Here is a 57,671-nt window from a genome sequence, read left to right on the forward strand (position 1 = left end):
TNTCGTGGGGTCGGAGATGTGAATACGAGACAGGGACCTCCGGGTCGCAACGGACGTCGAGCAGGATCGGGCGGTCGGCGCGCAATGCCTGGTCCCAGGCGGGGCCGAGTTCGTCGGGGGTTTCCACCGATACCGCCTCGAAGCCGAGGCTGCGGGCGACGTCGGCGTAGGAGATGTCCGGAAGTGCCTGGGATTCCTCGAATTTCGGCTGGCCGCCCATGCTGCGCAGTTCCCAGGTGACCTGGTTGAGATCATTGTTGTGGAATACGCACACAATGAGCCTGGGGTCGGCCCACCGCGTGTGATACCTGCTGGCGGTGAGCAATTCGGCCAGGCCGTTCATCTGCATCGCCCCGTCGCCGACCAGCGCGATCGCGGGGCGGTCCGGGTGGGCGAACTTCGCGCCGATGGCGTACGGGACGCCCGGACCCATGGTGGCCAGCGTGCCGGACAGTGAACCGCGCATCGTCCCGCGGAACCGCAGGCAGCGGGCGTACCAGTTGGTCGAGGATCCCGAATCGGCGGTCACGATCGCGTTGTCCGGAATTCGCGCGGACAACTCCCACACCACCCGCATCGGATTCACCGGCCGTGCCTCGAGCATCGACTGCCGCTCCACGGTCTCCCACCAGCGCGCCACATTCTGTTCGATGGTCTCTCGCCAGGACCGGTCCTGCTTGCGTTTGACGAGCGGAATCAGTTCCGACAGAGTCGCTTTCGCATCACCGATCAGATTCACCTCGGTCGGATACCGCATGCCGATCATCGCGCCATCGATATCGATCTGTATCGCACGCGCCTGATCGAGCTCGGGCATGAACTGGGTATACGGGAAATTCGATCCGACGATGAGCAGTGTGTCGCAGTCGCGCATCATCTCGTAGCTCGGCCGGGTGCCGAGCAGTCCGATGGAGCCGGTGACGAACGGCAGCTCGTCGGACAGCACATCCTTGCCCAGCAACGCTTTTGCCACACCCGCACCGGTCAGGTCGGCGAGCTCGACGACCTCCTGCGCGGCCGACCGTGCGCCCTGCCCGACGAGGATGGCGACCTTCGATCCGGCCTCGAGAATTTCCGCGGCGCGCCGGATATCGTTGTCGGACGGCGTCAGCGCCGCACTGCCCATCGCGTCGGGTGAGCTCGAGGGCACCTGCTTGAACGCGTGTCCGGGGGCCTCGTACGGTTCTTCTTGCAGATCCGAGGGGACGATCAACGCCGTGGGTGCGCGCCGCGCGAGCGCGGTCCGGAACGCGCGATCCAGTGCGTTGGGCAGCTGGTCGGCGACGTTGACCTCCACCAGATAGTCGGAAGCGACGTCCTTGAACAGGCTCTGCAGATCGACTTCCTGCTGGTAGCTGCCGCCCATCGCACTGCGCGCGGTCTGCCCGACGATGGCCACCACCGGCACATGATCGAGTTTGGCGTCGTACAGGCCATTGAGCAGGTGGATCGCGCCGGGCCCGGAGGTCGCCACGCAGACACCGACCTTGCCGCTGAACTTCGCGTAACCGGTGGCCTCGAACGCGGCCATCTCCTCGTGCCGGGCCTGGATGAAGGCGGGGTGGTCGTCCGCGCGGCCGAACGCGGCCACCAGCCCGTTGATGCCGTCACCGGGGTATCCGAAGACCTGCGCCACACCCCAATCCCGCAGGCGCTGAACGATGTAGTCACCGACTTGCTGAGCCATGGTTTCTCCTGTTCGTGTCACCTCTTGGCAGGGCCCTTCCCGCGACGGGCGGATACCCGGGCGTCCGCCCGTCAATCGCGCCGGGGCACCGGCGTTCGCTTTGCCGACCGATCACGCCCGATGGGATCGCCGCCGCCTGGTTCGGCGGATCAGGGCGAGGACGGCCACCGCGACGGGGACCGACCCGATGGCCGCCACGGTCCGGGCGGACCTCGTACCGGCCGGGGCATCCTCGGTCGATGCTCCGGGCTGCTCGCGGCGCACCGCGGCGGCCAGGACCTGGGCGGTATGCAGTGGATCGGAGCCGGGCCGCAGGTCGCGGATCTGGGTCCGGCAGCTGAAGCCGTCGGCCAGGGTCAGGGTGCCGGGATCCGCGCCGCGGAGAGCGGGGAGGAGTTTGTCCTCGGCGCAGGCGACCGAGACGTCGTAATGCCCGCGCTCGAATCCGAAGTTCCCGGCCAGCCCGCAGCAGCCCGCGTCGAGCACGTCGGCGCGCACGCCGGCGGAGTCGAGGATCGCCCGGTCCGGCTTGTCGCCCAGCACCGCGTGCTGGTGACAATGCGGTTGTACCAGAGCGGTCGCGTCGAGCCGGGGTGGCTGCCACTGTGGCGCCTTGGACCGGAGTACTTCGGCCAGGGTGAAGGTCTGCCCGGCGAGCCGGTGGGCGTCCTCGTTCCCGTTCAGCAGCTCTGGCAGGTCCGACCGGAACACCGCCGCGCAACTGGGTTCCAGGACCACCACCGGTGTCCCGGCGCGCAGTGCCGGTGCGAGCACGGCCAGGGTGCGGTGCAGGACCCGTTTCGCCGTGTCGAGCTGCCCGGTCGAGATCCAGGTGAGCCCGCAGCACACGGCCGCCGCCGGCACCTCGACCTGGAAACCGGCGGCCTCGAGGACCGCGGTGGCGTCGCGGGCGATGCCGGGGTCGAAATTGTTGGTGAAGGTGTCCGGCCAGAGCACCACGCGACCGCCTGCGCCGACGGGGGAGGGGTCCGGGCGCCGGTGGAACCACGCGGTGAATCGCTCGGCAGCGAACCGGGGGAATGGGCGTCTACGGTCCACTCCTCCAGCGGTTTTGAGCGCTCCGGCCAGGCCGGGGGTGTGTGTGAGTGCGTTGACCGCGGCGGGGGCGAGCGCTGCGAGCCGGGCCCACAACGGAATCCAGCCCATCGAATAGTGCGATATCGGCCGCAGTCGGCGTCGATAGTGATGGGCCAGGAACTCGGCCTTGTAGGTGGCCATGTCGACGTCGACCGGGCAGTCGCTCTTACAGCCCTTGCAGGCCAGGCACAAATCGAGCGCATCGCGGACCTCGGTCGAACGCCATCCGTCGGTGATCACCTCGCCCTGCAGCATCTCGAACAACAGCCGCGCCCGTCCGCGGGTGGAGTGTTCTTCCTCTCCGGTGGCGCGGTAACTGGGGCACATCACCCCGGATTCGTCGCCGCGACATTTGCCGACTCCCACGCAGCGTGCGGCGGCACGGCTGAACCGGTGCCCGTCGTCGGGGTAGGAGAAATGCGTAACGGGCTCCAGAGGAAGGTAATTCACTCCTTGGCGGAGGTTCTCGTCCAGGCGGTACGGGTGCACGATCTTGCCGGGGTTCATCCGATTGCCCGGATCGAACAGCGATTTCAGCTCCTCGAACGCGGTCACCACGTCGGGGCCGAACATGATCGTGAGCAACTCGCCCCGGGATTGACCGTCGCCGTGCTCCCCGGACAGCGACCCGCCGTAACTCACCACGAGGCGGGCGCTGTCGTGGGCGAAGGCCCGATAGCGGGCGATGCCCTCCGCGGTGCGCAGATCGAACGGGATCCGGGTGTGCACGCAGCCGTGCCCGAAATGGCCGTAGAGCGAGGCGGTTCCGTATCCGTATCGATCGAGCAGCGCGTGGAAGTCGCGCAGATAATCACCGAGGCGATCAGGCGGCACGGCCGCGTCTTCCCAGCCCTCGTGGGTCTCGGGGCCCTCGGGCGGGTACGCGGTGGCGCCGAGACCGGCCTCGCGGGCCGCCCAGATCTGCTTGGTGTGCGAGGGGTCGTCGACCAGCTTGGCGTGCGGGGTGACCGAGTGCAGGTCCTCGATCATCTCGTGCGCCTTGCGATCCGCGTCGTGCTGGTCGTCGCCGTTGAATTGCACCATCAGCCAGGCCTTGCCCTCGGGTAGCTGTGCGAGCGCTTGCTCCGCGAGACGCTGGCTGTGCTCGAGCTGGGCGAGCCGGTGATCTATTCCCTCGAGCGCGGCGGGGCGATGACGCAGCACGGCGGGCACGGCATCCGCGGCGGCGATGACATCGTCGAAACCCAGCAGCGCCAGGGCTTTTGCCTTCGGCACGCGCACCAGATCCAGCTCGGCGCGCAACACCGTGACCAGGGTGCTCTCGGAACCGACCAGCAGTTGGGCGACGTGGAATCCCTTATCCGGCAGCAACGAATCGAGGTTGTAGCCCGAGACCCGGCGCGGGATATCGGGATAGCGGTCACGAATCCCGTCGGCGTACCGATCGGCGAGATCCCGGAGTCCGGAATAGATTTCGGCGCGCCGTCCGCCCGCGGCGACGATGCGGTCGAATTCGTCCTGGTCGGTCTCCGAGACCCACATGCGCTGGCCGTCGTAGGTCAGGACCTCGAGGCGGCGAACGCAGTCGACCATTTTCCCGTATGCCTGGGCGGTCGATCCGCACGAGTTGTTGCCGATCATGCCGCCGATCGTGCAGCTGACGTGGGTGGAGGGCTTCGGGCCGACCATCCAGCCGGCGCCGGCGAGTTCGTCGTTGACCCGATCGAGTTTCGCGCCGGGCTGTATCACCGCGACGCCGGTCGCGGTGTCCACCGATTCGACGCGGGTGCAGTATTTGCTCCAGTCCAGGATCACCGCGACGTTGCAGCACTGCCCGGCCAGGCTGGTGCCCCCGCCGCGCGACAACACCGGCACGTCGTATTCGCGGCAGACGGCGACCGCGTCCGCGGCGGCCTCCGGGGTACGGGGCACGACGACGCCGATGGGGATCTGCCGATAGTTCGAAGCATCGGTGGAATAGGCCGCACGCGAGCCGGAGTCGAAGCGGACCTCGCCGTCGACCCGGTCGCGCAGGTGCGACTCGAGCCGTCGGTACAGCAGCGAGGAGGAGGGCGCCTCGAGTCGTTCTCCGGTGCGGGATGTCGTGCCCATTGTCTCGGTCCTCCCAGGGGTTCGGTGTACGAATGCGGGCTCTCAGCCCAGTCGATAGCGGCCGGCGACGTCGGCACGCAGAGTCAACCCATGACCAGGCGCGGCGTCATCGGGTCGGACGCTGCCCCCGGACGGATCCAGGGCTCCCTCGAAGAACAGCGTCTCGATCCGTACATGGTCGTGAAACCACTCCAGATGTCGCAGATTCGGGGTGGCGGCGCCGACGTGCGCGTGCAGATGAGGCCCGCAGTGCGCGGATATCTCGAGGTTGTGCGCGGCGGCGACCGCGGCGATCCGTCGCCACTCGGTGATCCCGCCGCAGCGCGACACATCCGCCTGCACGCAATCGACGGCGTCGGCGGCGCACAGGCGCCCGAAGTAGGCCAGGTGGTATCCGTATTCGCCGGCCGCGACGTCGGCGTCGACGGCGCGGCGGACCAGGCGCATCCCGTCCAGGTCATCGGAGGAGACCGGTTCCTCGAACCAGCGCACATCCGCGTCGGCGGCCTCGGCCATGACGCGGATCGCCTGCTTGGCGCCGTAGCCGCCGTTCGCGTCGACATAGAGTTCGGCATCGTCGCCGATCACCTTGCGGGCCTGGCGCATTCGTGCCAGATCGCGGCCGGTCTCGGTGCCCCAGGACTCACCGATCTTGATCTTCACCCGCGGGATGGCCTGCTCGTGCACCCACCGCGAGAGTTGGCGCTCGAGTTGGTCATCGTCGTAGGTGGTGAATCCGCCGCTGCCGTATACCGGCACACGCTCGCGCACCGCGCCCAGGAGCCGGTGCAGTGGCATCGACAGCAGGCGGGCCTCGAGATCCCATAACGCGACATCGACCGCGGAGATCGCGCAACCGGCGATGCCTGGGCGGCCCGCGTTACGGACCGCCTTCACCATCGCCTCGAAGCATCCGCTGACGTCCAGGACACTGCGCCCGCGCACGATGCCGGCGAGGGTGCCGGTGATCAGGTCGGCGCACGCGGGCGGTGCGTAGGTCCAGCCGATCCCGACCGCACCGTCGGCGGTCGCCTCCACCAGCACCAGGGTGGTCTCGTCCCACGCCAGCGTGCCGTCGGCCTCCGGTGCGTCGGTGGGTATCCGGAAGGTCGAGACGATCAAGTCGCTGATCGGGGTATCCAGCATCGAAAGTCCTTCGCCGTCAAGGGTGCACGGTCATCGCGCGAAACCGGTGGGCGTGCCTGTCCGGTGGCGCCAAAGCGCGCTTACCCACCGGATCCCGGCTCACACAGCGCCCGTCCTGGCGAGTTTGGATCCGCCTGACGGGGTATCCACGCCACGACGGCAACGCTGTTCGCGCGGGTCGTGCGGCCCGCGACGGGCGTGCAGCCCCGGCCGCGCGGGCGCGGCGAGCAGAGAAGGAGATTCCCGGTCGATGGCCTCCCGCTTTCAACGCCCCGGCGAACCCGGCCGCGACGATTCGTGGCCGGGCGTGAATACCGCCCTGCCGACGTTGCGCGAGTACGCGCTGATCGCGGATGGGCAGCGTGGAGCGCTGATCGGGCCGGGCGGCGAGGTCGCCTGGCTGTGCGTGCCCTCCTGGCACAGCGATCCGGCCTTCTCCCCGATTCTGGGCGGACCCGGGCGGTACATCATCGCTCCCGAGGACGACAGGTTCACAGCGGGCGGCTGTTACGAGGACGGCACCCTGATCTGGCGCAGTCGCTGGATCACTACCACCGGGGTCGTCGAATGCCGTCAGGCCATGGCCTTTCCCGCCGACCCGCACACCGCTGTCATGCTGCGCCGCGTCATCGCCGTGGACGCCGACGCGCGTGTGGGGGTCTCGCTCGAACCCGCCGCGGGTTTCGCCGAACACTCGTTGCACGCGGTGGCACTCGACGAGGCGACGTGGACGATGCGCGCGGGCCCGCTGACGTTCCGGTGGACAGGCGCGCCCGGTGCCGCGCGCCATGCGAACGGCTTCGACATCACCTTGGAGATTCCCGCCGGTGAACACCGTGACCTGGTGCTGGAGATCAGCGATCGTTCCCCTCGCGGGCTGCTCGCCGGCGCCGATGAACTCTGGGACCGCACCGAGCGCGCCTGGCGCGAGTCGGTGCCCGCCCTGCCGCACAGCCTGGCCGAACGCGACGCCCGGCACGGCTACGCGGTCCTGCGTGGGTTGACGGGCCGCAGTGGCGGCATGGTCGCCGCCGCGACCGCCGCGCTGCCCGAGCGCGCGGAACAGGGCCGCAACTACGACTACCGGTACTGCTGGATCCGCGACCAGTGCTACGCCGGGCAGGCCGTCGCCGTCGCGGGCCCACATCCGCTGCTGGACGACGCGGTCCGATTCGTCGGGGCGCGCCTACTCGAGGATGGTCCGCAGCTCGTGCCCGCCTACACCCTCGACGGCGGTCGCGTGCCGGACGAGTCGATCCTGGATCTGCCCGGATATCCCGGGGCCCGGGTCACGATCGGCAATCACGTGAACACCCAGTCCCAGCTCGACGCGTTCGGTGAGGCGCTGCTGCTGTTCGCCGCCGCTGAAACCCACGGCCGTCTCGACGCCGAGCACTGGCGAGCCGCCGAGACGGCCGTCGCCGCGATCGAAAAGCGCTGGGACGAACCCGATGCCGGAATCTGGGAGCTCGACGATCAGCGCTGGGCACACTCCCGGCTGATCTGCGCCGCGGGCCTGCGGGCGATCAGCGCGGCCGCACCGCCGAGACAGGCCGCGCGGTGGACCCAGCTGGCCGACGGCCTGATCGCCGATACCACCGGGCGGTGCCTACACCCGTCCGGGCGCTGGCAGCGCGCCCCGGGCGACGATCGGGTCGACGCCGCTCTGCTGCTGCCCGCCCTGCGTGGAGCGATCGACCCGGCGGATCCGCGCAGCCGCCGCACCCTCGAGGCGGTGCGCCGCGACCTCGGCCGAGAGGGATACGTCTACCGATTCCGGCACCGCGGACAACAGCTGGCCGACAGCGAGGGGGCCTTCCTGCTGTGCGGCTTCGTCATGGCGTTGGCCGAACACCAGCAGGGGCACGAACGCGAGGCCGTCCGCTGGTTCGAACGCAATCGGGCCGGGTGCGGGCCACCCGGGCTGTTCACCGAGGAGTTCGACGTGATCGAACGCCAGTTGCGCGGCAATCTGCCTCAGGCGTTCGTGCACGCCCTGCTGTTCGAAGCCGCCCACCGGCTCGCCCGGCCCTGGCCGGAACAGTAACCCGCACAACGTTTTCGGAAGGAGAATCCCGATGAGCAACCCCGCCGACGAACAGGTCGTGGTCGTCACCGGAGCATCCGGCGGGATCGGCCGGGCGGTCGCTCGCGCCTTCGCCGACCGGCACGCCCAGCTGGCACTGCTCGCCCGCGGTGACGCGGGGCTGGACGCCGCGGCGCAGGAGGTGCGCTCCGCGGGCGGCCGGGCGCTGCCCCTCTCCGTCGACGTGGCCGATCCGGACCGGCTCGAGGCAGCGGCCACCGAGATCGAAGACACCCTCGGCCCGATCGACATCTGGGTGAACGTGGCCTTCACCTCCGTGTTCGCGCCGTTCACCGAGATCTCCGCGGCCGAGTACCGGCGGGTCACCGAGGTCAGCTATCTCGGCTACGTATACGCCACCATGTCGGCCCTGCGGCGGATGAAACCACGCAACAGGGGCACGATCGTGCAGGTCGGGTCCGCCCTGGCCTATCGGGGAATCCCCCTGCAGAGCGCCTACTGCGGAGCCAAACACGCCATCCAGGGATTCCACGAGGCTCTGCGCTGCGAACTGCTGCACGAGGGAAGCGCGGTCCGCGTGACGATGGTGCAGATGCCCGCGGTCAATACTCCGCAGTTCTCCTGGGTTCGCTCCCGCCTGCCCCGGCAGGCGCAACCGGTCCCGCCGATCTTTCAACCCGAGGTCGCCGCCCGCGCCGTCCTCTACGCGGCCGATCACCCCCGCCGCCGCGAATACTGGGTGGGCGCCAGCACGGCGGCGACCCTGGCGGCGAACGCGATCATGCCCGGCGTGCTCGACCGATACCTCGCCCGCACCGGCTACAAATCCCAGCAGACCGACCAGCCACGATCGCCGCTGCAGAAGGGGAATCTGTTCGCACCCGCGGACGGCCCCACCGGCCACGACTTCGGCGCCCATGGTGTCTTCGACGACCGCTCCACCGGGCGAAGCGCCCAACTGTGGGCCTCGCAGCACCACGGACTGCTCGGCGCGGCGGCGACCGCTCTGGGCGCGGCCGCCGCCACGGTACTCGGTCGCCGTCGATAGACCGTCTTCGGTGAGGGCGGTCGGACGCCTCGATCGTGCTGATCGGCGAGCGGGAAGGCGTACAGGGCCCGTCCGTTCGTCGGCCGGGAACAACACTCCGATCGGGAACCTACTAGGCACAGATTTGCGGGGTATGACAGACGTATGAAGAAGATCCTCGAACTGCTCGTCTGCTTCCTGCATCCGCTGGCGGTGATCCTCATGTGGGTGAACCTGGCCGCGCGCCGGGATCTCACGGGCTCCACCAAGGTGGTCTGGGCAATTTTCGGGTTGATTCCGCTCGTACCGTTCCTGTACGTGCTGGTGGGCGGTGAGCTCTGGTAGAGCTCAGGACTTCGACGCTGGTCGACACCGCAGGCCTGCTGCGGTGTCGACCAGACGGTCAGCCCTCGATGCCTTCGCGTCGGGCAGGTCGGCCGGGCCGAATCGGCTCACACGGCCTGCGGTACCCCGGCGGGTTCGGCGTAGACCTGCTCACGCAGACTCGCCAGGATCCGGGCCAGGATCCGCGAGACCTGCATCTGCGAGACCCCGAGTCGAGTCGCGATCTGGTCCTGTGTGCATCCCTCGAAATACCGCCATATCAGCACGTCCCGATCCTGGTCGCACAGCTGCCCCAGCAACGGGCCCACCGTGATCGACTCCTCCATCAGGGCGTAACCGGGCTCGGAGGTACCCAGCTGCTGCATCACAACCTGTGGATTCCCGCCCTCGCCGTTGTCCAGCGGCGCGTCCAGCGAATCGCTGCGGTAGCCGTTGGAAGCGACCAGCACCTGCACGATTTCCGCTCGCTCGAGCCCGAGTTCCGCGGCCACATCCGACGCCGTCGGCACCCGGCCCAGCCGCTGCGTCAACTCCGGCAGCACCCTTTGGACCTGCCCCTGCAACTCCTTCAACCGCCGGGGCACCCGCACCGACCAGGTACGGTCCCGGAAATACCGGCGCACCTCCCCCATGATCGTGGGCACCGCGAATCCCACGAACGACGGCCCGCGGTCCGGGTCGAACCGATTCACCGCCTCGAGCAGACCGACCCGCGCGACCTGCAGCAGATCCTCGAACTCCACGCCGCGGCCGGTGTAGCGGCGGGCGATGTGCTCGGCCAACGGCAGACACCGGCCGATGATCTCCTCCCGCAGCCGCCGCCATTGCAGCCCGTGCGGATCCAACGCCACCATTTTCTCGAACCACGGCTCGATTCCGTCGTAGGGATCATCCCCACGCCGAGCGGGATCCGCGCTGGAAGGGTATTGAGCGATTGCACTGGTCATGGGACATGTCCTCCACCAGACAAGGGTGTGTGCACCGCCGCACCGCTCCAAACGGCATTGCACCGGTCTACCTTCCGAATACCAGCCATCGCACCGGCTAAACACCATGATCGAACTTTCTGCCGTCGCGACACGGCGGGGTCGGGCCCGAAGAGTCGTGCCAACGAGTTGGGTATCGCGGCGGATTCACCCCTTGTGCACAGCGGATCGCGGAACCGACCCCACTGAGTCGCGTGCTTGCCCACGACCCGGTAATTCTCAGGCCGACCCGGCGGTTTGACCGGTCTCGCGGCGGCTAGTACGCACCTATGGACGGCACCTTCCGCGCAGCGGATTCCGGGCACGATTCCGCTATCGGTCAGCCGCATTCGAGGCGCGAAGGCGATCCGATCATCGACGCGGAGGCGGCAGCGGCACACGCCAGCACCTCCACCCACCCGCTGGGGCGGCCGGGGCGGTTGTTCGATCGCCGCTCCCCGTTCCTGATCGGCATGACCGGCGCCGCCGGCGTCGCGGTGACGTACGCGGCGATTCAGGCGATCCTCGCGGCCGGGCAGGTACTGACCCTGATCGTGGTCGCACTGTTTCTGGCCATCGGTCTCGAGCCCGCCGTGTCCTGGCTGGTCCGGCACCGGCTGCCGCGGTGGGCCGCGGTGACCCTTGTCCTGCTGCTGGTGGTCGGGCTGCTCGCCGGATTCCTGGCCGCCGTCATATCGCCACTGACCTCGCAGGGCGCCGCGTTCGCCCACAACGCCCCCGGCTACCTCCAGCATCTCGAGCACCGATATCCGATCATCCGCACCGTCGACTCACGGTTCCACCTGGACAACCAGATTCGCCACGCATTGAGCTCGGAATCGTCCCGGCTGGCGGGCGGTGTCCTCGATATCGGGCGAGCGATCTTCAGCGTGGCGACGGCGACGGTCGTCGTCTTCGTGCTCACCGCCTACTTCATGGCCGATTTCGTCCGCGTTCGCAGCACCCTGTACCGGATGTTCCCGCGCGACCGCCGACCCCGCGCCATCCTGATCGGCGACGAGATCTTCGCGAAGGTCGGCGCCTACATCCTGGGGAATCTGCTCATCTCACTGATCACCGGCGTCCTGACCCTCATCTGGCTGTTCGCCTTCGGCGTTCCGTACGCACTGGTCCTCGCGGTGCTGGTCGCCATCCTCGATCTCATCCCCATCGTCGGATCGACCGTGGCCGGCATCGTCGTCGCGCTGGTATCGCTCACGGTCTCCGTCCCGGTAGCGATCGCGACGATCGCGTTCTTCATCATCCTGCGCCTGCTCGAGGACTATCTGCTGGTGCCCCGCATCATCGGCCGCACCGTCGAAGTGCCCGCGCTGGTCACGGTGGTCTCGGTACTGCTGGGCGGCGCGCTGCTCGGCATCGTCGGCGCGTTGCTGGCGATCCCCGTCGCCGCGGCGCTGCTGCTGATGGTCCGCGAAACCGTCCTTCCCTCACTGGACGACCCACAGCGCCACGCATCGAACTGACGATCTTATTCGAGCCGATACTCGTCTGCTCATCCGTTGGAGATCGATCCAGGCCAGGCATGCGGCGCACGCCGCAGGCTGCATGCCGCCGCACCCGAGGTTGGGGGTCGAGCTCTCGGCGGCCGACGCGCCGGCTGCGGGCATCGCGGACAACGACCTGGTCGAGGTGACCACAGCGCGCGCATCCACCGCATGGCAGGCGGGCCCACGTAAGCAGCGGGCGTGATTCGAACGGGTCGGCCGGGGTATGCGCGCGCTGTGGCGGTGCTGCCGCCGGAACGGACCGAGCACGGGACAGGAGCGGGTCAGATGCAGATCGGATACAAGCTGGCAGCGGAAGCCTTCGGGCCCGAAGAGTTGATCCGTCAGGCGATCCGGGCCGAGCGGGCCGGGTTCGATTTCGTCGAGATCAGCGACCACTACCATCCGTGGCTGGACAACCAGGGGCACTCGCCGTTCGCGTGGTCGGTGCTCGGGGCGATCGCCGCGAGCACCGACCGCATCGGATTGGCGACGGGGGTTACCTGCCCGACCGTCCGCTACCATCCGGCCATCATCGCTCAGGCTGCGGCGACGACCGCGCTGATCTCCGGGGGCCGGTTCACCCTCGGTGTGGGGGCGGGTGAACGGCTCAACGAGCATGTGGTGGGGGAGGGGTTCCCGAATTCGGTCGGTGCACGGCATCGGATGCTGCGGGAGGCACTGGAGATCATCCGGCTGCTGTGGCGCGGCGGCTATCGCTCGTATCGGGGTGAATACCTACAGCTGTCGGACGCGCGGGTATTCGACCTGCCCGACGAGCTGCCGAAGATCGCGGTCGCGGCGGGAGGACCGAAGGCCGCGCGCTTGGCCGCCGAACTCGGCGACGGAATGTTCGCCACCGAACCACGACCGGATCTGATCGCGAAGTACCGGGCGGCGGGTGGCGATGGACCCCGGTATGCCGAGATACCGGTCGCCTGGGCCGCCGACGAGCAGACCGCGGCACAGGCGGCGCTGGAGACCACCCGGTGGGCGGTGACCGGTTGGAAGGTGATGAGCGAATTGCCGAACCCGGCGAATTTCGCCGCTGCCAGCGCCACCGTCCGCGAGCAGGACATGCGCCGCGCTTTTACCTGCGGCAGCGACCCCGAGGACTTCGTCCGAGCCGCGCGCGAGTACACCGAGGCCGGATTCGACCATCTGGTCCTGATGAACGCCGGACCCGACCCGGATGGCTTCATGGACTTCTATCACGACCAACTCGACCACCGCATCAGGTCTCTCGCCGCACGGGTCTCCTGAGCGCCTGCCACACTCGCCGACGTCATCGGTTCGGATGAGCACGGCGACCGAGATCGCGCCCGCGAACGCGACCACTGCGGCGATGAGTGGCACCGGCGTGTCACATCGTGCGGTTCGCCGTGTCGTCGGGTTGCGAGTCGGGCACTATGGCGTCGACGGTGATGGTGCGATCCACCACGGCACGGGCCAGATCGGCGAGGCGTCGGTTGTTGTCGCGCGCGAATCCACGCAGTCGCTGGAAAGCGATGTCCATGCTCAGGTTTCCGCGTTCGGCGAGCATGCCTTTGGCTTGTTCGATGATGACGCGGCTGTTGAGCGCATGGTTGAGTTCTTCGTTCACCGTCAGGGAATCGGCCAGGACGCGAGCGTGCAGAATACCGATCGTCGCGAAATCCGCCAGTGCCTGCGCGATGCGCAGCTGCTCGTCATCGAGTGCCCCGACGCGGCGGGAGAACAGATTCAATGTGCCGATGCGATCGTTGCGCAGCCGCATCGGCAGGGCGCACATGCTCCGGTAGCCCTGCTGCCGCGCGCGATCGGTGAACGCGGGCCACTGCTCGGCGACGGAGTCCAGATCGGCGATCCGGACCTGTTCACCGGTGCGGAAAGTCTGCAGGCACGGACCGGCGGCGGCTTGTACCTGCAGCAGCTCGAGCAACCGCGTTTCTTCGGAGGTGGACGCGAGTACCTGCAGCTCACCGCGCCCGTCGGTGAGCAGCAGGCCCGCGGCGTCGGCATCGAGCAGCTCGATGGAGGTCTCGACCAGATCCTGGGTCAGGTCCACCGGGTCGTACTCGACGACCAGGGTGTCGACCAGACGCACGAGCGCCGAGGTCAGCGTGGTTTCTCGGCCTGCCATCTCCATTACCCTTCTTCTCCCAATTCTAGGACGGTCCACCTCGGTCCCCCTATCGGATCGGGCCTGATCCAGTATCTCGCTGTGTATCGGGTTCGTGGTACGGCCGGAAGCGCAGGCGCCGGGCGACGACGTCGCCGGCGATCTCGGCCAAGGTGCGCTCGGTGGTGAACGCGTACCCGACCAGCCGCGAATAAGCCGCTGCCGCTGTGCAGTCCAGCTGCACCGCGATCATGCCGGTTGCCTGGTGGATCTCGCGGGCCCCCACGGGGTGTTCCCACCATGGTCCCAGCGCAGCGCCGTCGATCTCCGCCGAACCGTGTGCCGGGGCGGTGAGTGTGGTCAGCAGCATGGTCGTGATCGCGGACGCGATCTGCGACGCGTCGTTGTACGCGCCGGTATCCCGGGTGACCAGGTCCGCGCCGAGCAGATCGAGGAACCCGAGCCGAATCGCGCCGAGGTGCAACGGGATCGAGCACAGCGCCCCGGAGACGTCGACTCGATCCCACTGGGTCAGCAGTGGCCAGCGACCGGTAGCCGTAGCAGCGGTGAAATCGAGTACTCGTATCGCCGCACCCTCGGCGTGGGCGTCGGGACCGGGCCCCTCTCCGGTCGCGGACTGGGCGTCGGCGAAGCGGGCGGCCGCCTCCCCGTGTGTGCCGAGCACCTCCCAGCCCCCGTCGGGCATGGCCAGCGTAATGGCGGCTTGTGACACCGGCAGTACCCGCACACACACGGCGCACAGCCGATCGCCCTGCACCGGGCGGGCATTCGCGGTGGCGTCCAGTTCGTGCAGCATGGTCAGGAACCGGGTCACCGCGGCGTTCATCAAGGAATACCGAACGAGCGTTGCCGATCGGCCATCGTCTGCTCCTGTCCCTGCCCTGGTGACCGCACTCGGCGAGCGCCGAATGATCCTGTGGCGAGCCGAATCCGGGCATCGGCCCGGATCGATCAGCGCAGGTGAGGCCGCATCCCGGTGTGTACGTCGGGACCGCGGCTCAGCGGCTCACCCGAAAACCATTGCCGCGGAAGCAACAAGGCCGGCCGGTAGTTTCATTCTAGGTGCCTGGCGGTAGAATGTATGTAGCGCTTCCGGCTGCTCCAGACCTCGGTAGTCGAACCGGAGCGACGAGACCAGATCGGAGCAGCCCATCTATGAGCCGCACTCTGCGCGGTGCCCGCACAACAGCGGTGACACTGTCCCCCTTCAACGAAAATAGCACCGAAACAAGGCAATTCGTGATCGCCAGCGATCGGCTGGTGCGGAGCGTGTTCGACGTCGGGCTACGGCTGAACAGGCTGCAGGCCGTGATCGATCACTCCGGCGCGGCCGATCCCGGGGCGACTCGCACGGCGATCGTCGACGTCCGTGCCGACCTCGATCGACTGATCAACGAGGCAGCCCTGGTCGTGCTGCTGTCCTCCCGAGGGCAGGGCGAAACGTACTGATCGCCGAATCCGTTGCTGATTTCAGTCGGCGCCGTACCACGCGCTTACCACCATGAGCATGGTCAGACCGGCCTCGCGAAGCAATCGATCCAGGTTCTGGACAGTCTCCCCGACCGCGGCGGTGGTGGCCCGCACCCGGTCCGGGTCGGCCCCGTCGCGATCGAGCGCCTCGCGCAACATATTCAGTCGTACCGTCACGCCGCGCAGATCCCGCGCCAGCCGATCCGCGTGTATGACGAATTCCGCTGTTCCACTGGATAGTTCATGCTCGCCATCGAGCCCGTCGGAGCGAATCTGTTCGAAATCCAAAGGCGTAGGGGGACCTTCGACAGAGTCGACCATGATGAACTCCCTGGGAATCGCGGAACCGAACCTACCGCCTTGATTCGACCACCAGGGTCCGGAGCAGCCACAAGGTAGCGACCAGCGTACGCCTGTGCGGGAAGTGCGCAGTCTGCCGCTGCGGCCGAAAGCCGAGACAGTCGGCAACCGCCCAACCTTACTGAGCGGTCTCGCCCCGGCGGGTCCTGCGCGCGGACGGCTTCCTGATTTCCGTTCTGGCAGGGGACAGTAGAGCCTGCGCGCCTGCCACGTAGTCCTGCGTCGTGGTGTCGGATATCAGCACGTGTTGGATCAGGAATCCCTCCACCAAGCCGAGCAGGACTGTGCCGATTTGTTCGGGCACCGCGTCGGGATGCAGGTTGCCGGCGTCGCGCCAGCGGCGCGCGACCTCGGTCCAGTGTGCGCGGAGCCGGAGGTAGGCATCGTTGACCCGGGCGCCCAGTTCGCGGTTGCGGATGGCCTCGCCCCAGACCTGCACGGTCAGCGGGCTGAGGTCTACCGCCGAATCCGAACCCGCGAGCCTCAGTTCGCCGACGCGCTCGACGAGCACGGCGAGCACCTCGGCCGGCGCCGGAGCGGCTCCATCGGCCAACAGGTCGGCGAAGATCTCGTCGGCGGTGTGCAGTGTCTGCTCCGCGACGGCGCCGATGATTTCTTCCTTGCTGCGGAAATACAGGTACATCGTGCCGGCGGACAGGCCCGACTCGCGGATGATGTCGGCCATCGACGTGGAGTGGAATCCGCCACGAACAAAGCAGTGTGCCGCGGCGTGCAGGATTTCGGCACGCCGGGTAGCGCGGTACTCCTCGGTTACGCGGGGCATCCGTCCACCTTAAATCGAACGTTCATTCTCGAGACTCGTCGGGGACGCGGGCGGGCGGGATTCAGTGAACGTCGGCGGGCGGGAAGCCGAACCGCTGGGCTTCGGCCTCGCTTTCCCTGCGGCGTGTGACGAGGCGTTCGAGGAACGAGGTGGTCGCCTGGACGGTCGTCGCCGTCATGGACGGTGCCCGGTCGAATTCGTGATCACGGTCGGCGTAGATGTGCAGTTCGCTGGAGACGCCCAGTTCGAGGAGATTGCGATGCAGAGTGATGCTGGAGTGGATGCCGGACAGCTTGTCCGCGGTGGCGTGGTGGATGACGGTGGGTGGGAAGTCCTTGTGCAGCAGCATGATCGGGCTCGCCGCGTCCAGTTCGTCCTGCGGGGTGCCGGGCGGGAACAGCATCCAGCCGGGTATCCGGCCGAGTTCGTCGATCTCGAGGGGAAGAGGCGGAAGCTGGGGGACGCTCGGATCACTCGGCGGAGGCGGCGGCGCGACGGGGTGGAAGCCGATCGCGGGGTAGTAGGCGACGATCGCGGCGGGCCGCATCTCGGCGTCGAGGGTGCCGGTCATCAAGGCGATATGTGCTCCGGCCGAGTGGCCTTGTACGACAAGTGCGGCGGGGTCGATGTCGAGTGCGGCAGCGTTGTCACGGATCCAGACGCAGGCCGTGATCGCGTCCTCGAGTTGCGCCGGCCAGGGAGCGGCGCCGAGCAGGCGGTACTGCACGGTGACGGCCGTGAACCCCTGTGCCGCAAGGGCTTGCGCTCGGGGATGGACGGCTTCCTTCGAGCCCGCGCGCCATCCTCCACCGTGCAGCAGCGCGATGGCGCAGTGGCGGTTTTCGTGCTGGGGCCGGAAGATGTCCAGGGAGAGCTCGGTCTCGTCGTGTCGTGCGTAGACCACGGTTTCGGTGTCTGTGCGTGCGGTAGTCATCGGTGTTCCTCCTCAGATCGCTGCCGCGGAATCGACTGCGGCCGAGCGTAGTATCGGCGCGACCTCGCCGCCGATGAGCTCGTGTGAGCGCAGCAGGTCCTCGTGCTCGAACCAGGCGAAGTCGGGGAAGGTCATCACCGCCCCGTAACCGCCGGCCCGGCACTGTTCGATCAGCTTCTCGGCCACGGTCTTCGGGGATCCGATGGCGAAATCGTCCGGATGCGACATCCAGCTGCGTACGTTGGGGTCCTGGGTCTCGAAGGCCTGGCCGGCCAGCGCGGCGACTCTGTCGGCGCTGGCTTCGCACTTCTCCTGCGCCTCGGCGTCGGAGTCGGCTACGAACACCCGCCGCCGTATCCCCAGTCTGCTCGGGTCTGCCGCATGGCCGGCGGTCTCCGCGGCCGCGCGATAGTGCTCGGCGAGCTGGGCGGCGACCGGTGTCGGCAACCAGGCCGTGCACATCTTGTATCCGCGTTGCCCGGTCCAGGCCGCCGAACTCGGGGACATGACGGTGACCCATGTCGATCGTTCGGTCTCGGGCCGCATCGGTGGGATGATCGGCACCCGGTCCAGATTGTAGAACTTGTCCTGGTGTGTGACGCAAGGGTTTTCGGCCGCTTTGCCGAGCAGCTCCGCGCCGCTGTAGTAGCGAGGCCGGACGTCTTCGGAGGCGAAACCGGCCATCACGGCTTCGCGATCCCCGGCGCCGGGGGCGATCCCGGGCTCGAACCGGCCCTGCGTGATGTAGTCGAGCATCCCGACTTCCTCGACATATCGGCGGGCGTCGTGCATCGCGAGCACGCTGCCGAGCGTGGTGAAGCGCAGACGCTCGGTCCGGGCCGCCACCGCCGCCACCAGCAGGTGCGTCGACGGCGACAGGTTGATGGGATTGAAATGGTGCTCGGCGAAAGCGATTCCGTCGAAACCGAACTGTTCGCACTTCGTCCAGAGTTCCAGATACTGGTCGTAGGCTGCCTGGGTCTGCTCCGGTGTGGGTAATTCCCGTAGTGCCGCGTCGTCGGTGCTGAAGATGTAGAAGCCCCAGGTTTCGATCACGTCAATTGCCTCTCGGGTCGGGCATCGATCACGGATCAGCCGGTGGCCACCACTGTTCCAACAGAACATTCGTTCTTTTTCGAGCCCGAGCTTACAAACCGCGGCGGAGCGCTGTCAAGAATGAACGTTCGGTTTTCAGTGATCCCGGCGGACGACCGATGCTGCGAGTGGAGTCCCCCAGGCGGGACGTCGACAGCAGGACAACATGATTCGGACCGTGGACTGTCGCCGCCCGATTCGGTTGCAGTAGGCGCCGATCTTCGTCGGCTCCACACCGACTCCGAACATGGAGCCTTCGCCGATCGACACCGTGTGACCGTCCAGAAGCCCAGTGACGCAATCCAGATGGGCGTTGCACTGGGAGCAGCGGCCAGGCTTTTCCGGCGGAGCTTTCGAGGCCACGGGCACGCTACGGTTGCCGGCCAAGTCGGCTTCCTCAGACCACATCGTCGAAGTGTCGATGCCGCAGGCGAACTCATTCTGTTGGCCAGTCAGGACAGCCGCAGAGTAGTCGTCCTTGTCGCCGACCCACTGGTAATACTCGCTGCGGGTGGTGAGGTGATGACTGCACGTGGGTTCCGCTATCTGCCTTGTGCCGATGGTCATCTGGTGGGTGATTCGCCGGTGAGGTAGTGCTCGATGGTGGGGGCTACCCAGGCGACGAGGGTGTCGACATCGGCGTGGGCGAGCGGTTCGATCTCGAGTATGTAGCGTCCCATGGCGAGTCCGATCAGGTGAGATACCGCCAGTGGCAGGCGCAATGCGGCGTCCTGGCGGTCGGAGGCGACGACGACGGGGTTCAGGATTTCGGCGGTGACGAATTCGCGCAATGCTGTGGTGGCTTGGCCGTCGGTCAGCCCGGAGCTGACGGTCATCCGCAGTTGGCGGCGGGTGTCCGAGTTTTCCCAGAGGTTCAGGAAGAACCGGGTCAGGCGTTCGCCGACCGCCGACTGGCTGGTATCGAGCAACAGATGTGACACGCTGCGCACGAAATCTTCGGGCAATTGCATGGACGCGGTGAACAGGTCTGCTTTGGCGCCGTAGAAGTGGTGCACGAGAGCAGGGTCGACTCCGGCCGCTGCGGCGATCGCGCGGATGGTCGTGGCCGCGTATCCGTATGTGGCGAACTGCTCGCGGGCGGCGTCGAGGATCCGCCGGCGGGTATCGGTCTTGCCGGAAGCGCGTGGTCGCCCGCGCCGCCGGGGCGCGGCGGTAGGCGATTCCTTTCGTGGCATGGACACGATCCTAATAAATCATCGGTTGTTGAATATCGCTCGGCTGCGGCTTATAGTCCTGCTCATGCCCGGCGCAGACGGTGTAGGGCAGGCCATTCACTACAGGGTCGCCGGTTGTGTGGCCGCTGTGTCACGAGTGCGGGAACGGGAGTTTCGCGATGTGGGCGATGGTATTGAAGGAATTCCTCGAGCTGCGGCGAGACAGGCGCACGATGGCGCTGATCATCATGTTGCCGCTGGTTCTGCTCGTGGTGTTCGGTTATGCCGCCAGTTTCAACGTCAAGTCGCTGCACACCGAGGTGGTGGGGCCGCAGGCCAGCCAGGTCGCGGGGAAGCTGCCCGCGATGTTCGAGGTGACCAAGGTGGACCCGGGCGCGGGAGAGCGGCAGGGACACGACGCGCTGCGCGACGACAAGGCGGACGTCGTGATCGTCACCGGCGCCGGTGCAAGCCCAGCGACGGCGATGATCAACGGGGCGAACCTGTTCGCCGCGCAGCAGGCAGTGGCGGTGGTGGGCCGCTCGGGTGGCGCTATGAAGCCGGAGGTGCTGTTCAATCCGCAGCTGAAGACCTCGTGGGTGATGGTTCCGGCGATCATTGGGCTGATCCTGGCCTTCATCGGCACCATCATCACCTCGCTCGGGCTGGTGCGTGAACGTCAGTCGGGCACGTTGGAGCAGCTGGCGGTGATGCCCTTCCGGCCCTCGGATGTCATCGCGGGCAAGATCATTCCGTACTTTCTGCTGGCCGCGCTGGACATGCTGATCGTCACGGTGCTCGGGGTGTTGCTGTTCGGAGTGCCGTTCGCCGGGAACGTCCTGGTATTCGTGGTCGGTGCGGCGCTGTTCCTGTTCGTCGTGCTCGGTATCGGCGTGTTCATCTCCACGGTGTCGCAGAATCAGGGGCAGGCGATGCAGCTCGCGATGATGGTGATGATGCCGCAGATCCTGTTGTCCGGCATGATCTTCCCGCTGTCGTCGATGGCCGCGGGAGTGCGCTGGATCGCCTATGTGCTGCCGTTGACCTGGTTCGCCAAGATCTCGATCGGTGTGATGCTGCGCGGAGCCACGGTGTCGTCGCTGTGGCTGTCACTGCTGATCCTCGCTGTGATGGCCGTGGTCGTGTTCTCCGCGGCGGTGGCGCGGTTCCGCCGCGATCTGGCGCCGAACATGCCAGCCGCCGCGGCGCCCGAGCCCAGCGCCAGTGCGGCACAGGCATGAGCGCGGCGCAGCCGACAGAGTCGGCCGAACGTGCTTGGGGCGCATATGATCTGACGGTGCGTTACGGCGCGAACGCTGCACTCGACGGGGTGAGCTTCACGGTGCCGCGCGGCGAGGTGAGCATGGTGGTCGGCGGCGACGGGGCAGGTAAGACGACCTTGCTGCGCTCGCTCATCGGCGGTGTGCGCACCGCGAGCGGCGCGATCGCCGCACCACCGCAACGGGAGTGTGCGTTCATGCCCACCGGCGCGGCCGGTGTCTGGCAGGATTTGACGGTCGATGAGAATATCGAATTCGTCGGCGCCGCTTATGGTTTGCGAGGCGAGGCGTTGCGCGACCGACGCGATACCCTGCTGGCCGCGGCCGGACTCGACACCGTGGGCGCCCGGCTCGCCGGCGCGCTGTCGGGCGGTATGCGTCAGAAGCTGTCGTTCTGCCTGGCCATGCTGCATCGGCCGCTACTGCTGGTGCTCGACGAGCCCAGTACCGGCGTCGACCCGGTGAGCCGAATCGACCTGTGGCGGTTGATCTCTCAGGCCGCTGTCGACGGTGCGGCGGTCGCGATGGCCACCACCTATCTCGACGAAGCCGAACGCGCCTCGACGGTTCTGGTACTGGACTCCGGGCGTGCGCTGGCCTCGGGCACACCCGAGCAGGTGATCGCCGACACTCCCGGGACCATCACGACGGGCGACGCGCCTGCCGGTGATCCGGCCCTGTCCTGGCGGCGCGGCCGCAGCACGCACTCCTGGCACGCCGGACCGCCGGCCGCGCACGAGAGCCCGTTCGTCCCGGACATGGAGGACTGCGTGATCGCCACCACCCTCGCCGACCGCACTCCCGCAGGGGCAGACCGATGACCGGCGCATCCACGCAGCCACTGGCCCAGGCCGCCGACGCGACCAAACGGTACGGCTCCTTCACCGCCGTCGACCAGGTGTCGCTGTCGGTGGCCCCCGGGGAGATCGTCGGCCTGCTCGGCGCCAACGGCGCGGGCAAGACCACCCTGATCAAAATGCTGCTCGGGCTCACCCCGCCGACTTCGGGAACCGTGGCGATGTTCGGACGGACTCCCTCGCGCGCCACCCGTGCCCAACTCGGTTACGTGCCACAGGGTCTGGGCCTGTGGTCCACGATGACCGTCCAGGAGAACATCACCTTCGCCGCCACTGCCTTCCGAGCCGACCCGCACCCGCCGCTGCCCGCCGCGCTCGAGGCCGCTCGCGATCACCTCGTCGGCGACATCGGTCTGGGCCTGCAACGCCAGCTCGCTTTCACCATCGCCCTGGCTCACCACCCCCGCCTGCTCATCCTCGACGAACCCACCTCCGGCGTCGATCCGCTCTCGCGGGCACGCCTGTGGGACACCGTGCACGAGCAGGCCGACGGCGGCACCGGCATCCTGGTCACCACCCACTACATGCAGGAAGCCGAGCAATGCGACCGGCTGATGCTGATGTCACACGGGCGCGAGGTCGCAACCGGTAGCGAGACCGACATCATCGGCGACACCACCGCCACCCAGGTCGGCTGCGACGACTGGTCCGCCGCCTTCACCGCCCTGTCCGCCGCCGGGCTCCCGGTGACCCTGGCCGGTCGCCGAGTCCGCCTCGCCGACACCGAAACCGACAAGATCCGGGCCGTGCTCACCGAGGCGGGCATCACCGCCGACATCCACGAGGTCCCCGCCACTCTGGAGGAGAAAATGACCATCCTGGACCACGACGGATAGCACCGTGCCGTTGCCGGACCGATTCGCCGCGTGCCGCGCGTGACACGGCGCTCGACCTGACGACGTGGCTACGACCTGCGCCGAATTCCGACCGGTTGATCCTGCAACCTGATAATCTTGCGCCGAAACATGGTGAGGGGGTGGTGTTTCGGTGGCCGGGAACCACGAGCCCAGACGGCGCGCAGTTCACGTGGCAGGTCGCTTACACAAGCCCTCTGAAACCCCAACACCGCAGGTAGGCGTGCCGCCGGCAAACTCGCCAGCGTATCCCGAACCTCCATCGTCGGGCTCCCCTGCTGCGGCGAGCGCGGTGGTGCCCGAAAGCTCCGCTGGTTCTCCTCCACCCCCGCCACCGGGGGGCACGGCCCCGGGAGATCTGTCCGGCCCTGCACCGGCGAAGGGGTGGAAGCGCTCGTTCTCGTCCTTGTCCACGCCGGGCAAGGCATTGGTGGGCCTCGTGGCGGCCGGGGTGGTCGGTGGTGTCATCCCGCTGCTCATCAACTTCTACGGGCCCACCATCACCGACACGATCAGCTCGGGCTCCCCACTCGAGGTGGTCGTGCAACACGACCCTCCGCTGACGACGCCCGGCCTGTTCGCGCTTCCGGGCACATTGGCGGGAGACGCGCTCCCCCTGCGAGATCTGGCGGCGCAGCACCCTGACGCGGTGCCGGTCGGGACATTCGAGGTGAAGCTGATTCTCGAGGGGCGGCGCAGTCGGCCCGCCGTTATCACCGATCTGCGGGCCCGCGTGCTCAACCAGTCGAAACCCGTTGCGGGGACGCTTATCTCGGTCGCGTCGGCGGGCGAGAACACCAACGTTAACGGCTGTCTGTACCTGTCCGACCCGGCGCCGGACCTGATGACGGCGGATCCGAACCAACCGGGATGCTCGCCGACGGCGAAACCGTATTTCGCGGTGCACAATCTGACACTCAACCGTGGCGAGCAGATGGTGATCGACGTGAGCGCCAAGGTGAGTCGACAGTGGCCGACACCGGCACAGGCGTTCGGCTCCTACGAATGGGAACTCGTCCTGAGCGTGGTGCAGGACGGCAAGACGACCGAGCTGACGATTCGCGATGGCGCGCAACCGTTTCGACTGACGTCCATCGCTCCCGGCTATCGGGCGGTCTACTCCGGAACAGAGGTGATGAACGCCGAGGACCCCGCGCAATGGCTCCGGCTGACCTTCCCCGACGAGCCGCCACGATGATTCGCGCGGTGCGCGCGGCAGTGTCGATCGCCGCGATCGCGGCGGTGCTGCTCGGGCTTGTCGCGGACGCGCTTGCTGCACCGAACCATATTGCCCTGCAACTGAGGTCGAAGTTCAACGATCCGAACGCGGGCGTCGCCGACGCGGCCTTCAGCCCCGATGGCCGATCCCTGATCACGCTCGTCACCGACAGCATTCAGGTCCCGGACGGCCCGACACCGGCGCCCGTCACCACCAAGACCGTGGAACTGTGGAACGTGCGGACCGGACACCTCGACTGGACGTTGCAGGATGCGGACGGCCGCATTTCCCGCGCCCTGTTCGGGCCCGACGGTCACACGCTGGTCCTGCTGGTGGATGACACCGTCGAACTGTGGGATGTGCGCACCCACCAGCCGATCACCACTCTCGACGCCTGCTCGGACGGTGACGTGAGCTGTCCCGACCAGCGGCACGACTGCCTGCAGGACCAGGACGACTGCATGGACGACCACAGCTACCGGCAGGCCGCGTTCAGCCCGGACGGCCGCACCCTCGCGGTCAGCGGCCGGTGGGGCAATAGCTATAGCGCCGTGGACATCTGGGACCTGCGGACCCGGAAGCTGGTCGACACCTTTCCGACCGGACTCCCGGACGGCCTGGAGGCGACCATGGATCCCGACGGCCTCTATTTCAGCGCCGACTCTCGTCGGCTGATCGGCTTCGGAGTCGTGTTCGGCCAGTACGGATTGCAATCCGCCCTCGCCACGTGGGATGTCTCGACCGGACAGGTCCTGGCCCAGACGACATTCGGCCTCGACCGTGCCGTCAACACCTTCGACCTCAGTCACGACCGGCGGCATCTGGCCATCGTCTACAACGCGGATCGGCAAGCGGTCGTGGAGATCTGGGAGGTCGCCAGCGGAAAAATGGATTCCACCATCGATACCGGGGCCGGCGACGTCAACGCGGTCGCGTTCGGTCCCGAGGATCGCACGCTCGCCGTCGCGGTCGACGACAACAGCATTCTGCTCGCGGACGCCGCCGGAAATCGTCCGCCCACCAAGCTGACCGGGCCCGCGACGCTGAGGTTCGCCGCCGTCAGCACCGCGGCGATGAGCCCGGACGGCCGTACCGTCACCGGCGTCACCTACGACGGCATCGCGCTGCTGTGGGAATCGCGTTCCCAACAGTTCATTGCCGCCAAGACCCCGGGGTGCGCGAAGAAGTGCGCGTACACCGGGGACGTCGCATATACATCGGACAACAGGCTGCTGGCCATGGTCCGGCAAGACGGCGTCATCGACATCATCCGTCTGCGATGACCGCGCCGGGCTCTTCCGGGAGGAAACGGATCTGCCTCGGATCGCTCGTCGCGGTGACGATTATGATCGCGACAACCGTTGCGGCGCTGTGTATTACACATAGCAGCGCGCGGCCCGATTCGCGCGGCACTGTGTCCTGGACCCTGACCGACTTCGATCGCGCCGAATTCGGATCCGGGGGCACGCTGTTCGCGATCGGTAGCGCCGGTTCGATCGACGAGTGGGACACCACGGGCCGTCGGCTCCTGGCAACATTCCAGGCGGAGTTGGGAAAACGCGACACCACGCACGCCGACTGTGCCGTCGGAAATTTCGCGCTCAGCTCGCGGGCACACGTTCTCGCCGCGCGATTCGAATGCCAGGACCACAGCTCGATACAACTGTGGGACTATTCGACCGGACAGCCTCTCGGAACGATCGACGACGGCGTCACCGGGCAGCTCGGCCTGGCCGTCAGCCCCGACGGCGCCACGCTCGCGACGGCGGGCCATGGGGCCCTCGCACTCTGGAACATCGGCGACCGGACGCTCGCGGCACAGGCCGCGGTGCCCGGCGCCGCGAGCATCGACAGCATCGCCATCAGCCACAACGGACGGCTCGTCGCCGCGACGCTCGATCCGCCGCCGGTCGGCAACGATCACCGGAGCCGGGTGGTCGCCTGGCGGATCGACGGTCGAAACCTGTTGAGCGGCTGGATGATCGACAACGGTGACCAGCCCTTCGGCAGCATCGCATTCAATCCGGACGACCACCTGCTCGCCGTGGGCGCTTCCCGGGGCTCCGTGCTGCTCTGGAACACCTCCACCCATCATGAGGACACCCGGCTCACCAGCGCGCAATCGGCGTCCGTGAAAACCGTGGCATTCAGCGCGGACGGCTCCTCCCTGGCCGCGGCGACCGACGACCACAGGCTGCTGTGGAACGTCCAACGACATGACAACACAACGGATTCGGCTTGCAGCGCCTGTACCGCATCCGGATTCCGGGATGTGGCATTCAGCCCCGACGGAGGAATGCTGGCCTTCGCCACCGGCCGCCACATCGAGATATTTCCTTCCGGCTCGGGCCGGATGCACTCCCTGTCCCCGATATCCACCACGCCGCCCAGCACAGCCTCGTCGACGCCCGCGATCCAGCTTCACCGGAAAAAGGACACTCCGAACGCTCGAACCCCCTCCGAGATCACCGATTTGCTCCCGCAGGCACTACGCGACAACTCCAGTTGCTCCTCGAACGGGCCGGACGTGAGTGACTCGGTCACGGTGACCTGCCTCGTTCCGGACAGTTCCCCCTTGCTGCAGGGCCTCATCTCGAGCACTCTCGAATACCGCGACAACCCAGATCACGTCGTCTTGTTCGCCTGGAAGGACGCGGACTTCGCGGCCGATATCCCCAGCGAGATGGGCGATTCGCAATGCCGGATCACCCCTGACGCAAGTGCCGTGCTCTGCGCCAGTGAGGGACTCACACCCGGCCAATGGGGATTCGACTACGGAGACGTCGACAGTGGGTTGGTCCTACAGACCGACAATGTCTATTTCGCGACCCCCGAGAACGCGATGACCTTCCTGTCCAGAATCGGGCTCTCGCCATAGCAGTCGGGCCCCGCGCCCACCAATCCGCCGGGGTAGCGTGCGGCCCGATCCCGGTCGCAGACGCACAGGAGCGTCGGAGCGTGGATGCGCGACATGTAACGAAGTGATGCCGCAGTACGAACTTCTTGATCAGCAGTCAAGAAGAGCGGGTCGGGAAACCGGTCAGCGGGGCGGGAGCCAGATGCTCAGTGGAGTTGGTCGCGGGCGTACTGCGTGAACGTGGTGGGTTCACGGTTCAGCAGCCAGCGCAGGACGTTGGGGTTGCCGAGGATGCCGTAGCGGTCGTAATGGTTGGCGAGCCGGGTGAATCCGTCGATGGTGTAGTCGGGCGCGTGGTCGCCGAGCATGCCGGTGACGGACACTTGTTCGGCACGGATCGGCGTGCCTGTGACATCGGTGAGGATTGTCGCGACTTCGTGGCCGGTGAGGATGTCGGCGCCACAGAGTTCGTAGGTGGCCCAGCGGTGTTGCTGCGGATCGGACAGGACTGTGGCGGCGACCGCGCCGACATCGGTGAGGTCGACGAACGACAGCGGCCGGTCCAGTGAGAACGGTTGGGTGAACCTGCCGGTCGCGATGCAGTCGCGCACGTGCACGTTCTGCATGTAGTGCATGGGTTGCAGGATGGTGAACGGGAGCCGGGAGGCGAGCAGGTAGCGTTCGGCGGCGAGTTTGGATTGGTGGTTGAGCAGCGGTTCGAGCTGTGGGTGGGTCACCGACATCAGCACGAAGTGTTCGATACCCACGCGTGCGGCGGCATCGATGACGTTGTGCCCCATGGTGATTTCGCGGGGGTGCATCGGTGGGCCGACGTGTACGACCGCGCTGCAGCCCGCGAGTGCGGCGGGTAATTCGTCCGGGTGGGTCATATCGGCGACGACGGCCTCGCGGGCGCCTTCGGCGCGCACGGTGTCCGAGTGTTCGTCGGAGTGGATCAGCGCACGTACTGCGAAGCCTTCGGAGCACAGCGCGCGCAGTATGTGCCGCCCGGTGGTACCCGCGGCGGCGGTGATCGCGATCATGGCATGCCTTTCTGCTACGTCGGAGACGTCCGGTGGGGCGTCAGGAGGTTGCGGGCCGGTACCGCGCGGAGAAAAAGTCCACACCCACCGCGCGTACCAGCGGCTCGGCGAACGGGTCGTCGATCACCACCGCCCTTCTGGTGGCTGCTGCCCTCACCGCCGCGACCGTCGTGGCGGTGGCTCCGACGCCGGCGGACAGGCCCCAGCTGTTGCGTGTCGTGTGAATCCCTCGCTCGATCGAGTGCTGAGTGGGGGTATTCGGCTGCGATTCGGTGGGTCACTGGGAATGTGAGGGGTCCTGGCGGGAGAACACGGCGGTGAACGATCGCGGTCCCGGCCCGGGTGGTGAGGGCAGGAATCGGGTTCGTATGGCTGGGCCGGCGGCGTCGGCGAGGGTTTCCAGCGCGGTGCGGCTGTAGGCGCGCAGCGCGCTGATGTAGCCGTCGTGCAGCAACGGCCGCAGTGAGGCCGAGGGCAGCACCGCCAGTCGCAGCGGCTGGCGCAGGACCGAGAAGGCCAGCAACGCCCAGGATGGGAGTCGTTGCAGGTCGATGACGAGAAATCGGGAGCCCACGCGGGTGGCTTCGGCGATCGCGCGGGCGGCGGTCGTTGGGGGCAGGTGATGGAACGCCTGCGCGAACACCACCAGGTCGTAGCTGTCGTCGGCGGCGTCGATCGCGGTGGCGTCGATGCGCTGGGTGCGTGCGCGGGGATGGTTGCCCAGTTCGCCCGTCGCGATGGCGTTCACCGATGTCGGGTCGAGGTCGCTGATGGTGACGGTCGCGCTCGAATGCAGATCGAGGATCTTCCCCGACAGTTTGCCGTGTCCGGCGCCCAGTTCCAGGATCCGCGGGTCGGGGATGTCGGAGACCACGTCCAGCGCGATGCGCGCGTTCTGCTCGTGCAGATTCATCCGGGCGCCCAGCCGGTCGAGCATCCCGATGATGTTCTGCTTGACCTCGTCGGGCGCGTCGTCGCGGTCCAGATACTCGAGTTCGTCGGTCTGCAATCGGCGATCCAGCCAGGACGCCTGGTGGCCGCCGCGTGGCATCGTGGCGATCGACGGGCCGGACTGCTGCGCGTCGTCCGTCACAGCTTCTGATCCGACGGCTGCGATGCGGCGAAGGGGCCCAGTTGGTGATCGGTGAATTCGTACGGGCTTTCCTTGTCCGCGCCGCGCACGTTGGGCAACGCCACCCCGACAGCACCGAAAAAGGCCAGGACGCCAAGGGTTTTGAGCCAGTCGCTGCGGTCGATCGGGCCCTGGGCGCGCAACGCCGACAGGTAGTTGATGCCGATCGGGAGGTGCAGCAGCGCCGCGGTCAGCGCGCCGGGGGAGTACCTGGTGTGCATCATGGCGGGCGCGAGAGCGCCGTGGGCGAACGCTTGCACGATACCCAGCAGGACTGGCGGCAGGCCCAGCCATTTGACCTTCGGAAACAGCAACGGCGGCACGTAGAGGGCGCGGAAGGAAATGTTGGCGCACATCGCCGAGTGCGCGTTGAACGGGTAGTTCTTCGGCTGGTCGCTGTGGAAGATGCCGACGTTGACCATGCCGGGGAAGTAGCCGGGGTCGACGTACTCCTCGTACTGGTGTGCGCACATCGTCATGGCGTTCATCACCGACAGGGCGCGCAGATTGGTCTGCGATTTGCGCCCGGCCAGCAGGCTCACTCCGCCCAGCGCCATCGCCTGCACTGCGGCCACCCGAGGCCAATTCTTCCGGTAGAGGTTCAACAACTCTGTCTTGTTCACGGCTCTAGTTCCCTTCTGAATGGGGCTGTCGGCGCAGGTGGATCGGTATGACACGGCAGTTACCCGATATCGAGTCAGCCAACCGCAATAGCGCTACACTAGCGTAGCGAAACGACTTCGTAGCGGAAATACGGGGCCGAGTTCAGCAGGCGAGACCAGTCGAGCAAGGCGGCCGGCAGCGAACACAGTTGGAAGGAGCAAGTCAGCGTGAGCCGAGTCGTCCGGGGCGCCGATATCGAGGTTGTCCGATCGCGGGGTGGTCGTCCCCTGGACAGCTCGCGTGATCCGGTTTTCCGTGAGGCAGCGCTGGCGTTGTTGGCCGAGGTGGGGTACGACCGGCTAACGATGGAGGCGGTGGCCGCGCGAACAGGTGCGGCCAAGACCACGATCTACCGGCGCTGGCCGGGCAAGGCCGAACTCGTCGTCGACGCGCTGAACGGCCTCAAGGGCGACCCCGAGATCGCCGACACCGGATCGCTGCGCCAGGACCTGCGGGCGCTGGCGGAGTCGATCACCAGCGCGGAGGGCCACTTCGGGGCCCGGATCACGATCGGCATGGTCAACGCCCTGGCCCACGACGGCGAATTACGGCAGGTGTTCGGAAACAGGTTCATCGCGCCGCGGATGGCGGGATTCCGGACGGTGTTCGAACGTGCGGTGGCCCGAGGCGAGATGCCCGAGGGCCACGACCTGGACCTGCTGGCCGGGCTGTTCCCGGCGCTGGCCCTGCAGGAGTTGGTGAACACCGGCGAGCTGCCCGATACCCGTTACGCCTTGCGGCTCATGGACGAAGTCGTGTATTGCCTGGCCACAGCACCACCTGCACCCGATACCACCGAATGAGGTGATCCACATGGACGAGGACCATGCAGGAACGATGATCCAGGCCGAGGGCCTGAGCAAACGGTACGGACGCACACAGGCGTTGGCCGGTGTCGACTTCTCCGTACCCGCCGGCACGATCCTGGGCCTGCTGGGCCCGAACGGGGCCGGTAAAACCACCGCGGTACGGATCCTGACCACTCTGGCCCGGCCCGACTCCGGGCGGGCCACCGTGGCCGGTATCGACGTGGTCGCCCACCCCCAGCGGGTGCGCCGCCACATCGGCGTCGCCGGCCAGGAGGCCACTCTCGACCCGCTGCTGACCGGACGCCAGAATCTCCTGATCATCGGCGAGCTCTCGGGGATGGGCCGCGCCGCGTCCCGCACCCGGGCGGCTGAACTGCTCGAGGAGTTCGACCTCGCCCAGGCCGCGGACCGGGTGTCCAAGGGCTACTCCGGCGGCATGCGCCGCCGCCTGGACATCGCGGCCTCGCTGATGACGCGCCCGCCGGTGCTGTTCCTGGACGAACCGACCACCGGCCTGGACCCCACGGGACGTCAGCGCACGTGGGACGCGATCGGCGCGCTGCGAAAGGAGGGGGTGACGGTCCTGCTGACCACGCAATACCTCGAGGAGGCCGACGCCCTGGCCGACCGCATCGTCGTGGTCGACCACGGCGCCGTGATCGCCGAGGGAACCGCACAGGAACTCAAGGCGGCCAGCGGCACCGCGCACGTCGAACTCACCCTCACCGAACCCCACCCGGGCGCGGTCGACGCCATCACCCCGCTGGTCAACGGGCCCGTGCACACCGGCGAGGACCCGCGGCATCTGAGCGCGAGCGTGGAGGCCACCTCGGGCTTGGCCAGCGCTCTCGTGCGCGCCTTGGACGAAGCCGGAGCCATGGTGGACAACATCGAGGTACGGCGCCCCTCCCTCGACGACGTATTCCTCGCCCTCACCGGCACGCACACCCCCGACACCGACGGCGGCCCAGCGCCGCGCCACGCCGGTGCGGACCACGACCTGGAGGTACGGGCATGACCGCCACCGCGACCGCCACCCCGACGACCGGTCTGGAGCCGCGGCGCTCGTCGTCCGCCGTGACCGCCGCACTGTGGCACACCTGGGCCATGACCCGCCGCAACCTGATCCACATCTCCCGCGCGCCGATGCAGCTGTCGGACGTGACCATCCAGCCGCTGGTATTCACCCTGCTGTTCGTCTACATCTTCGGCAGCGGCATCCCGATTCCCGGCGGCGGACGCTACGTCGACTACGTCCTGGCCGGTGTTCTGGCGCTGAATCTCGTCAGCTCCACCACCGGCACCGCGGTCGGGCTGAGCACCGATCTGCACGAGGGCATGATGGATCGCTTCCGCACCCTGCCCATGTGGCGTTCGGCCATCCTGGTTGGCCGATCACTGGCCGACCTGCTCACCGCGGTGCTGTGCGCCCTCATCGTCGCGCTGACCGGCCTGGCTCTGGGGTGGCGCCCCGAAACCGGTGTCGCCTCGGTCATCGCGGGATTCTTGCTGATGCTGCTGTTCTCCTACGCGGTCTCCTGGATATCGGCCTGCCTGGGCCTGAACGCCGACAATCCCGAAACCGCCGCCTCGTTCGGACTCATCATGCTGCTCCCGGTGACCTTCGTCTCCAACGCGATCGTCCCCACCGCGAACATGCCCGGCTGGCTCCGAGCGATCACCGACTGGAATCCCGTCAGTTCGGTCGTGGCCGCCACCCGCACACTCTGGGGCAACCCCAACCCATCCCGCACCATCGGCGCCTGGCCCATGCAACACCCGATCCCCGCCTCGCTCATCTGGTCGATCGTGATCCTGGTCGTCGCGGTACCGGCGGCGATTGTGTCCTTCCGCCGCAAGACCAGCCACTGACGATCAGGAGTTCACCGGCGAATCTGCGTCGTCCCGGCCACCGCACCGGGCGCCTCGCGTCGCAGGTCGTCCGGGAACGCGAAACCGGTTGAGGTAAGGAGATTTCCATGACATCTGTCCGTGTGGTGGTCGTGGGGGCGGGAATCGGCGGCCTCACCGCTGCCGTGGCGTTGCGATCGGTCGGTGCGCAGGTCGAGGTATTCGAGCAGGCCGCCGAGCTGGGCGAGGTCGGGGCCGGCGTAGCGCTGATACCCTCCAGCCTGCGGGTGCTGGGGCGGCTCGGTCTCGAGCCGGAACTGTCCCGGCTCGCAGCGCCGGTCGACAAACTCTGGGTCCGTGGCCCCGAGGGAACGATCCTGCGCCAGCAGGACATGGGCCCCCGCGGTACGGCGGGCATGTATCGCCCCGATCTCGTCGAGATACTCGCCGCGGCCCTTCCCGACGGCGTCGTCCACAGCGGTCATCGATGCACCGGCTTCGGCCAGGACGAACACTCGGCACACGTGAGCTTCGACAACGGCGCGCACGCGAGCGCCGACCTCGTCGTCGCCGCGGACGGTATCCATTCGGTACTGCAACGCCACGTCGTGCAACCGCAGCCGCCGGTATTCTCCGGCCGGATCGCCTACCGCGGAGTGCTGCCCGCGGCGAAAATCCCCGGCTGGCCGCGATACGACGGCTGCATGTGGAACAGCCCCGGCAAGAACTTCCTCACCTTCCCCGTCCACGCGGGCGAACTGCGCAACTTCGTCGGATTCCTGCCCGCCGATACCGCGATGCGCGAATCCTGGTCCGCCCCCGGCACTCCCGCCGCACTCGCCGCCGAATTCGCCGACTGGGACCCGAAACTGAGCGAACTGCTCGCCCAGATCGAGACCACATTCCGATGGGGACTCTACGACCACGACCCGCTGCCCCGCTGGAGCCGCGGCCGCCTCACACTTCTGGGCGACGCGGCACACGCCATGCTCCCCCACATGGGGCAAGGAGCCAACCAAGCCATCGAAGACGCCATCGCACTGGCCACCCTGACACGGGACATCCCCGCCGCCGGCATCCCCGAAGCGCTGACCCGCTACGAACAACTACGACGTCCCCGCACCACACTCATCCAACAAGGCTCCCGAACCAACGGACAACGACTGGACACAGGAGAAAGGCTCGACACCCCGCCACCCATCCTCACCGACTACGACATCCAAGCCGAAGCCGAAGCCTTGCGCTGACCAGGTGTCCCGCACCGTGCGAGGCAGTGCTGTTCGTGCCATCGGCCCGGCGGTTGTTTCCGGACGCTGCAGCGGTGAGGCAGTTGTCAGGCGGCGGCGCGTTCGTCAACGGGGCGGCGGCGCAGGTTCGGGCGCTGCAGGGGTGGGGGCGAGTAAGCCATGTCCAGTGTGCCAACGTCGGTGCCGGGCGGAACGATCTCGTCGATCCGGTCGAGGATCTCGTCGGTGAGGGTGACCTCGGCACCGGCGAGCAGGTCGTCGAGGTGCGTCATCGTGCGCGGTCCGATGATCGCACTGGTCACCCCGGGATGCGCCACCGCGAACGCCATCGCGAGGTGTGTGAGCGGCAGGGCCGCCTGTTCGGCGAGCGGAATGAGCCGCTCCACGGCATCGAGCCTGCGCTCGTCGCGCAGGTGGTTGAAATAGGCGGCGCGGCGCAGATCGGTCTGTCGGCCTTTGCGGACGCGCCCGGTCAGCATTCCCTGCGCGAGCGGGCTCCATGCCAGGATGCCCATTCCGTAGCGCTGGGCAACGGGCAGCACCTCGGTTTCGATGCCACGGCTGAGGATCGAATAGGTCGGTTGTTCGGTTCGGAACCGTTCCAGGCCGCGCTGTTGGGCCACCCATTGGGCCTCGACGATGTCGGAGGCGGGCATCGTGGACGACCCGATCGCCCGGACCTTGCCGCTGTGGATCAGGTCCGAGAGCGCGGAGAGTGTCTCCTCGATGTCGGTGTCGGGGTCCGGTCGGTGGATTTGGTAGAGGTCGATGTGGTCGGTTCGCAAGCGGCGCAGTGAATTTTCGACTTCGGTCATGATCCAGCGCCGTGAGTTACCCCGTTGATTGGGATCGGCGCCCATCGGGTTGCACAGTTTGGTGGCCAGCACGACGTTGTCGCGCCGGCCCTCGAGTGCCTTTCCCACGATCTGTTCGGACTCACCATGGGAGTAGACGTCGGCGGTGTCGATGACGTTGATTCCCGCGTCCAGTGCCTTGTGAATGATACGGATCGACTCGTCGTGGTCGGGGTTGCCGATCGCCCCGAACATCATGGCGCCGAGGGCGTAGGGACTGACTTTGATGCCGGTCCGGCCGAGGGGGCGGTACTGCATGCGTTTCTCCTCGAGTTCGTGGTCGAGATGTGGCGGGTGATGCCGTCCGGCGCCGTGGCGCGCTCGTGCGGCCCAGTGGGCTACCGGCGCAGCACCTTGTCGGCGAGCGTCTCGATGACGCGGGCGACGTCCTCGGGAGCTCGCAGGTCGGCGCCGTGGTCTCGGTGGGGCATGATCACGCGTTCGCTGGCCCGCATGACCTGCCCGAGGGCGTCGAGCCGCTCCGCGAGATTCGCCGGGCTGCGATCGCCGCCGAGCAATACGGTCGGCACGGTGATCCGGGCGTAGGCGTCCAGGCGTACGCCGAGTCGCTGTATCGCCTCGAAGTCATCGATCTGACACGGTATGAGCCGGCGTAGGCGGGCGACCGAGGCGGCGACCGTGCCCATCAGCGTGGCCTGCCACACCGGCATCCCGACACCCTGCCGGACGAAGATTCGCATCGCCCGGCCGGGCCGCCCGGCGTCGATCGCGGCGCGCGCTCGCGCGAGGATCTCGCCGCCCTCACCCGCCGCCGGCGACTCGATCATCGCGGGCGGCTCGAAGATCACCGCGCCGGCGAACAGGGAGGCCTCCGACGTCAGAGCCTCGAGCGTCACGACTCCCCCGGACGAGTGACCATAGACCAGTACCGGTTCCCCAGCGGCCCGCGCCACGGCGAGCACGTCCTGGGCCTCTTGGCCGATCGAGCACGACGCGCCGTCCGCTTTGAGGTCCAGCCGGTATTGCCGCCGATGCAGGCGAAGCACCCGATGACGCCGGGCCAACAGCGCGGCCAGCTTCTTGCTCCGCGTCCCGTCGTCCAGCCCGGGATGGACCATCAGGATGACCGGGCCCTCTCCCTCGTCGTATACGGGGATGTCGGTGCCGTCGGCCGAGATCACCGTGTCCATGCGTGCCTCCCTGGTGAGATCACCACGATGATCTCTGTTGTTTCCCTGATCGTCAGTACAGCTGACGATCAGTTTAGAGATAACATCGAGCGGTGTCTAGAACCGACGGGTCGGACCCGGGAACGAGCAAACGTCTGGGGTACTTGCTCAAGCACGCCCAGCTGCGGATGGCCGAGCTGAACGATCGGGCATTGGCGCCATACGGCATCGACGGGCGCGAGCTGGGGGTGTTGCTGGTTCTCACCGGCCGCGAGCCGACCTCCCAGCTGCACGTGGCGCAGCGGCTGCACATCGACCGTACGACGATGGTCGCGGTGCTGGACACGCTCGAGGGAAAAGGCCTGGTGTCACGTCATCCGCATGTGGACGACCGGCGCCGCAACGTGGTCGAGCTGACCGAAACCGGGCAGGACACCCTCCGCCGAGCCATCGAGGCCAGCGACGAGGCCGAACGCGAACTCCTTGCGCCGCTCGACCCGCAGGCTGCCCGCCACCTGCGGGAGGCATTGCAGGCCATCGTCATCCCACCGGACGGTCGGTCCTAGACGTTGCCGTACTCCTTGGGTCCCAGTCGGTTCGGGGACTTCCTGGTCGCCGAGCTTCGAAAACGGTTGACCGGACCAGCATTTCTACCCGGTGAGCCCGATACGCGCAGGAGTGCAGCTCGTCCGGATCGAATGCGACCACGACCCCGCGAATACGTTCCGCGTCAACCACAACCCCCAGCCAGCGTTGCCGGAATGATCGGGAGGCGAATCACACTCGCCTGCAACCAATCACGCACGGCACAACGGCCAGCTCGACTCGGGCCGACCACCAGCAGGCCGCGGGTGGTCGACCGAGGCGACGGACTCGCGAGCGTTCGGGTTCCCCATCCGAGCGGTGCGGACGGGCACGATCGCGCGCGAGCTGAACGTCAGGGCGCCAGGAGCGCCGAGACCAGTCGGTAGATATTCTTCTTGCTTTGGGAGGTGGTGACCACCAAGTGGTGGCCGGCGGCGGCGCCTCCGGTAATGGCAAAGGAATTCGTCGCAGTACCGTTGGTATTGAACACCCCTGCCAGGGTGCTTTGCTGGCCATTGGACCATGCGACGTTGCCTGTCGCCTGTGGGTAAGGGACGCCGAAGAGGCCGGCGAAGGGGAGTGGGGAATAGTAAATTGTCAGTAGCCCTCCGCTGACGCCCGGCAGGAGTGGACTGCCGCAGCTGGACATCGTCCCGGACTCGGTGTCTCTCGGGCCTTGCGTGATGGTCAGCTCGCTTCCGGCGTAACAACCACCGGCCGCTGGCGCTTGAGCGGCGGCCGGGCCACTGAACAAGACACCCCCGACAAGTGCCGCGGCGGCCACCGCCAGATGGACGATTCGCATGGAAATCCCTTCTGCCACAACCAAAGACCGCACCCGATCCCTGTGCGACTGCCTTTCGACTATCTACATCTCGTGATCTTACGTGGACAGCTTGGCAGGTTACTCCCAATGATCTGTCAATGCGCGTCAGGCTGAATCCCGCAGCGAACGAGCATAACTCCGCTTTCGAAGGGCGGAACGTATAGCGTAAGACGACCAGCACTGTTGCGGCGCATTACGTTTCGCATACCTCACAGTTCCTGTGGTGTCAGACTGGCCCTGCTGACCGGACAGGGATTCGCAATTGTTCGATCATGCACCGGGCGAAGACGGTACTTGGCGTCCGACGAATCTTCCTGGGGCACCGGTCCGAACACCTGAATCGACGGCGGATGGAGCGCCGGATTTCGATGACGGGTTCGTCCGATCACGGTGGCATCCGGGCGGGGAACGTTCCCGGCCACAGCGAACCTCACAACAACCGAACTCGGATCATGAGCCCGCGGACAGCGGGTCCATGCACTGGTAGACCCGTCTGAAGCCCACTGACCCATGGATCCTGGCAATGTCTCCGCACCGGGACTGTCGGATAGTGAGATAGATCCCGGGCGTGTGCGCGCCGCTTGCGACCCGGTTCTGGGGTTTCCGGCCCAAATATGGTGCAGGCGGGCATGATCGTGCGCGAGCCGTGCGTCAGGGTGCCAGGAGTGCCGAGATCAGTCGGTCGGTGCCCTTCCTGCCTATGGACTCGTTGACCACCAAGTGGTGGCCGGCGGCGGCGCCTCCGGTGATGGCGAAGGTGTTCACGGCAACGTTCTGGTTGTAGATCCCCGATAGTGCGCTCTGCTGGCCATTGGACCATGCGACGTTGCCTGTTCCCGGTGGGACAGGGACGAAGACGCCGGCGAAGGGGACACCGGGGTAGGAAAATGTCAGTAGCCCTCCGCTGACGCCCGGCAGGAGCGGACTGCCACAGCTGGACATCGTCCCCGTCACGGTGTCCCTCGGGCCGTAGGTCATGTTCAGCATGCTTCCGGCGTAACAACCGCCGGCCGCGGGCGCTTGAGCGGCGGCCGGGCCGCTGAGCATGACACTCCCGGCAAGTGCCGCGGCGGCCACTGCCAGATGGACGATTCGCATGGAGATCCCCTCTGTCGCAACCAAAGACCGCATCCGATCCCTGGCCGACTGCCTGTCGATGTCTACGTCCCGCGATCTTACGTGGATAGCTTGGCAAGTTCCTCCCAAAGATCTGCCAATACGCTCACCACGCCTGGGCCAAGCTGATCGCGCAGCGAATGGTTCCGTTCTCCGAGAGGTCGGAACGTATCGTGCTGCGGCCGAACGTGAGCGGGTCGACAAGTCCAGGGGCCGGATCTCGGCCAAGCGACCGCACCCGGCGGCGAAGGCTGTTGGCTACGAGGGGCGCCGCGGAACTTCCGGTCACTGGCCGCGGAACGGAAAGCGTTGTGGCGTAGGGGCGATCACGCAAGTGGGCGGAATGGCGGTCGCGGGTCGCCCGCGAAAACGAACTGCCTGAACTGCTCGCTGACGCCGCAACGTTCGCGGATCCGATCCTGAGTCGACCTATTGCTGGTCACGAAGTGCAACTTATTGTGCAGACCGCCGGCGTCGCGCGTTGTTGCCGGATCTGGAACTGCCCGCAAAGTGTCGGGCGTGCCGCTAGCTCTGGGTGCGGGCTGATTGGTTGGAGACGGTCGGTGCGGGCTGAACACGAGTGCGTGTAAGGCGGGTCCGCTGACGAGCCCGCGACTGCCAATGCGACGGCGACGAGGATTCCGGCGTGGGGCAGCCATCGGGTCGACAACCGGTCGAGTCCGAATGCGACCGCGACAAGGGTGGTCTTGGTGGCGATGAGTCATCGTTTGTCGGGCAGCGCGATGGTCGCGAACCTGCCGGTTGTGCCGCGACGACACGCTCGCACGATATCGTGCGGTTTTCAGGTGGTCGGTTGGTGATCGAAGCCGACTATCGGTTATAGGCAGGCGGGGCCACTGTTTTGGCGTGCCGCCTGCCACCGTGCGATGTCGAGGGAGACGTTGGCCTGTTGGTGGGCGAGGGCTTCGCCTTCGGCCTCGTCGGCGAAGGTGATTTCGAGTAGCAGCCACGTGGACGCCGGCTGTGCCGGCCCGGGGTGGCATAGGGATTCCCTATGCCGTCCGCTGCGTTTTCGTCTTTGCCTTCGGTTCTTTCCCCGACATACCGTGAAAACAGCTCGACGAAATGCGCACCGTAAATTCTCACGCTGCGCGTATTTCTGCCGTCGAGCGGACATTCACGTATTCGAGAGGACCGGTGGCATGACCACTATCGAGAACGTATCGGCAACCCGGCGAATTCCCCAGGGGCTGAGATGAATTACATCGACAAGAACGCGGTGATCACCGGTGGTGGCAGTGGCGTGGGGTTCGCGCTGGCGAAGTTGCTCGTGGACGGCGGAGCGCGAGTGGCGATTACCGGTCGTTCGCAGGCCACGCTCGATGCCGCGCGGGAGCGGCTGGGCGAGAACGCGGTGGCCATTCGAGGGGATGTGGCCTCGCTGCCGGACCTGGATGCGCTGACCGAGCGTGTAAAAGGCGAATTCGGCACGATCGACGCACTTTTCGTGAACGCCGGAATCGCGACCGTCACGCCGTTCGAATCGACAACCGAGGAGCTGTACGACGAATTATTCGCGATCAATGTCAAGGGCGCCTTTTTCACCGTGCAGAAACTCGCTCCGTTGCTGAGCACAGGCGCCGGAGTCGTTCTGACGACTTCGAACGTGAATGCGATGGGCATGCTGGATACGAGTGTCTATGCGGCCGGTAAGGCCGCGCTGCGGTCGATGGCCCGGAGCCTTGCCCGCGAGCTGCTGCCGCGCGGAGTTCGCGTCAACGCGGTCAGTCCCGGCCCGATCGACACGGGAATTCTGGAGATCATGATGACCGCGGAGGCCGCCGCGCGGTTCAAGGCGGAGCGAGTCGCCGACAATCCCATGCGGCGCTTCGGCACCCCCGACGAAATCGCCAGGGCGGCAGCGTTTCTGGCCTTCGACGCCACCTACACCACGGGTGCGGAGCTGGTCGCGGACGGAGGTGTGACGCAGCTGTGAGTTGTCAGGACGCCGGTGCCAAGGACACGGACCGGTACCAGGTCTCCCGGCGCAGGAGTTCGAGCAGGGCCGTCAGGCCGACATCCTGCGGCCGCACTCGGGTCCGGCCGATCCGCAGAAACTCCGCGAGCGCCTGGCGGGGGTCGCCGGTCACCGGCCCATTATGTCCGCGCCGCGGCCGGCGAGGGGTCGGCCGGTCCCAGGATGAAGCGAACGACCGCACTGTCGCCGGTCGCGTCCAGGATCGTTGTCACACAACCGATCACGAAAGGACACCATAGTGCGGGTGCATTCGGCGTCTCAGCCCGCGATGGCGAGCACGTGTTTGCCCAGGACGCCCCCGCGTTCGAATGCCTCGTGCGCGGCGGCGATGTCGGTCAGCGGGTACACGTGGTGCACCATTGGACGCAGCGCACCCGAGGTGACGTAGTCGGCCACGGCATTCAGCACGCCCGGGCCGGGGTTGGCGCTGAACGTGCGGATGCGCCGGGAGCCGTGGATCGTCGATGCCGCGACCGCGGCGATGGCGGCGGCCGACAGTCCGACGGTGACCATCCGGCCGCCCTTGGCCAGCCTGCTGCGGTAGCAGTTCAGCTCGGTGCCGACCGTGTCGAGGATGACGTCGAACGGTCCGATCTGCTCCGATGCGGTGTTCCCGTAGTCGAGGACTTCCTCGGCCCCCAGCTCACGCAGAACCTCGGCGTGGCGGTCGCGGGCCAGCGCGGTGACGCGACCGCCCATGGCCCGTGCCAGCTGCACTGCCGAGGTGCCGACCCCACCGGCGGCGCCGCGGACCAGGACGCGCTCGCCCGCGGCCAGCCCGACGCTGTCACGCAACGCGATCAGCGCGGTACTGCCGGTAACGACCAGGGATGCCGCCTCGGTCGCCGAGATACCGACCGGCGCCGGGCCGATGCGGTCGGTGGTGACCACCACATACTCGGCCGCGCCGGCGACGGCGTGTTTCTGTCGTGGGTGCACCATGCCCCATACGCGGTCTTCGGCGCGGTAATCCGCGACGCCAGGCCCGGTTTCGACGACGACACCGGCGAAGTCCAGCCCGGCACCGATCGGGAACTTGCGGCCGGACACCATCTTGAGGCCACCACCGCGAACCACGACGTCATGTCCGTTGATGCTGGAGGCCTGCACCCGCACCAATACCTCGCCGGGGCCGGGGGTGGGGCGGTCGGTGTCGGTAATCCGTAGAGCCTCCGGTGCCCCGAAGTGCATGATCTGTGCGGCCTTCATGTCAGGTTTCCTTCCGTGGTCGGCTGGTGTGACACCAATGTTGGGCGCTGTTCGCGACATCGCGGTCGTTCCCGATGTCCTGGGACCAGCAGACCCACCCTCGCGACTCGCCGCTCGGGCACACTGAGTTGATGAGTGATGACTCGCGCCAGGCGCTTGCGGAGTTTCTGCGCACTCGCCGGACCAGGGTGCGGCCGCAAGATGTCGGTCTCGAACCGGGGCCTCGGCGTCGCGTGGCCGGGCTGCGCAGGGAGGAACTGGCCTTATTGGCGGGGGTGAGTTCGGACTACTACCAGCGGATGGAGCAGGGCCGGGACGTGCGGCCGTCCGACCAGGTGCTCGACGCGATCGCCCGAGCGTTGAACTTCACCGCCGAGGAGTCCCGGCACCTGCACAGCCTCGCCGCCGCCACGCGAACCCCGACCCGGCAGGCCCGCGAGTACCCACCGGAAGAGGTGCCCCCGACCACCCTGCGGCTGCTGGCCGCGACCAGTTCGCCCGCATTGATCATCGGACGTTTCCTGGACGTGCTGGCGTGGAACCCGCTGGCCGGCGCCCTGCTCGGCGCATTTACCGAGTTGCCCGAACATGACCGGAACCTGCTCGCGTTGTTGCTGCACCCCGACGCGGACCCGGCATGTCCCGAGCGGGCGGCCACGGTCGCGGAGTTGACCGCGATGCTGCGGGCACAGGTCGCCTCCGCACCAGCTCACCCCCGCGCGGTGCAGTTGGTGGGCGAATTGGCCGTGCACAACGCCGAGTTCGCGACGCTGTGGGCGCGCCACGACGTGGAGAGCGCGACACGCGGCCGAATGCGGGTCTTCCACCCACTCGTCGGAGAATTGAACCTGGACTGGGACGCCTACCCGATGCCGGGCGCCCCCGGTCCGGTGCTCATCGCCTACACCGCCGAGCCGGGCAGCCCCGACGCCGAACGCCTCCAATTACTGTCCGGCCTACTCGACACCCCCGACCGCACAACCCCAACCGCCCACAGATCGTGATGTTGCGGACGCGCAGCGGCGAAATGGTTCACTGGGTCGGGTGAGCTGATAATTAGCTTCGATCACCAGCCGATCACCCGAAAACCGCAGGTCGGCCTAGTTGCCATGTGCGATGTGACCCCACCGGGGACGCTGCGAACATAGGGCAGATCACCGGACTTCCCGACCTGCTCCTAACCGAAGACGCGCGCGAAACCATGCAAGGCATCCTTGGATCACTCACCGTGGTCGTCCTGGCAGATACGCATCCATCCGCAAGATGAGCAGCGTCTCGCAGCACTCGAGACCGCAGCATACCGACGCTCCGCAGCACGCTGACAGGCTGCAACAGCGGCCCCAACCCGCGACGGTTCAAACTGAAGCGGTTCGAGGCGAACCGGCCGAGTACTTGGACCGGAAACCTGAGCATCGAGCTAGACCTGTTCGTGCGCCGCCTGACGAAGCGCATACTCATCGCCCCCATGTGTGAGCAGCAACTCGTGCTGGACCTGGCAGGCGACCGCCAGGCGGCGGGGTGCTGAAGTCCATGCATCGCAACGACAGGTTGCTCGAGCCTGACGGCGGATGCACAGAACACACGCTCATGCCGATGAGCGTGTATTGGTCAACTGTTCAAATTGGTTGGGTGGCCGGTCTTCTGCTGTCGGCGTGACGTGTTTGCTACACCCTTCGCGGGAATGACAATGCTATCCGGAACGAAGTTCGCTACGGTGACGTCAACGGACATGTTCCGAACTCTCGCTGGCTATCCCGAGCAATCTGGAGGATCCGGTAAGTAGCCGCTGAGCGGGCTGCCTCCCCGCCCGCTCATATCGAAATTTATGTATTCGTGCGGGTTCGATGTAGTTCGTTTACAACCACGGCCGACGGAAGGTCGGCGTGAAGGGACGGGCGGCCCAAGAGATCGAGGAGATTGTTGATGACCGACACGCTCCGTCGGCGAACGCGTTGCCATCGAGGCGCGGTCGACTCCAACGACTGTCTCTTTTCCCCCTCTGTGATTGCCACCCTGCTTTGGAGCCACGCTTCGATCTCTACCCAGACATAGCCCTGCCGCCCTCCGGCCTGACGCACAACGAGGTAGCACCACAGGCGGCTGAAACGATGCGGCCGGAAACGGGCAGTGACAACCCCGTTTTCGTCCACAGCCGTGTCAGGCTGGTAGACGTTCTCCAACGTCCTCAGCCACATGAGGATAGCGTCGCACGGGTCCGGCTCCAACGACGGCACGAAACGGAACCGTGCGATCTCCCAGGCTGGTCGGCTTCGTTTCGGGTCGACACCAGCCGTGGGCCTTGGCAGTTTGCCGCGGTCGTTGCGGTCCGGGAAACGCACACGGTCCGGATCGAGATAATCGATCAGCTCCACAAGCTGCCGCTGGAGAAGCACCAGACGCGGCGGGTAACCGTCGGGCTCATCGTAGAACTTCCGGATCGCCGACTGGAGAGGTCGCAGCCAAGGCTCCAATTCCGGCGTATCCACCTTGGCACAAAACTCTGCGTAGCCGATCGCGTCGCTGCGACTGCCCGCTGAAGTCACACGATCCACCACCAGCAATTCGCCGATCGCCCGCTGCTCGGCTCGCCTTACCCGGAAATCGCGGCCTGAGATGCTCGTCGACGCGAACACATCGGCGATGTCCATCAATTTCCGCTGAAGGATCGCGGTGCCGGCAGGACTCCCAAGATCCAGCAACTGGATTTCTCGTCGAAGGATCTCGTTCCAGGCACACCACTGACCGATCAACCACAATGTGCTCAGCTCGGCGTAGCCGCCCATCTTATGGCCGGGTACTGCGCTGCGACGCACCATGTTGTACAGCTTGCTCTGCAGGTCGAACGCCGACCGGGCGAGCGGCTCACGATAACGGTCCAATAGTGCCTGGGCTCGGTCCTCGGCCTCTTTCGCCCGTGCGTATCGCGCCTTCCACCGTTCGGAGAAGAAGACATTGACCGCCGCAGTCATGAGACTCGCAGTCAACGCCGTCAACCCGACAACCACCGGAATCCATTCCGCCTGCACGCGTTTCGCCCCTCCAACGTTGTAGCGGTTCGCATATGCCGCAGAAGGCTACCCTCGGCGCGGTGAACATTCAGGCGCCGGATGACGAAAACGACCTTGCCAGACGGACTTGCACAGTATCGGTTGCGTCGATCGGAGTGGCGAGCCTGGGATACACATTCTGCGAATTGAGCCCCGCAGGGCTTGTCCTCGTGTCCTACTCGATCGTGTCGGCCCAGGTCGCAGGATCGACCGGCCGTGCCAGTAGGTGGCTCCCACCTCACTTACCCGGCTGTGGTCGCCCCTCAAGAATCACCGGACCCGATCGAGCATTCGAGGAGGGCAAACCCCACCAGCTACTTATCTTCTTCCTGGACGCCATCCTTGGTAATCCGAACGTCCTTCAGCGGCTTGCCATCTGGCCCGTAGACTGTAATCAAATCGGACGGCCTAGACCTTCTCTGTGCACTCGAAAACCTCGGGATGAACGTCCGCGGCCCGGTCGTTCCGACGAGGCCGCGGCACCTGTCGGCGAATGCCGAATACCGGATGTTCGTTCGGAATAGTCTGAGGTACTCCTCGCTGATGGGTTCCTGGACGGTCGCGGGGCAGTTTCGACGCCGACATCTGCTGTCCCGCGACGGTGGAACGTCAGCTTCGATCGGTTCCCTTCAGAAGATGCCGTGTTTCAGTCACTATCATCGAAAGTCCTTGGTCGACTGTGCTTTCGATGATAAAGCGGCCGTCGGCCAGGGCTTGGGGTGTTAGCCTTCGGCGGTGGATGTCCCGGGTGTGGCGGACAAGGCGGTGGGGCCGCTTATCAAGGTGGTGGTGTGGCTGTGGCACCGCTACCGTCCGGATACCTCGGTGGTGGCGTTGCGGGCTGCGGTGCAGGAGCTGGCATGGCGGATCGAGATTGGCGAGGTCGGGCATCTGACAGGGTTGGGTGTCGCTCTGGCGAGTGACGCGGTCGATGTGGGGTTTCGTGCCTTGCCGAACGTCCGGGCCGCAGGCGGGCCGGTGTCCGGCACGATCTCCGGGATCGGTGATTACTATCGAGGCTTGTCGCCTCGCCGCTTGGTGGTGGTGGGCGAGCCGGGTGCGGGTAAGACCGTGGCGGTGTCGCTGCTCGTGTTGGATCTGCTAAAGCAACGCCGACAGCACCCGGATCAATCACTCCCGGTGCGGCTCAACGCCTCCTCTTGGAATCCTGACACCGCGAGTTTTACGGCGTGGCTGACCGGTCGGCTGGTCGCCGACTACGGCGTGAGTCGCCCAGTAGCGGCTAAGCTGACCCAGTCCGACTGGCTGCTGCCCGTCGTGGACGGATTCGACGAACTGGATATTCCCGATCGGGTACGCAGAGGGCTCGATCAGCTCAATATCACCGGTTGGCGGGGCAGACCGCTCGTGTTGGCCTGTCGCACCGGTACTTACGAGCGTGCCCGCGCTGCGGCTAACGACGCGGGACTGCACTTCGCTACCGCAGTGACCTTGCGCCCATTGGCAGCCCCCGCGGTCGGTGCGTACCTGAACAGCCGCCGCCGCAACACCGGTACACCGGCCCAGATATGGGAACCGGTCACGCGATTGCTCCGCAATCCTGTCGGTGCGCTCGCGAAGGCCCTGAACACGCCGTGGATGCTGACGCTGGCCGCTGGCCATATAGGACGCGGTGATGAACAGGTGGCAGCGTCGCTGGCCGCGATGGACGATCCGGACGCCATACGCGAGTATCTGATTACCGAAATCGTCCCAGCGGCCGTCGCCGAACAGCCGTTGACCGAGCACGCCGGGCGCCGCTACCAACAGCCGCAGGTGCATACCTGGCTCCACCATCTCGCCCAGTACCTGAACGATCTTGGCACCGTCGGCAAGGACTCGACCACCATCGGCTTGGACCGGATCGGCGACATGGCCAGAGCACGCTCACGCATGCTGTTCGCGATAACGGTTGCTGTGGTGACAGGATTGGCCGGAGCCGCGATCGGTGCGTTGACGGTGGGCATCGCCTACGCCGTGGAGTTCAACTACACGCTCGCGGTGGGGAGGGCCGAGGCGTACGCGATACTTTTCGGCGGGAGCGCGGCGATCATCAACGGGTTGCGTGCCAGGTACACCACGAGCGTCCGGGCCAAGCAGTCGATCTGGCATGCACACGGCCATGGAACCGCCCACCGCTGGCGGCACAGCCTCCTCATCGCCGGCGGCGCGACCATCGCGGTTGTTGTGCCGTTGGCGCTGTCATTCCAAGTGCTCGTCTGGCTGACCAGACCGACTGGAATCGACCCCCACGTGCATTGGTGGGCGCCACCACTGGTGCTGGCAGCCTACGGGATCGCCGTCGCCGCAGCCTATGGGTCGAGCAGACACGGCCTTGCCCCGCTCGACGAACGCCGTATCCTCGCCGACGATGCCCGTTCCGGGATCATCGCGGGGATGCTGCTGGGCACCGCCGCGGGGCTGGTCACCACGAGCAACACGCTGCCTTACGCGACCGATATGCCCGTTGATTGGCCGGTGATCCGCGGTGCGGCGACCGCGATTCCATTCGGTCTCGTTGCCGGACTCACCTGGTCCCACGCCAGCGTACGGTACCTGTGCGCCCAAACACTGTTCGCGTCCGAAACCGTCTTCTGTCGCCACCCCGCCGCGTTCCTGGACTGGGCCCACCGCGCTGGACTGCTGCGCGCCACCGCTGGCTCCTACCAATTCCGCCACGACACCCTTCAACGCTGGCTCGCCACCCACCCATACAACCCAGAAGCCCTAAGGGCCAACCCCGGCCAGTAAGCGGCCACGCGCACCACAATGCCGCGTTTCGGTCGTTCGATCGTCTCGTAATCATTGCCCCACAGGCGATCCTGCGGTCGGCGTGCGCATACCGACGATCGGATGTTGAGGGGTTGGCACGGCTTGGCTGACGTGGCTGCCGTTCGGCGGGTTCGTAAGCGCACGGGGGCTGGCGATCGTGAGGATGTTGCGGGATGGAAGTGTCGCCGCTGCGAGCGAGCTGGTTCTAGGAGTGGTGGTGATCGGATCGGTGGGGTCGGGAGGCGGACTGATGGAGCCAGAGACACTCGGGGTGGCGGCGGTGGCATTGCTGGCATCGAAGTTCGGTGAAGGAGTCGCCAAGGATGCCGGCGAGAGCGCGTGGAACGCGGTGAAGGCATTGCGGAAGTTGGTGGTTGCCAAGTTCCACGGCGACCACGACACCGCGGCCGCGATCACCGCGCGCGCACCCACCTCGACTGATGAGGCCAAACAGGCTGCGGCCGCGCGGATTACAGCAGTCGTGCCGGAGGATGCGTCGTTCGCGGCGAGCCTGGAACAGTTGGTTGCCACTGCCCAGCGAGACCATGACGTGGGTATGATCGTTGCTCGGGCGTTCGATCAGGCCAAACAGGTCAATATCGGCACGATCAACCTCTGACAGGCTCCCGGTGGACCAGCCGTCCCATGCGCATGACCATTCGCGCCAGGTGAACATCAGTTCAAACTTCGGTCCGGTCAACCTGTGGGCGCACTCTCCATCGCGGCCGTTCGGGCGAGTGATAGCCGGTGAAATCCCGCAGCAGCCAAGGCTTTTGTGGATCGGACCGAGCTTCAACAGCTCCGAGATGCCCTGCAGCGTTGGGCCATTTCAGTCCTGTTTGAGAGCGTGCAGGGCCGAGAGCAGGCCGCCGACCTGCATCAGCCGGCCGCCCTCCCGCAACGACCCGGCGTCCACCGGCGCGAAGCCGATCTCTTCGGCAACCGCGCGAAAGTCTGTTTTCGCGTCCGCGTCGTCCCCGGCGTAGAAGAGCAACTGGCGGCCTTCCGCGTGCTGCGGGTCGGGCACGATGTACTGGGCGAACAGCGTGTTGAACGCCTTGACCACGCGTGCGCCTGGAGCGTGGCGGGAGACGAATTCACTGCCCGTCTCCGAACCGAGGTCGACATGGTCTTCCGGCAACGGGCCGGTCATCTGATTGCTGGTGTCGACCAGGATCCGGCCGTCCCATGAGGGCAGGTCGGCCAGCGCGGCAGGGATGTCCTGCCACCTGACCGCGAGGAACACCATCTCGGCCGCGGCTGCCTCGGTGACTGTTCCGGCGGTGGCCGGCGGCCCCAGCCGCGCCACCGTGTCTCGCAGCGTGTCCGGGCCGCGCTTGTTGCTCAGGACGACGCGATGACCTGCCGTCACGAGATGTCCGGCAATGCCCTGCCCGATCGTGCCCGCTCCGATGATTCCGAAGTTCACAGCGTCTTCCTCTCGAACGTGTGCGGAAGGTTCGCGGGCCGCAACCCGACTTTTTGATGTCACTCAACATCAAAAACTAATGATGGTAATCAGCATCATTACTTGTCAAGCCGGAGCGCATGCGTGGACACCTTTTTTGATGTCAGGTATCATCACAACGGCTGGTTGTCGACCTCGGCCTGCACACAGCGGTGCCGTCTTGTCGAGGAGGTGTCCGGGGTGCCACGTATCACCGAGGAGCAGAAGAAGCTCAACCGCGAAAAGATCGTCCGGGCAGCCGGCGAAGGTTTCAGGCTGCACGGCATCGACGGGATCGGCATCGAGGAGCTGATGAAGACCGCCGGGATGACGCACGGCGGGTTCTACAACCACTTCTCCTCGAAGGAAGACCTCGCCCTCGAAGTCTACCGTCAGGGCTTCGCCGACTCGCTCGACTCGCTCGCCGCCATCCGCGAGGCGCATCCGCGCTCCGCCCGGGCAGCCCTGCACGACATGATCGACACATACGTGACGGCCGTCCACCGTGATCACCCGGAAACCGGCTGTGCTTCAGCCGCACTGGCGGTCGATGCCGGGCGCCACGGCGCCACAGCTCAGGCCGAGTACCGACGCGGGCTTGACGGATTCTTCAGCGCTATCACCGAAATGGTGCTCGATCGCGCGCACCAATCCGGCGCTGAAATGACTGCGACAGCGGCCCGCGGACAGGCAATGGCGCTGTTCTGCCAGATGGTCGGCGCGCTGGTGGTCGCCCGCGCTGTCGCCGAGGCCGACCCCGGACTGTCCGACGAAATCCTGACAGCCAACCGCAAACAGCTCAGACACAGGTGAAGCAGGTACCGGATGCGGAGTTCAGCTGAATGCGTCGTGACATCTAGTTCGCCGGTGGGCGTGAGTTCCGCGAGGTCACGGACCCGATAAGCGGCACGTGCTCGCCGGTGAACTGGTCGACGAACAGCAGCTCCGTGCCCGTGTGTGCTCGGTGTCGTGACGTGATTGAAACCATTTCAGATGTCCAATCGGTGCCCCCGGCGGGGCACATCGAACATGGGAACGGGAACGACCTGCGGGTTTCGGGTGGTCGGCTGGTGATCGAAGCCGGTTATCAGCTGTAGCCAGGATGGGGCAACCTGGAGCGATTCCGCGTCGCCCTTCTTTGGGTTTCGGCCCGGGATCGCAACACGAGGGGCACTGTGGCCGAGGGAGTTACCACTCGGCCACAGCTGTCATCTCTCAGAAGCGCAACTATCCCGCTGAGATTGCCTGGCGTAAGCCAGTCATCGCGCGGGCGACATCACGCAGCCCGGAGGTGCTACCCGTGCGAACGACGACGACGGCGCACAGCGCCAAGTAGCAGATGAAACAGAACGATCCGAGCAGAGCTATCTCGACCAACGTCGGCTCCTACGGTTGAGCGAAGCATGTTCAACGAATGCACCGCAGCGCGATCTACGCGCATCGGTACGAATTCATGCCAGATGCAGCCTCATCCAGGCTTGCCGACCGGCAGAGCAGCCGACACTATAAGCACGCAGTCCGAGGGGCTGTGTACCATGCGCATACCGTTAACGGCACTGTATCCAATGCGATATATCCCCCCGCAGTGGCTGTACCACACAAGAAACAGTGAACGTCCTACGTGTGTGTCAGACTATTTGTTCTCCAAGGGATTTCGGCGACTGTGCCTACCATCATGGCGCAGGTCGACCGCACACACAAGAACTCCCGGACAGTCTTTCTGCCGGAGGCGTTCGTTGCTCGGCATCTCCCGTTGCCTCGGGACCGCTACCAGCGTCCGACGTAGAGCGTCGGGTTCTCGTTGCCGATCCGGAGGGGCACGCAGTTCATGCGAGAGTCGTCCGTGATTGCGGCGCGACATACGTCCGCTCTCAAAGGATTACGATTATGAGTCATGACCCAGCCAACCGCCGGGACCAAGCCTTCCGACATTCCCCGGCCTGCCCGCTGTGCCCACCTCGTCGCAGATCCTTGAGGCTATCCAGTGATCGCGACCGTCAGCCGTGACACAGATGGCGCGGACTTCGGAGCCGTGTCGGAGAAGCGCAAGCTCGTCTTGGCCACCTTCGACCTGTGCGCGGTTTGCGGATCGCCGTTCGGTGCGGAACTGCGATGGCAGGTGGCGTTCAACGAGTCTCACGTCCGTGCGAAGACTCCGGTCTTCAGCGAGGCGCCGGTGCACGAGATCTGCGGACTCTACGCCGCGCAGGTCTGCCCGTTCGTTGGCTCTCCGTATGCACGGTTCGGCGACCAACAGCGAAAAGGATTGCGACGCCCGGAGGTCGTGGTCCTCGCCGGCTATCGGCGCACCAGCGACGTCCGCGGATTCGAGTCCGGCCTGCAGCGCGGCACCGCCGTCCTCCACTTCGAGATGAACGACCTCGCTGCGACACACGTTCTCAGGACCCGCGACGAGGCGGAGCAGGCATACGCCCACGCGCTGGAATGCGAGCCAACCCTGCAGATCGATCCCGAGGAGCGAACGCTCACAGACCTCGTCTCCCGATGGGAGGACGAAGAGGACCGTGGAGGCGTCCTTGCCGGTGCCGCGTGGATGATCGGAGCAGCCTTCTGTCCGGGGATCGACAAAGTCCAGGGTATGAAGTTCTATGTCGAGGAGCCCTTCTATCACCGGTGCGCAGTCAGTGTCCTCGGCGAGCCCAGGTTCGCCGAGGACATGGCGGACTCGCCGGACGAAGCAACCCGCGCGGCGATGAACTGGCTCAATACTCGAGTGCACCTGCCCGCCGAGCTCGAACGGTGGCGGCGACGCGGACGCAACAGGATCCGGAGCATTCGGTCGGGCAGTACCTCGAACGGTAACAGGTCGCCTTCCGAGCAGAAAAAATCAAAACGCAAGGCACAGAACGCTTCACGTCGAAAGAACCGCTGACGAGCGGTGCCGCTAAGTCAACCACGCCATCGCATGCTCCGACGGTGCGCTGGCAGGCGGGCTCCATGTCGGATTCGGTGGTTGGGCCCTATGCCGGGCGGGGCGCCCGGCAACCCACAATCCTCGTCTTTGAGCAGGAGGAATCTGCCGTCCGACCAGATCAATCAGCCGATAGTTGTACAGCGACCTATGACATGGGACACAGTTGGCCCCGGCCTGGGTTCGGCCCGTGAACTCATAGCAAATGACGATAGCCGTCCGTGTGGCGCTTCATCGTCGGGTAACGATCCATCCCTGGCGATGCCATTGCACGATCATGGCAGCACAGGTGACGATCATCCTGGCTTCTTCCATGGACGGGGTCCGTCTTGGACCGCTACCGCCGTGTCGGTCATGGTTCGGCCAGAGCCACCGAAGCATGCCGACGAATGCAGCAACATCGTGACTCTGGTTCGATCCCGGCAGCATCATCTTCCACAGAGACGCTGATTGTGGCGATCCAAGTTGCCCGAGAACATTTCCCAGCGTTGCATTCGTCTTGTTCGGAACCACAATTGGAATCAGTACGTCCTCAACGGCTTTGATGGCGTGATCCCAGGCATCGGAAGCATCTCCGTTGCGTCCGTAGGCGTTCTTCCATGCTTCATGAAGCTCGGCCGTCGCCTCATCCTGCACTGCGATTGCGTACTGGTAGATCTTGCCGGCATGCTCGCCTACAACGAGCACAAGCTGGTCGTTGCTGGGCGACACCGTCCAGAGCGATCCTCCGTTGGCCAAGAGTGTCCGCAGTTCGGACGCATCTTCGAGGGCTGTGCTACCCCGGGGTTCCAGCGTGGCCGCCGTCGCAGACGCGCGGTGATACAACAGTGCATCGATTAGGTCGAGGCCTCGTTCCTCATCCAGCTCAAAGGCATTCAGCACCACCTGAAAGGCATTGATCCGGTCGCCGACCGACGTGAGGGGTACGCGAAGCCTGAGACTGATCGCTTCCAGTTCGGACGGAAGGACCTTCTTGGCGACTCGCTCAGCCCATCGTTTGAGTAGTCCACGAAGATGGTCGGGCACACCCTCGAATGGACCGTCCGGCTCGACGGCACCGGTGCGTTGTGACAGCGGCGTCCATGTCATTCAGGAAACTTTAGAGCTCCAGTACGGACCGTCGCACCAACATTTCGGTCTAAGCCCACCCGCAGGACCTGCAGCTGGGTGTCGGATTGGCTCCGCTCGTCGTCCAGCTGAGGGATTGGGTTTCGTTTGTAGGAATCAGGCGACCGATAGTTGCACAGTTACCTATGATGTAGGACACAACCGTCCGGCATATAGCGCCCGCAAATCCGTTCCCATCGGTACAGCGCCCGGTGGCGCACTATACGGATGGAGCTTGCGTTGATCAGCGGTTTTGCTGGGGTGTTGGCATTTGTCGACCGAAAGCCGGATCCAGCCCATTCATTCGATTTAACGCAGAGCCGTTGACCGCGCTCGCTGAAATTTCAGCGAGCGCGGTCATCCCGCCACTCCAGGGGACTTACCCACACTCCGACCAGCGCACGTCACGTGATCGTCGCCAGAGCCAATTTCAGCGAGCGCCGTCAACGAACCGTGCCGCGATGTCCTGTTGTGAAATTCCGCTGTTGCGCAGAGCCGCGCGGAGCTGTGCCCACATGGCGTCGTCCATGTTCCTGACGTACGACAGGAGTTGTTCCTCTGGCGGTACGGACGGTGTGCGCATCGCGCGATACTCGCCAGCGGCCAGGCATCGGTCCAGCTGGTCAGTCAGCCCCGGTCGGGGAACGATGGTCGTGCGGCGTCGTGTCGCAGCTCAGGAAGACAGTTTGCGCCGGAGAGCCTCGACAGCGCTGAGGGACTGATGGAAGGCGTCGGGGTCGGTGTCGGCTAGTTCGCGGTAGAGCCGGATGGCTTTGTCGCACAAGGTGAGCGCGGCTACCCGATCGGTGCCGGGAGGCAACCGGACGTATACGGCGGTCCAGTACGCTCTCGCCAGGGCAGGTAGATGGCTGGCACGGTCGGCGGCGACCAATTCCTCGAGCAGGACCACAGTTCTCTCGGATGCGGCCATTGCGTCCGTTCGCCGCCCCGTGTCGGCCAGATTGGCAGCAAGTTTGTCGACCGACCTCGCCAACTCGGGCTGATAGATGAAGCGGTCGGCGGCGGCCAACTCCTCATAGCAGGTGACGGCCCGCTGAGCAGCCGCCACCGCCTCATCTCGCAGATCCGCCGCCACGAGGTCGGCGGCGAGGCCTCGTACTGCCGTCGCCAGCTCCGGCAAGTAGCTCGCCCGGTCGGTCTCAGCTAGCTCTTCATAGAAACCCACGACCCGCCGACCGGCAGCCAGTGCTTCCGGATACCGCCCCACCTCACCCAGCCACAGAGCGATGTTGTTGACCGATGCTGCCAGGGCCGGGAGGTAGGCGGCGCGGTCCACTCCTGCCAACTCTTCGCGCAACGTCACCGCTCGCTCAGCGGCCACCACGGCTTCGGGATATCGCCCCAACCCACCCAACTGGATCGCGAGCCGGTCGGCCGATACTGCCAAGGGCAGAAGGTGGGTGTCCCGGTCGGCCTCAGCCAGCTTCTCGCATACGGCTACGGTCCGCTCGAACGCATGTATCGCTTCACGGTGCCGACCCATCTCGCTCAAGAGGATCGCGAGGTTGTCGACGGATACCGCCAAGTCCGGAAGGTGGGCCGACGGGTTGTCCTCAGTCAACTCCTCGTAGAGGGCTACAGCTCTCTTGGCCGCGGGCAGTGCTTGACTTCGTCGGCCCGACTTGGACAGCCAGGTCGCCTGGTTCTTCACCGAGTCGGCCAAGTCGGGTGTGTAGGTGACCCGGTTGCGCTCGGCTAACTCCTCGAATATCACAATAGCCCGCTCAATGTTTGCCAGCGCCAAGGAACTCCGCCCAATCTTTTCTTCGATCAACGCGAGTCTGTGCAGGCTGCTGGCGAGCCGGGGGTGGAAGGCGTCCGGATGCGCCGCAGCCAGTTGCTGATAGATCTGAACGGCTTCGGTACCGGCGGCCAGAGCGTCCTGCCGCCGACCCTCCGTATCCAGCACGTTAGCGCGGGTACTCAGGCTCTTGGCGAGGTCGGGGAGGAAGGCGTCCGGATCTGCGTCCGACAGTTTCCGATAGATCTGGACGGCTTCGGTATTCTCTGCCAAGGCATCGGTCCACCGACCACAGATCGCCGACCTGATGGCAAGGTCGTGTAGTTCCCTGGCGAGGTTGGCGCGGAACGCATCAGGTCGCGCCTTGGCCAGCCGTCTGAATGTCTTGACGGCCTGAGTGCTGGTCGCCAGCGCTCCCTCCGGTCGCCCAATATTCGCTTGAGAATATGCGAGGTCGTGCTGATACTTGGCGAGTTGCAGGAGGTGGGCGCCTGGATCTGTCGAGGCCAGTCGCTCACAGATCTGGACGGCCTCGCTCATAGCGTTCAAGGCATCCTCGTGGTGCCCCAACTCCGCCAACATGTAGGAGCGGCTGGCCAGGCTCACGGCCAAGTCGGGGAATACGGCATCGTTGCCCGAACCAACCAGTTGTCGAAACATCTCGATGGCTCGGCTGTTGTCGGACAACGCGCCCATTCGCTGTCCTGAGCGCGCCAGGGTGGCGGAACGGTTGTTCAGGCAACCGGCAACGTTACGGAGGTGCGCCTCTGGCCGCGTCTTGGCCAGTTCGTCGAAGATCTGCATAGCCTCGGTGATCGCGGCCAGCGCATCCTCGTGTCGACCCAACGCTGCCAACATGTTGGAGTGGTTGGCCAGGCTCGCGGCAAGGCTGGACGGGAGTGCATCTGTTGTGTCCTGGCCACGGCTGGGCGACCGATGACTTCCGGTCCCCTGCGCCAGCCGTCGAAACATCTCGATGGCCTGTGTACTCGCGGCCAGCGCTTCCTCCCGCCGGCCCGAATCTGCCAACGACTGAGCAAGTTCGGCCAGGTTCGAGGCGAGGTCGGATCGAGTCCACTCGATACGCAGGCCTTGAGACTCGGCCGCCTTCGTCGTGATCCAGGTGATCTCGTTCCCGAATTGGATGCGGTCGGCACCGAGTGGGTCGAACTGCCGCCTTCCCTGCACCTCGTCCTCGTCGGGCTTCTCCGGCTTGGACCGGGCTGTCAGCACACCGAGCAGTTCCACTTTGGTTTTGGCCCACAGCCAGCTGCTGGTTGGCACAGCATCGGCAACGCTTGTCAGATCGGCGGTCGGTACGGCGGGGTCATGCACGAAGCATTCGAGCGCATGCACCAGGGGCTTGGGTTCTTCCAGTCCAGGTGCCACATCCAGGGCAGCCACCGCCACCGTCGTGGGATATTGCTTACACATTCGTGTCAGCATCTCGCCCACGGGGTCGCCGAGGCCGGGGTGCGCGGCGGCTCGAGCGCACACGCTCACCCAGCGGGTTGCGTCATGGCCGTTGATGTGAGTGGCGAGGGTTTCGGCAATCGAGGTGCGGGCCGGTTTGGCGATTTCGGTACCGATGAGATGCTCGGCCAGCAGATCGGGTTCCAACTGACCGAACGCGTGCGGTCCGGCGGCTGGGTACAGACCGGCCAACCACTCCCGAACCCGGTCGCGTCGGTCATAGGTCTCGTCTGCCAGTCCGGGGATGCGCATCAGCCAGTCATTGGCCTGCTCTGGGATGGGGGGCATCAGCAGAACCGTGGCGGCGACAGTGTCGGTCAACGTGAGCCTGCCCAGAGCCGGGTGGATCCCGGCAGCTCTGGCGGTCCTGAGCCAGTAGCGGCGTTCATGGCGTAACACCCGCTCTTGCGGGCTGTTGCTATCTCCCACGTCGCGCCCGCTCGTGGTGACCTCTGGTAGATGGTCTTCGGGTTCACTGGGTTCGGTGGTATCCAATAGGTCGGCCAGAGCGGTCATTTGGATCGCCAGCACCGTCGACCCGGTTGTTGCCGATAGTGGTCGGTCTGTCAGGGCCGCAGCTCGGGTAGACCAGTCGATGGCGGGGTTTCCAGGCAGTCGGGTCAGTTCAGCGGCGAACGCCGCCACCGCCGCCCGATATCCATCCCGGCGGGCGTTGTCGGTCGCGTCGAGCACTGGTAGCGGAGTCACCGTCGCGGTATCCAGCAAGGTGGCCACCGCGTCGCTGGTGTCGGCGACCTCCTCCCACCATTCCCCCACGGTGCGGGCCAACGCCAGCACCTTCACCAGCGACGAGCGCCCCCCGGGGGCCAGCATGCCCAACAGCGCAGCCAACTGACCGGGTCTGGATTCGGCGTAATCCACGACGACCAGCGTCGGCCACACCATGTCGGTGATCACCGCCAAATCGTCGGCATCGGGTTTCAGCCACAATGTGCTCCAACCCTGTACAGCGATTTGTTCGCTGAAGTGGCGAGCCAAACGGGTCTTGCCCTGCCCAGCCGGGCCGTGTATCAACCAAACCCCGACACCTGGCTGCTCGGCCCAAGTCCGTAGTTCTTTCAGCAGTTCGGCCCGGCCTCGGAAGCCGACCACGGACCGCCGCTCGGTCAACAGCTCCGCTGGCGAGACAGCCCCATTGTGCGGGTCTGGGCCATCCTCTGGGGTAGCCAAAGCGGCCAACTCCACAGGCTCGAGCACAGTCGTGCGGACATGGGTGGCCAGGACAGCGCGAAACTCCGGATCATGGTGCAGCACATAGGCAGGCACAGCCGGTAGCGCCGAGTGCGCGAACGAGGGGTCGTCGGCCATGATCACCGCGATCAGTAGCTCACCGACCGCGTTTCGAGTTGAGCCCGGAAGCTCACGGATTCGGATACACACTGCCGCCCCGGACATCCCGCCCCACGGGGAGCGACCATCCTTACCAGTGGCGGGTGGGTGGCCATTCAGACGGACCAGGTATTGATCGCTGGCCATCCTGCTGCCGAGGTTGATGACGCCTTTCAGCTGCCCGGTATCGACCGCCGGCTGGCCGGCGCGCTGCATTACGTCCGGCACGCCCCAGCTCTCGCAGGGCAATTCGGGCAGGTGCGTGACCGTCGTACCCCACCGCACCGCACTGTCGATCGCCCACACCGGGTCGTCGTCCACCGGTTTCCAACTCGGGTCATCGATTTCGACCAGGGCGGCGTCGTCGCGGCCCCCCGGAGTGCCGCACCACACCACGTGGCCCACGAACACGCCACC

General features: G+C 66.2%; 48 protein-coding genes and 1 pseudogene. 23 read left to right on the top strand and 26 right to left on the bottom strand.

Annotated features, from left to right (window positions below; genetic code table 11):
- The 3 genes from JZ791_RS19720 to JZ791_RS19730 all read right to left on the bottom strand — a co-directional run.
- The coding region (locus JZ791_RS19720; protein ID WP_216896630.1) for a thiamine pyrophosphate-requiring protein at positions 1–1,687 on the bottom strand (1,687 nt) is incomplete at its 3' end.
- 111 nt (positions 1,688–1,798) lie between these two features.
- The gene (locus tag JZ791_RS19725; RefSeq protein WP_216896631.1) at positions 1,799–4,858 is read right to left on the bottom strand and encodes an FAD-binding and (Fe-S)-binding domain-containing protein; all 3,060 of its coding nucleotides are present in this window, start codon (positions 4,856–4,858) and stop codon (positions 1,799–1,801) included.
- Between the two features lie 42 nt (positions 4,859–4,900).
- Entirely contained in the window at positions 4,901–6,004 is a 1,104-nt protein-coding gene (locus tag JZ791_RS19730; protein WP_216896632.1) for an enolase C-terminal domain-like protein, read from the bottom strand.
- 250 nt (positions 6,005–6,254) lie between these two features.
- Here JZ791_RS19730 and JZ791_RS19735 point away from each other — a divergent pair, with 250 nt between their 5' ends.
- The 3 genes from JZ791_RS19735 to JZ791_RS19745 all read left to right on the top strand — a co-directional run bounded on the left by JZ791_RS19735 (position 6,255) and on the right by JZ791_RS19745 (position 9,423).
- The gene (locus tag JZ791_RS19735; protein WP_216896633.1) at positions 6,255–8,051 is read left to right on the top strand and encodes a glycoside hydrolase family 15 protein; all 1,797 of its coding nucleotides are present in this window, start codon (positions 6,255–6,257) and stop codon (positions 8,049–8,051) included.
- Positions 8,052–8,082: 31 nt separating this feature from the next.
- On the top strand, positions 8,083–9,099 hold the full coding sequence (locus tag JZ791_RS19740) for an SDR family oxidoreductase (protein ID WP_216896634.1): 1,017 nt from the start codon (positions 8,083–8,085) through the stop codon (positions 9,097–9,099).
- A gap of 144 nt (positions 9,100–9,243) precedes the next feature.
- The gene (locus JZ791_RS19745; RefSeq protein WP_216896635.1) at positions 9,244–9,423 is read left to right on the top strand and encodes a hypothetical protein; all 180 of its coding nucleotides are present in this window, start codon (positions 9,244–9,246) and stop codon (positions 9,421–9,423) included.
- 107 nt (positions 9,424–9,530) lie between these two features.
- On the opposite strand, the gene JZ791_RS19750 is transcribed toward JZ791_RS19745, so the two are convergent.
- A complete protein-coding gene (locus tag JZ791_RS19750; RefSeq protein WP_216896636.1) occupies positions 9,531–10,370 on the bottom strand; it encodes a SigB/SigF/SigG family RNA polymerase sigma factor in 840 nt (279 codons plus the stop codon).
- Between the two features lie 308 nt (positions 10,371–10,678).
- Between JZ791_RS19750 and JZ791_RS19755 the strand changes: the two genes are divergently transcribed.
- Positions 10,679–11,872: an AI-2E family transporter gene (locus tag JZ791_RS19755; RefSeq protein ID WP_216896637.1), complete on the top strand. Its 1,194-nt coding sequence runs from the start codon at positions 10,679–10,681 to the stop codon at positions 11,870–11,872.
- A gap of 309 nt (positions 11,873–12,181) precedes the next feature.
- Positions 12,182–13,156 carry a TIGR03557 family F420-dependent LLM class oxidoreductase gene (locus JZ791_RS19760; RefSeq protein ID WP_216896638.1) on the top strand — a complete coding sequence of 325 codons (975 nt, stop codon included), beginning with the start codon at positions 12,182–12,184 and terminating at the stop codon, positions 13,154–13,156.
- A gap of 100 nt (positions 13,157–13,256) precedes the next feature.
- Here the strand turns inward: JZ791_RS19760 and JZ791_RS19765 are convergent, their stop codons facing one another.
- Positions 13,257–14,015 (bottom strand): GAF and ANTAR domain-containing protein, encoded by a 759-nt coding sequence (locus JZ791_RS19765; RefSeq protein ID WP_216896639.1) that lies wholly within the window; start codon positions 14,013–14,015, stop codon positions 13,257–13,259.
- Between the two features lie 49 nt (positions 14,016–14,064).
- A complete protein-coding gene (locus JZ791_RS19770; RefSeq protein WP_216896640.1) occupies positions 14,065–14,841 on the bottom strand; it encodes an ANTAR domain-containing protein in 777 nt (258 codons plus the stop codon).
- A gap of 329 nt (positions 14,842–15,170) precedes the next feature.
- Between JZ791_RS19770 and JZ791_RS19775 the strand changes: the two genes are divergently transcribed.
- Positions 15,171–15,464, top strand: coding sequence for a hypothetical protein (locus tag JZ791_RS19775; RefSeq protein WP_216896641.1), 294 nt, complete (start codon positions 15,171–15,173; stop codon positions 15,462–15,464).
- A gap of 21 nt (positions 15,465–15,485) precedes the next feature.
- Here JZ791_RS19775 and JZ791_RS19780 read toward each other — a convergent pair whose 3' ends face one another.
- The 6 genes from JZ791_RS19780 to JZ791_RS19805 all read right to left on the bottom strand — a co-directional run bounded on the left by JZ791_RS19780 (position 15,486) and on the right by JZ791_RS19805 (position 19,854).
- On the bottom strand, positions 15,486–15,806 hold the full coding sequence (locus JZ791_RS19780) for a hypothetical protein (protein ID WP_216896642.1): 321 nt from the start codon (positions 15,804–15,806) through the stop codon (positions 15,486–15,488).
- Between the two features lie 157 nt (positions 15,807–15,963).
- Entirely contained in the window at positions 15,964–16,629 is a 666-nt protein-coding gene (locus JZ791_RS19785; protein WP_216896643.1) for a TetR/AcrR family transcriptional regulator, read from the bottom strand.
- Positions 16,630–16,690: 61 nt separating this feature from the next.
- Positions 16,691–17,563: an alpha/beta hydrolase gene (locus JZ791_RS19790; RefSeq protein WP_216896644.1), complete on the bottom strand. Its 873-nt coding sequence runs from the start codon at positions 17,561–17,563 to the stop codon at positions 16,691–16,693.
- A gap of 12 nt (positions 17,564–17,575) precedes the next feature.
- Positions 17,576–18,619 carry an LLM class flavin-dependent oxidoreductase gene (locus JZ791_RS19795; RefSeq protein WP_216896645.1) on the bottom strand — a complete coding sequence of 348 codons (1,044 nt, stop codon included), beginning with the start codon at positions 18,617–18,619 and terminating at the stop codon, positions 17,576–17,578.
- A 135-nt stretch (positions 18,620–18,754) separates the two neighbouring features.
- Positions 18,755–19,225 (bottom strand): hypothetical protein, encoded by a 471-nt coding sequence (locus JZ791_RS19800; protein WP_216896646.1) that lies wholly within the window; start codon positions 19,223–19,225, stop codon positions 18,755–18,757.
- Positions 19,222–19,854, bottom strand: coding sequence for a TetR/AcrR family transcriptional regulator (locus JZ791_RS19805; protein ID WP_216896647.1), 633 nt, complete (start codon positions 19,852–19,854; stop codon positions 19,222–19,224). The genes JZ791_RS19800 and JZ791_RS19805 overlap by 4 nt, the downstream gene beginning before the upstream one ends.
- A gap of 158 nt (positions 19,855–20,012) precedes the next feature.
- Between JZ791_RS19805 and JZ791_RS19810 the strand changes: the two genes are divergently transcribed.
- The 6 genes from JZ791_RS19810 (at position 20,013) to JZ791_RS19835 (ending at position 26,921) form a co-directional block, all read left to right on the top strand.
- Positions 20,013–21,074, top strand: coding sequence for an ABC transporter permease (locus JZ791_RS19810; protein WP_216896648.1), 1,062 nt, complete (start codon positions 20,013–20,015; stop codon positions 21,072–21,074).
- A gap of 56 nt (positions 21,075–21,130) precedes the next feature.
- Positions 21,131–21,934 (top strand): ABC transporter ATP-binding protein, encoded by an 804-nt coding sequence (locus JZ791_RS19815; protein ID WP_308162997.1) that lies wholly within the window; start codon positions 21,131–21,133, stop codon positions 21,932–21,934.
- Positions 21,931–22,806 carry an ABC transporter ATP-binding protein gene (locus JZ791_RS19820; RefSeq protein ID WP_216896650.1) on the top strand — a complete coding sequence of 292 codons (876 nt, stop codon included), beginning with the start codon at positions 21,931–21,933 and terminating at the stop codon, positions 22,804–22,806. Before JZ791_RS19815 ends, JZ791_RS19820 begins: the two co-directional genes overlap by 4 nt.
- A gap of 424 nt (positions 22,807–23,230) precedes the next feature.
- Positions 23,231–24,022: a hypothetical protein gene (locus JZ791_RS19825; protein WP_216896651.1), complete on the top strand. Its 792-nt coding sequence runs from the start codon at positions 23,231–23,233 to the stop codon at positions 24,020–24,022.
- An 8-nt stretch (positions 24,023–24,030) separates the two neighbouring features.
- Positions 24,031–25,326: a WD40 repeat domain-containing protein gene (locus JZ791_RS19830; protein WP_216896652.1), complete on the top strand. Its 1,296-nt coding sequence runs from the start codon at positions 24,031–24,033 to the stop codon at positions 25,324–25,326.
- Between the two features lie 62 nt (positions 25,327–25,388).
- Positions 25,389–26,921, top strand: a complete 1,533-nt coding sequence (locus JZ791_RS19835) for a WD40 repeat domain-containing protein (protein WP_216896653.1) — start codon at positions 25,389–25,391, stop codon at positions 26,919–26,921.
- 185 nt (positions 26,922–27,106) lie between these two features.
- Here JZ791_RS19835 and JZ791_RS19840 read toward each other — a convergent pair whose 3' ends face one another.
- The 4 genes and pseudogenes from JZ791_RS19840 to JZ791_RS19855 all read right to left on the bottom strand — a co-directional run bounded on the left by JZ791_RS19840 (position 27,107) and on the right by JZ791_RS19855 (position 29,698).
- Positions 27,107–27,943, bottom strand: a complete 837-nt coding sequence (locus JZ791_RS19840; RefSeq protein ID WP_216896654.1) for an NmrA family NAD(P)-binding protein — start codon at positions 27,941–27,943, stop codon at positions 27,107–27,109.
- 67 nt (positions 27,944–28,010) lie between these two features.
- Positions 28,011–28,169 (bottom strand): annotated as a pseudogene (locus tag JZ791_RS19845) (class I SAM-dependent methyltransferase); the annotation flags it as partial.
- A gap of 51 nt (positions 28,170–28,220) precedes the next feature.
- Positions 28,221–28,994, bottom strand: a complete 774-nt coding sequence (locus JZ791_RS19850; protein ID WP_216896676.1) for a class I SAM-dependent methyltransferase — start codon at positions 28,992–28,994, stop codon at positions 28,221–28,223.
- Positions 28,995–29,032: 38 nt separating this feature from the next.
- On the bottom strand, positions 29,033–29,698 hold the full coding sequence (locus JZ791_RS19855; protein WP_216896655.1) for an HXXEE domain-containing protein: 666 nt from the start codon (positions 29,696–29,698) through the stop codon (positions 29,033–29,035).
- Between the two features lie 207 nt (positions 29,699–29,905).
- Here JZ791_RS19855 and JZ791_RS19860 point away from each other — a divergent pair, with 207 nt between their 5' ends.
- The 4 genes from JZ791_RS19860 to JZ791_RS19875 all read left to right on the top strand — a co-directional run bounded on the left by JZ791_RS19860 (position 29,906) and on the right by JZ791_RS19875 (position 33,645).
- Positions 29,906–30,541: a TetR/AcrR family transcriptional regulator gene (locus tag JZ791_RS19860; RefSeq protein WP_216896656.1), complete on the top strand. Its 636-nt coding sequence runs from the start codon at positions 29,906–29,908 to the stop codon at positions 30,539–30,541.
- A 10-nt stretch (positions 30,542–30,551) separates the two neighbouring features.
- Complete coding sequence (locus tag JZ791_RS19865) at positions 30,552–31,565, top strand: ATP-binding cassette domain-containing protein (RefSeq protein ID WP_254205985.1); 1,014 nt, start codon at positions 30,552–30,554, stop codon at positions 31,563–31,565.
- Complete coding sequence (locus tag JZ791_RS19870; RefSeq protein WP_216896657.1) at positions 31,562–32,419, top strand: ABC transporter permease; 858 nt, start codon at positions 31,562–31,564, stop codon at positions 32,417–32,419. The genes JZ791_RS19865 and JZ791_RS19870 overlap by 4 nt, the downstream gene beginning before the upstream one ends.
- 107 nt (positions 32,420–32,526) lie before the next feature.
- Positions 32,527–33,645 carry an FAD-dependent monooxygenase gene (locus JZ791_RS19875; protein WP_216896658.1) on the top strand — a complete coding sequence of 373 codons (1,119 nt, stop codon included), beginning with the start codon at positions 32,527–32,529 and terminating at the stop codon, positions 33,643–33,645.
- An 86-nt stretch (positions 33,646–33,731) separates the two neighbouring features.
- Here JZ791_RS19875 and JZ791_RS19880 read toward each other — a convergent pair whose 3' ends face one another.
- Together JZ791_RS19880 and JZ791_RS19885 are read right to left on the bottom strand one after the other, a co-directional pair.
- Positions 33,732–34,757: an aldo/keto reductase gene (locus JZ791_RS19880; protein WP_216896659.1), complete on the bottom strand. Its 1,026-nt coding sequence runs from the start codon at positions 34,755–34,757 to the stop codon at positions 33,732–33,734.
- An 80-nt stretch (positions 34,758–34,837) separates the two neighbouring features.
- Positions 34,838–35,650 (bottom strand): alpha/beta fold hydrolase, encoded by an 813-nt coding sequence (locus JZ791_RS19885; RefSeq protein WP_216896660.1) that lies wholly within the window; start codon positions 35,648–35,650, stop codon positions 34,838–34,840.
- Positions 35,651–35,742: 92 nt separating this feature from the next.
- Here JZ791_RS19885 and JZ791_RS19890 point away from each other — a divergent pair, with 92 nt between their 5' ends.
- Entirely contained in the window at positions 35,743–36,195 is a 453-nt protein-coding gene (locus JZ791_RS19890; RefSeq protein ID WP_216896661.1) for a MarR family winged helix-turn-helix transcriptional regulator, read from the top strand.
- 371 nt (positions 36,196–36,566) lie between these two features.
- Here the strand turns inward: JZ791_RS19890 and JZ791_RS19895 are convergent, their stop codons facing one another.
- Positions 36,567–37,019 carry a hypothetical protein gene (locus JZ791_RS19895; protein ID WP_216896662.1) on the bottom strand — a complete coding sequence of 151 codons (453 nt, stop codon included), beginning with the start codon at positions 37,017–37,019 and terminating at the stop codon, positions 36,567–36,569.
- Between the two features lie 672 nt (positions 37,020–37,691).
- Positions 37,692–38,138 (bottom strand): hypothetical protein, encoded by a 447-nt coding sequence (locus JZ791_RS19900; protein ID WP_216896663.1) that lies wholly within the window; start codon positions 38,136–38,138, stop codon positions 37,692–37,694.
- A 1,234-nt stretch (positions 38,139–39,372) separates the two neighbouring features.
- On the opposite strand from JZ791_RS19900, the gene JZ791_RS19905 reads away from it, so the two are divergent.
- Positions 39,373–40,113 carry an SDR family oxidoreductase gene (locus JZ791_RS19905; protein WP_216896664.1) on the top strand — a complete coding sequence of 247 codons (741 nt, stop codon included), beginning with the start codon at positions 39,373–39,375 and terminating at the stop codon, positions 40,111–40,113.
- A 4-nt stretch (positions 40,114–40,117) separates the two neighbouring features.
- On the opposite strand, the gene JZ791_RS19910 is transcribed toward JZ791_RS19905, so the two are convergent.
- Both JZ791_RS19910 and JZ791_RS19915 read right to left on the bottom strand, forming a co-directional pair.
- On the bottom strand, positions 40,118–40,267 hold the full coding sequence (locus JZ791_RS19910; RefSeq protein ID WP_216896665.1) for a hypothetical protein: 150 nt from the start codon (positions 40,265–40,267) through the stop codon (positions 40,118–40,120).
- A 146-nt stretch (positions 40,268–40,413) separates the two neighbouring features.
- Positions 40,414–41,364, bottom strand: coding sequence for a quinone oxidoreductase family protein (locus JZ791_RS19915; protein ID WP_216896666.1), 951 nt, complete (start codon positions 41,362–41,364; stop codon positions 40,414–40,416).
- A 131-nt stretch (positions 41,365–41,495) separates the two neighbouring features.
- Between JZ791_RS19915 and JZ791_RS19920 the strand changes: the two genes are divergently transcribed.
- Positions 41,496–42,368 carry a helix-turn-helix transcriptional regulator gene (locus tag JZ791_RS19920; protein WP_216896667.1) on the top strand — a complete coding sequence of 291 codons (873 nt, stop codon included), beginning with the start codon at positions 41,496–41,498 and terminating at the stop codon, positions 42,366–42,368.
- Between the two features lie 819 nt (positions 42,369–43,187).
- Here JZ791_RS19920 and JZ791_RS19925 read toward each other — a convergent pair.
- Positions 43,188–44,390, bottom strand: coding sequence for a hypothetical protein (locus tag JZ791_RS19925; RefSeq protein WP_216896668.1), 1,203 nt, complete (start codon positions 44,388–44,390; stop codon positions 43,188–43,190).
- A gap of 756 nt (positions 44,391–45,146) precedes the next feature.
- Between JZ791_RS19925 and JZ791_RS19930 the strand changes: the two genes are divergently transcribed.
- Positions 45,147–47,162 (top strand): NACHT domain-containing protein, encoded by a 2,016-nt coding sequence (locus JZ791_RS19930; protein WP_216896669.1) that lies wholly within the window; start codon positions 45,147–45,149, stop codon positions 47,160–47,162.
- A gap of 238 nt (positions 47,163–47,400) precedes the next feature.
- Positions 47,401–47,802, top strand: a complete 402-nt coding sequence (locus JZ791_RS19935) for a hypothetical protein (protein ID WP_216896670.1) — start codon at positions 47,401–47,403, stop codon at positions 47,800–47,802.
- A gap of 210 nt (positions 47,803–48,012) precedes the next feature.
- Here the strand turns inward: JZ791_RS19935 and JZ791_RS19940 are convergent, their stop codons facing one another.
- Positions 48,013–48,612 (bottom strand): NADPH-dependent F420 reductase, encoded by a 600-nt coding sequence (locus JZ791_RS19940; RefSeq protein WP_216896671.1) that lies wholly within the window; start codon positions 48,610–48,612, stop codon positions 48,013–48,015.
- Positions 48,613–48,735: 123 nt separating this feature from the next.
- On the opposite strand from JZ791_RS19940, the gene JZ791_RS19945 reads away from it, so the two are divergent.
- Entirely contained in the window at positions 48,736–49,443 is a 708-nt protein-coding gene (locus JZ791_RS19945) for a TetR/AcrR family transcriptional regulator (RefSeq protein ID WP_308162998.1), read from the top strand.
- A 1,171-nt stretch (positions 49,444–50,614) separates the two neighbouring features.
- Positions 50,615–51,523 carry a hypothetical protein gene (locus tag JZ791_RS19950; protein ID WP_216896672.1) on the top strand — a complete coding sequence of 303 codons (909 nt, stop codon included), beginning with the start codon at positions 50,615–50,617 and terminating at the stop codon, positions 51,521–51,523.
- A 270-nt stretch (positions 51,524–51,793) separates the two neighbouring features.
- On the opposite strand, the gene JZ791_RS19955 is transcribed toward JZ791_RS19950, so the two are convergent.
- Both JZ791_RS19955 and JZ791_RS46555 read right to left on the bottom strand, forming a co-directional pair.
- Positions 51,794–52,651: a hypothetical protein gene (locus tag JZ791_RS19955; RefSeq protein WP_216896673.1), complete on the bottom strand. Its 858-nt coding sequence runs from the start codon at positions 52,649–52,651 to the stop codon at positions 51,794–51,796.
- 691 nt (positions 52,652–53,342) lie between these two features.
- Positions 53,343–57,659, bottom strand: coding sequence for a tetratricopeptide repeat protein (locus tag JZ791_RS46555; RefSeq protein ID WP_216896674.1), 4,317 nt, complete (start codon positions 57,657–57,659; stop codon positions 53,343–53,345).
- Positions 57,660–57,671 lie beyond the last annotated feature (12 nt).

It is taken from the genome of Nocardia alni, assembly GCF_019038435.1.
Taxonomy (GTDB): Bacteria; Actinomycetota; Actinomycetes; order Mycobacteriales; family Mycobacteriaceae; genus Nocardia; species Nocardia alni.

Coding starts and splice junctions, on each gene's coding strand:
- JZ791_RS19725 (WP_216896631.1), bottom strand. CDS start 4,858: ATGGGCACGACATCCCGCACCGGAGAACGACTCGAGGCGCCCTCCTCC.
- JZ791_RS19730 (WP_216896632.1), bottom strand. CDS start 6,004: ATGCTGGATACCCCGATCAGCGACTTGATCGTCTCGACCTTCCGGATA.
- JZ791_RS19735 (WP_216896633.1), top strand. CDS start 6,255: ATGGCCTCCCGCTTTCAACGCCCCGGCGAACCCGGCCGCGACGATTCG.
- JZ791_RS19740 (WP_216896634.1), top strand. CDS start 8,083: ATGAGCAACCCCGCCGACGAACAGGTCGTGGTCGTCACCGGAGCATCC.
- JZ791_RS19745 (WP_216896635.1), top strand. CDS start 9,244: ATGAAGAAGATCCTCGAACTGCTCGTCTGCTTCCTGCATCCGCTGGCG.
- JZ791_RS19750 (WP_216896636.1), bottom strand. CDS start 10,370: ATGACCAGTGCAATCGCTCAATACCCTTCCAGCGCGGATCCCGCTCGG.
- JZ791_RS19755 (WP_216896637.1), top strand. CDS start 10,679: ATGGACGGCACCTTCCGCGCAGCGGATTCCGGGCACGATTCCGCTATC.
- JZ791_RS19760 (WP_216896638.1), top strand. CDS start 12,182: ATGCAGATCGGATACAAGCTGGCAGCGGAAGCCTTCGGGCCCGAAGAG.
- JZ791_RS19765 (WP_216896639.1), bottom strand. CDS start 14,015: ATGGCAGGCCGAGAAACCACGCTGACCTCGGCGCTCGTGCGTCTGGTC.
- JZ791_RS19770 (WP_216896640.1), bottom strand. CDS start 14,841: ATGAACGCCGCGGTGACCCGGTTCCTGACCATGCTGCACGAACTGGAC.
- JZ791_RS19775 (WP_216896641.1), top strand. CDS start 15,171: ATGAGCCGCACTCTGCGCGGTGCCCGCACAACAGCGGTGACACTGTCC.
- JZ791_RS19780 (WP_216896642.1), bottom strand. CDS start 15,806: ATGGTCGACTCTGTCGAAGGTCCCCCTACGCCTTTGGATTTCGAACAG.
- JZ791_RS19785 (WP_216896643.1), bottom strand. CDS start 16,629: ATGCCCCGCGTAACCGAGGAGTACCGCGCTACCCGGCGTGCCGAAATC.
- JZ791_RS19790 (WP_216896644.1), bottom strand. CDS start 17,563: ATGACTACCGCACGCACAGACACCGAAACCGTGGTCTACGCACGACAC.
- JZ791_RS19800 (WP_216896646.1), bottom strand. CDS start 19,225: ATGACCATCGGCACAAGGCAGATAGCGGAACCCACGTGCAGTCATCAC.
- JZ791_RS19805 (WP_216896647.1), bottom strand. CDS start 19,854: ATGCCACGAAAGGAATCGCCTACCGCCGCGCCCCGGCGGCGCGGGCGA.
- JZ791_RS19810 (WP_216896648.1), top strand. CDS start 20,013: ATGTGGGCGATGGTATTGAAGGAATTCCTCGAGCTGCGGCGAGACAGG.
- JZ791_RS19820 (WP_216896650.1), top strand. CDS start 21,931: ATGACCGGCGCATCCACGCAGCCACTGGCCCAGGCCGCCGACGCGACC.
- JZ791_RS19835 (WP_216896653.1), top strand. CDS start 25,389: ATGATCGCGACAACCGTTGCGGCGCTGTGTATTACACATAGCAGCGCG.
- JZ791_RS19840 (WP_216896654.1), bottom strand. CDS start 27,943: ATGATCGCGATCACCGCCGCCGCGGGTACCACCGGGCGGCACATACTG.
- JZ791_RS19850 (WP_216896676.1), bottom strand. CDS start 28,994: ATGCCACGCGGCGGCCACCAGGCGTCCTGGCTGGATCGCCGATTGCAG.
- JZ791_RS19865 (WP_254205985.1), top strand. CDS start 30,552: ATGGACGAGGACCATGCAGGAACGATGATCCAGGCCGAGGGCCTGAGC.
- JZ791_RS19870 (WP_216896657.1), top strand. CDS start 31,562: ATGACCGCCACCGCGACCGCCACCCCGACGACCGGTCTGGAGCCGCGG.
- JZ791_RS19875 (WP_216896658.1), top strand. CDS start 32,527: ATGACATCTGTCCGTGTGGTGGTCGTGGGGGCGGGAATCGGCGGCCTC.
- JZ791_RS19880 (WP_216896659.1), bottom strand. CDS start 34,757: ATGCAGTACCGCCCCCTCGGCCGGACCGGCATCAAAGTCAGTCCCTAC.
- JZ791_RS19885 (WP_216896660.1), bottom strand. CDS start 35,650: ATGGACACGGTGATCTCGGCCGACGGCACCGACATCCCCGTATACGAC.
- JZ791_RS19895 (WP_216896662.1), bottom strand. CDS start 37,019: ATGCGAATCGTCCATCTGGCGGTGGCCGCCGCGGCACTTGTCGGGGGT.
- JZ791_RS19900 (WP_216896663.1), bottom strand. CDS start 38,138: ATGCGAATCGTCCATCTGGCAGTGGCCGCCGCGGCACTTGCCGGGAGT.
- JZ791_RS19905 (WP_216896664.1), top strand. CDS start 39,373: ATGAATTACATCGACAAGAACGCGGTGATCACCGGTGGTGGCAGTGGC.
- JZ791_RS19915 (WP_216896666.1), bottom strand. CDS start 41,364: ATGAAGGCCGCACAGATCATGCACTTCGGGGCACCGGAGGCTCTACGG.
- JZ791_RS19920 (WP_216896667.1), top strand. CDS start 41,496: ATGAGTGATGACTCGCGCCAGGCGCTTGCGGAGTTTCTGCGCACTCGC.
- JZ791_RS19955 (WP_216896673.1), bottom strand. CDS start 52,651: ATGACATGGACGCCGCTGTCACAACGCACCGGTGCCGTCGAGCCGGAC.